The sequence below is a fragment of the Candidatus Sulfuricurvum sp. RIFRC-1 genome, assembly GCF_000310245.1.
Taxonomy (GTDB): domain Bacteria; phylum Campylobacterota; class Campylobacteria; order Campylobacterales; family Sulfurimonadaceae; genus Sulfuricurvum.
Genome location: NC_020505.1, coordinates 346,030 through 402,327, shown reverse-complemented (window position 1 = coordinate 402,327; position 56,298 = coordinate 346,030). Strand labels below are relative to the sequence as shown.

General features: G+C 43.5%; 67 protein-coding genes and 2 tRNA genes (2 of these 69 cut by a window edge). 34 read left to right on the top strand and 35 right to left on the bottom strand.

Translation table 11 applies throughout. From position 1 onward, the window contains the following. Positions 1 to 617, bottom strand: partial view of a response regulator transcription factor gene (locus tag B649_RS02125; protein ID WP_015652851.1) — the 5' portion only. It extends 19 nt beyond the left edge of the window; only the first 617 of its 636 coding nucleotides appear in the window; the start codon lies at positions 615 to 617; its stop codon lies off the left edge, out of view. Between the two features lie 131 nt (positions 618 to 748). On the opposite strand from B649_RS02125, the gene chrA reads away from it, so the two are divergent. Next, positions 749 to 1,894: a chromate efflux transporter gene (chrA, locus tag B649_RS02120; protein ID WP_015652850.1), complete on the top strand. Its 1,146-nt coding sequence runs from the start codon at positions 749 to 751 to the stop codon at positions 1,892 to 1,894. After that, complete coding sequence (locus B649_RS02115) at positions 1,891 to 2,334, top strand: hypothetical protein (protein WP_015652849.1); 444 nt, start codon at positions 1,891 to 1,893, stop codon at positions 2,332 to 2,334. The genes chrA and B649_RS02115 overlap by 4 nt, the downstream gene beginning before the upstream one ends. Before the next feature lie 17 nt (positions 2,335 to 2,351). Here the strand turns inward: B649_RS02115 and B649_RS02110 are convergent, their stop codons facing one another. Both B649_RS02110 and B649_RS02105 read right to left on the bottom strand, forming a co-directional pair. After that, complete coding sequence (locus tag B649_RS02110) at positions 2,352 to 2,789, bottom strand: cytochrome c (protein ID WP_015652848.1); 438 nt, start codon at positions 2,787 to 2,789, stop codon at positions 2,352 to 2,354. 101 nt (positions 2,790 to 2,890) lie between these two features. After that, complete coding sequence (locus B649_RS02105) at positions 2,891 to 3,268, bottom strand: helix-turn-helix transcriptional regulator (RefSeq protein ID WP_015652847.1); 378 nt, start codon at positions 3,266 to 3,268, stop codon at positions 2,891 to 2,893. Between the two features lie 184 nt (positions 3,269 to 3,452). Here B649_RS02105 and B649_RS02100 point away from each other — a divergent pair, with 184 nt between their 5' ends. From B649_RS02100 to B649_RS02075, 6 genes are all read left to right on the top strand, one after another. After that, a complete protein-coding gene (locus B649_RS02100; protein ID WP_015652846.1) occupies positions 3,453 to 3,914 on the top strand; it encodes a DsrE family protein in 462 nt (153 codons plus the stop codon). A gap of 82 nt (positions 3,915 to 3,996) precedes the next feature. Further along, positions 3,997 to 4,458, top strand: coding sequence for a rhodanese-like domain-containing protein (locus tag B649_RS02095; protein ID WP_015652845.1), 462 nt, complete (start codon positions 3,997 to 3,999; stop codon positions 4,456 to 4,458). Between the two features lie 10 nt (positions 4,459 to 4,468). Continuing rightward, complete coding sequence (locus B649_RS02090) at positions 4,469 to 4,822, top strand: DsrE family protein (protein WP_015652844.1); 354 nt, start codon at positions 4,469 to 4,471, stop codon at positions 4,820 to 4,822. A gap of 32 nt (positions 4,823 to 4,854) precedes the next feature. Next, on the top strand, positions 4,855 to 6,633 hold the full coding sequence (dsbD, locus tag B649_RS02085) for a protein-disulfide reductase DsbD (protein ID WP_015652843.1): 1,779 nt from the start codon (positions 4,855 to 4,857) through the stop codon (positions 6,631 to 6,633). Further along, positions 6,630 to 7,022 carry a DUF255 domain-containing protein gene (locus tag B649_RS02080; protein ID WP_015652842.1) on the top strand — a complete coding sequence of 131 codons (393 nt, stop codon included), beginning with the start codon at positions 6,630 to 6,632 and terminating at the stop codon, positions 7,020 to 7,022. The genes dsbD and B649_RS02080 overlap by 4 nt, the downstream gene beginning before the upstream one ends. A 3-nt stretch (positions 7,023 to 7,025) precedes the next feature. Beyond that, positions 7,026 to 8,267, top strand: coding sequence for an OprD family outer membrane porin (locus B649_RS02075; RefSeq protein ID WP_015652841.1), 1,242 nt, complete (start codon positions 7,026 to 7,028; stop codon positions 8,265 to 8,267). On the opposite strand, the gene B649_RS02070 is transcribed toward B649_RS02075, so the two are convergent. From B649_RS02070 to B649_RS02015, 11 genes are all read right to left on the bottom strand, one after another. Next, positions 8,264 to 9,469, bottom strand: a complete 1,206-nt coding sequence (locus B649_RS02070) for a HAMP domain-containing sensor histidine kinase (RefSeq protein ID WP_015652840.1) — start codon at positions 9,467 to 9,469, stop codon at positions 8,264 to 8,266. The genes B649_RS02075 and B649_RS02070 overlap by 4 nt on opposite strands. Continuing rightward, entirely contained in the window at positions 9,459 to 10,106 is a 648-nt protein-coding gene (locus tag B649_RS02065; RefSeq protein WP_015652839.1) for a response regulator transcription factor, read from the bottom strand. Before B649_RS02065 ends, B649_RS02070 begins: the two co-directional genes overlap by 11 nt. After that, positions 10,107 to 10,373, bottom strand: a complete 267-nt coding sequence (locus B649_RS02060) for a DUF3240 family protein (protein WP_291750920.1) — start codon at positions 10,371 to 10,373, stop codon at positions 10,107 to 10,109. It abuts the gene before it with no gap. Positions 10,374 to 10,390: 17 nt separating this feature from the next. Next, positions 10,391 to 13,450, bottom strand: coding sequence for an efflux RND transporter permease subunit (locus B649_RS02055; protein ID WP_015652837.1), 3,060 nt, complete (start codon positions 13,448 to 13,450; stop codon positions 10,391 to 10,393). Then, positions 13,450 to 14,496, bottom strand: coding sequence for an efflux RND transporter periplasmic adaptor subunit (locus B649_RS02050; RefSeq protein WP_015652836.1), 1,047 nt, complete (start codon positions 14,494 to 14,496; stop codon positions 13,450 to 13,452). The genes B649_RS02055 and B649_RS02050 overlap by 1 nt, the downstream gene beginning before the upstream one ends. Then, positions 14,496 to 15,680 carry a TolC family protein gene (locus B649_RS02045; RefSeq protein ID WP_291750919.1) on the bottom strand — a complete coding sequence of 395 codons (1,185 nt, stop codon included), beginning with the start codon at positions 15,678 to 15,680 and terminating at the stop codon, positions 14,496 to 14,498. Before B649_RS02045 ends, B649_RS02050 begins: the two co-directional genes overlap by 1 nt. Positions 15,681 to 15,825: 145 nt before the next feature. Further along, entirely contained in the window at positions 15,826 to 16,176 is a 351-nt protein-coding gene (locus B649_RS02040; RefSeq protein ID WP_015652834.1) for a DUF3147 family protein, read from the bottom strand. Positions 16,177 to 16,217: 41 nt separating this feature from the next. Beyond that, complete coding sequence (locus B649_RS02035) at positions 16,218 to 17,105, bottom strand: cation diffusion facilitator family transporter (protein ID WP_015652833.1); 888 nt, start codon at positions 17,103 to 17,105, stop codon at positions 16,218 to 16,220. A gap of 68 nt (positions 17,106 to 17,173) precedes the next feature. Beyond that, a complete protein-coding gene (locus tag B649_RS02030; RefSeq protein ID WP_015652832.1) occupies positions 17,174 to 17,578 on the bottom strand; it encodes a DUF350 domain-containing protein in 405 nt (134 codons plus the stop codon). Between the two features lie 39 nt (positions 17,579 to 17,617). Next, entirely contained in the window at positions 17,618 to 18,214 is a 597-nt protein-coding gene (locus B649_RS12035) for a pentapeptide repeat-containing protein (RefSeq protein WP_015652831.1), read from the bottom strand. Next, on the bottom strand, positions 18,211 to 18,603 hold the full coding sequence (locus B649_RS02015) for a thioredoxin family protein (protein ID WP_015652830.1): 393 nt from the start codon (positions 18,601 to 18,603) through the stop codon (positions 18,211 to 18,213). Before B649_RS02015 ends, B649_RS12035 begins: the two co-directional genes overlap by 4 nt. A gap of 190 nt (positions 18,604 to 18,793) precedes the next feature. Here B649_RS02015 and B649_RS02010 point away from each other — a divergent pair. Next, positions 18,794 to 18,869: transfer RNA gene (locus B649_RS02010), tRNA-Lys, on the top strand. Between the two features lie 21 nt (positions 18,870 to 18,890). Next, a tRNA-Glu gene (locus B649_RS02005) sits at positions 18,891 to 18,965 on the top strand. Between the two features lie 93 nt (positions 18,966 to 19,058). On the opposite strand, the gene B649_RS02000 is transcribed toward B649_RS02005, so the two are convergent. After that, positions 19,059 to 21,020: a PAS domain S-box protein gene (locus B649_RS02000; protein ID WP_015652829.1), complete on the bottom strand. Its 1,962-nt coding sequence runs from the start codon at positions 21,018 to 21,020 to the stop codon at positions 19,059 to 19,061. A gap of 274 nt (positions 21,021 to 21,294) precedes the next feature. Here B649_RS02000 and B649_RS01995 point away from each other — a divergent pair, with 274 nt between their 5' ends. From B649_RS01995 to B649_RS12415, 3 genes are read left to right on the top strand one after another with little or no spacing between them, the layout of a single operon-like run. Beyond that, positions 21,295 to 22,170 (top strand): sensor domain-containing diguanylate cyclase, encoded by an 876-nt coding sequence (locus B649_RS01995; protein WP_015652828.1) that lies wholly within the window; start codon positions 21,295 to 21,297, stop codon positions 22,168 to 22,170. Between the two features lie 2 nt (positions 22,171 to 22,172). Continuing rightward, complete coding sequence (locus B649_RS12030) at positions 22,173 to 22,853, top strand: response regulator (protein WP_015652827.1); 681 nt, start codon at positions 22,173 to 22,175, stop codon at positions 22,851 to 22,853. Positions 22,854 to 22,908: 55 nt separating this feature from the next. Continuing rightward, positions 22,909 to 23,064: a hypothetical protein gene (locus tag B649_RS12415; protein WP_291750918.1), complete on the top strand. Its 156-nt coding sequence runs from the start codon at positions 22,909 to 22,911 to the stop codon at positions 23,062 to 23,064. A gap of 9 nt (positions 23,065 to 23,073) precedes the next feature. On the opposite strand, the gene B649_RS01985 is transcribed toward B649_RS12415, so the two are convergent. Next, on the bottom strand, positions 23,074 to 25,041 hold the full coding sequence (locus B649_RS01985; protein ID WP_015652826.1) for an EAL domain-containing protein: 1,968 nt from the start codon (positions 25,039 to 25,041) through the stop codon (positions 23,074 to 23,076). Positions 25,042 to 25,247: 206 nt separating this feature from the next. Here B649_RS01985 and B649_RS01980 point away from each other — a divergent pair, with 206 nt between their 5' ends. From B649_RS01980 to B649_RS01955, 6 genes are all read left to right on the top strand, one after another. Next, complete coding sequence (locus B649_RS01980) at positions 25,248 to 25,430, top strand: hypothetical protein (protein WP_015652825.1); 183 nt, start codon at positions 25,248 to 25,250, stop codon at positions 25,428 to 25,430. A 43-nt stretch (positions 25,431 to 25,473) separates the two neighbouring features. Beyond that, on the top strand, positions 25,474 to 26,217 hold the full coding sequence (locus B649_RS01975; protein ID WP_015652824.1) for a polysaccharide deacetylase family protein: 744 nt from the start codon (positions 25,474 to 25,476) through the stop codon (positions 26,215 to 26,217). Between the two features lie 41 nt (positions 26,218 to 26,258). Continuing rightward, on the top strand, positions 26,259 to 26,903 hold the full coding sequence (locus tag B649_RS01970) for a phosphatase PAP2 family protein (protein WP_015652823.1): 645 nt from the start codon (positions 26,259 to 26,261) through the stop codon (positions 26,901 to 26,903). Next, positions 26,900 to 27,289, top strand: a complete 390-nt coding sequence (locus tag B649_RS01965; RefSeq protein ID WP_015652822.1) for a diacylglycerol kinase — start codon at positions 26,900 to 26,902, stop codon at positions 27,287 to 27,289. The genes B649_RS01970 and B649_RS01965 overlap by 4 nt, the downstream gene beginning before the upstream one ends. 105 nt (positions 27,290 to 27,394) lie before the next feature. Then, a complete protein-coding gene (locus B649_RS01960) occupies positions 27,395 to 27,592 on the top strand; it encodes a DUF2892 domain-containing protein (protein ID WP_015652821.1) in 198 nt (65 codons plus the stop codon). 39 nt (positions 27,593 to 27,631) lie between these two features. Continuing rightward, complete coding sequence (locus B649_RS01955; RefSeq protein WP_015652820.1) at positions 27,632 to 28,246, top strand: Crp/Fnr family transcriptional regulator; 615 nt, start codon at positions 27,632 to 27,634, stop codon at positions 28,244 to 28,246. Between the two features lie 4 nt (positions 28,247 to 28,250). Here B649_RS01955 and B649_RS01950 read toward each other — a convergent pair whose 3' ends face one another. From B649_RS01950 to B649_RS01935, 4 genes are read right to left on the bottom strand one after another with little or no spacing between them, the layout of a single operon-like run. Next, positions 28,251 to 28,679, bottom strand: coding sequence for a hypothetical protein (locus B649_RS01950; RefSeq protein WP_015652819.1), 429 nt, complete (start codon positions 28,677 to 28,679; stop codon positions 28,251 to 28,253). Next, positions 28,679 to 29,158 (bottom strand): hypothetical protein, encoded by a 480-nt coding sequence (locus B649_RS01945; RefSeq protein ID WP_015652818.1) that lies wholly within the window; start codon positions 29,156 to 29,158, stop codon positions 28,679 to 28,681. The genes B649_RS01950 and B649_RS01945 overlap by 1 nt, the downstream gene beginning before the upstream one ends. Beyond that, the gene (locus B649_RS01940; RefSeq protein ID WP_015652817.1) at positions 29,155 to 29,670 is read right to left on the bottom strand and encodes an FMN-binding protein; all 516 of its coding nucleotides are present in this window, start codon (positions 29,668 to 29,670) and stop codon (positions 29,155 to 29,157) included. The genes B649_RS01945 and B649_RS01940 overlap by 4 nt, the downstream gene beginning before the upstream one ends. Beyond that, positions 29,667 to 30,977 carry a porin gene (locus B649_RS01935; protein WP_015652816.1) on the bottom strand — a complete coding sequence of 437 codons (1,311 nt, stop codon included), beginning with the start codon at positions 30,975 to 30,977 and terminating at the stop codon, positions 29,667 to 29,669. The genes B649_RS01940 and B649_RS01935 overlap by 4 nt, the downstream gene beginning before the upstream one ends. Positions 30,978 to 31,093: 116 nt before the next feature. Here B649_RS01935 and B649_RS01930 point away from each other — a divergent pair, with 116 nt between their 5' ends. The 3 genes from B649_RS01930 to B649_RS01920 all read left to right on the top strand — a co-directional run bounded on the left by B649_RS01930 (position 31,094) and on the right by B649_RS01920 (position 33,778). Next, positions 31,094 to 32,017, top strand: coding sequence for an FAD:protein FMN transferase (locus B649_RS01930; protein WP_015652815.1), 924 nt, complete (start codon positions 31,094 to 31,096; stop codon positions 32,015 to 32,017). A 92-nt stretch (positions 32,018 to 32,109) separates the two neighbouring features. Further along, positions 32,110 to 33,165, top strand: coding sequence for an SO_0444 family Cu/Zn efflux transporter (locus B649_RS01925; RefSeq protein ID WP_015652814.1), 1,056 nt, complete (start codon positions 32,110 to 32,112; stop codon positions 33,163 to 33,165). Positions 33,166 to 33,220: 55 nt separating this feature from the next. After that, positions 33,221 to 33,778, top strand: a complete 558-nt coding sequence (locus B649_RS01920) for a manganese efflux pump MntP family protein (RefSeq protein ID WP_015652813.1) — start codon at positions 33,221 to 33,223, stop codon at positions 33,776 to 33,778. A 2-nt stretch (positions 33,779 to 33,780) separates the two neighbouring features. Here the strand turns inward: B649_RS01920 and B649_RS01915 are convergent, their stop codons facing one another. Then, positions 33,781 to 34,143: a hypothetical protein gene (locus tag B649_RS01915; RefSeq protein WP_015652812.1), complete on the bottom strand. Its 363-nt coding sequence runs from the start codon at positions 34,141 to 34,143 to the stop codon at positions 33,781 to 33,783. A gap of 60 nt (positions 34,144 to 34,203) precedes the next feature. Between B649_RS01915 and B649_RS01910 the strand changes: the two genes are divergently transcribed. Then, positions 34,204 to 34,605 (top strand): rhodanese-like domain-containing protein, encoded by a 402-nt coding sequence (locus tag B649_RS01910; protein WP_015652811.1) that lies wholly within the window; start codon positions 34,204 to 34,206, stop codon positions 34,603 to 34,605. Between the two features lie 99 nt (positions 34,606 to 34,704). On the opposite strand, the gene B649_RS01905 is transcribed toward B649_RS01910, so the two are convergent. Continuing rightward, positions 34,705 to 35,019, bottom strand: a complete 315-nt coding sequence (locus B649_RS01905; protein ID WP_015652810.1) for a hypothetical protein — start codon at positions 35,017 to 35,019, stop codon at positions 34,705 to 34,707. A gap of 93 nt (positions 35,020 to 35,112) precedes the next feature. On the opposite strand from B649_RS01905, the gene B649_RS01900 reads away from it, so the two are divergent. Next, positions 35,113 to 36,321: a diguanylate cyclase gene (locus tag B649_RS01900; protein WP_015652809.1), complete on the top strand. Its 1,209-nt coding sequence runs from the start codon at positions 35,113 to 35,115 to the stop codon at positions 36,319 to 36,321. A 2-nt stretch (positions 36,322 to 36,323) separates the two neighbouring features. On the opposite strand, the gene B649_RS01895 is transcribed toward B649_RS01900, so the two are convergent. The 4 genes from B649_RS01895 to B649_RS01880 all read right to left on the bottom strand — a co-directional run bounded on the left by B649_RS01895 (position 36,324) and on the right by B649_RS01880 (position 39,388). Beyond that, on the bottom strand, positions 36,324 to 36,662 hold the full coding sequence (locus B649_RS01895) for a translation initiation factor (RefSeq protein WP_015652808.1): 339 nt from the start codon (positions 36,660 to 36,662) through the stop codon (positions 36,324 to 36,326). After that, the gene (locus B649_RS01890; protein ID WP_015652807.1) at positions 36,659 to 36,865 is read right to left on the bottom strand and encodes a DUF1653 domain-containing protein; all 207 of its coding nucleotides are present in this window, start codon (positions 36,863 to 36,865) and stop codon (positions 36,659 to 36,661) included. Before B649_RS01890 ends, B649_RS01895 begins: the two co-directional genes overlap by 4 nt. Then, positions 36,858 to 37,694 carry a DUF5718 family protein gene (locus B649_RS01885; protein WP_015652806.1) on the bottom strand — a complete coding sequence of 279 codons (837 nt, stop codon included), beginning with the start codon at positions 37,692 to 37,694 and terminating at the stop codon, positions 36,858 to 36,860. The genes B649_RS01890 and B649_RS01885 overlap by 8 nt, the downstream gene beginning before the upstream one ends. An 89-nt stretch (positions 37,695 to 37,783) precedes the next feature. Next, on the bottom strand, positions 37,784 to 39,388 hold the full coding sequence (locus tag B649_RS01880; protein WP_015652805.1) for an ATP-binding cassette domain-containing protein: 1,605 nt from the start codon (positions 39,386 to 39,388) through the stop codon (positions 37,784 to 37,786). Between the two features lie 145 nt (positions 39,389 to 39,533). Here B649_RS01880 and B649_RS01875 point away from each other — a divergent pair, with 145 nt between their 5' ends. The 10 genes from B649_RS01875 to crcB all read left to right on the top strand — a co-directional run bounded on the left by B649_RS01875 (position 39,534) and on the right by crcB (position 47,615). Continuing rightward, positions 39,534 to 41,648 (top strand): bifunctional diguanylate cyclase/phosphodiesterase, encoded by a 2,115-nt coding sequence (locus tag B649_RS01875; protein WP_015652804.1) that lies wholly within the window; start codon positions 39,534 to 39,536, stop codon positions 41,646 to 41,648. A 175-nt stretch (positions 41,649 to 41,823) separates the two neighbouring features. After that, the gene (locus B649_RS01870; protein ID WP_015652803.1) at positions 41,824 to 42,096 is read left to right on the top strand and encodes an RNA-binding protein; all 273 of its coding nucleotides are present in this window, start codon (positions 41,824 to 41,826) and stop codon (positions 42,094 to 42,096) included. Between the two features lie 95 nt (positions 42,097 to 42,191). After that, the gene (locus B649_RS01865) at positions 42,192 to 42,395 is read left to right on the top strand and encodes an RNA-binding S4 domain-containing protein (protein ID WP_015652802.1); all 204 of its coding nucleotides are present in this window, start codon (positions 42,192 to 42,194) and stop codon (positions 42,393 to 42,395) included. Between the two features lie 74 nt (positions 42,396 to 42,469). After that, positions 42,470 to 43,792: a S41 family peptidase gene (locus tag B649_RS01860; RefSeq protein ID WP_041192500.1), complete on the top strand. Its 1,323-nt coding sequence runs from the start codon at positions 42,470 to 42,472 to the stop codon at positions 43,790 to 43,792. Positions 43,793 to 43,794: 2 nt separating this feature from the next. After that, positions 43,795 to 44,505, top strand: a complete 711-nt coding sequence (gene purC, locus B649_RS01855; RefSeq protein WP_015652800.1) for a phosphoribosylaminoimidazolesuccinocarboxamide synthase — start codon at positions 43,795 to 43,797, stop codon at positions 44,503 to 44,505. Positions 44,506 to 44,531: 26 nt separating this feature from the next. Further along, positions 44,532 to 44,774 (top strand): phosphoribosylformylglycinamidine synthase subunit PurS, encoded by a 243-nt coding sequence (purS, locus tag B649_RS01850; protein WP_015652799.1) that lies wholly within the window; start codon positions 44,532 to 44,534, stop codon positions 44,772 to 44,774. Further along, the gene (gene purQ, locus B649_RS01845) at positions 44,771 to 45,445 is read left to right on the top strand and encodes a phosphoribosylformylglycinamidine synthase subunit PurQ (RefSeq protein WP_015652798.1); all 675 of its coding nucleotides are present in this window, start codon (positions 44,771 to 44,773) and stop codon (positions 45,443 to 45,445) included. The genes purS and purQ overlap by 4 nt, the downstream gene beginning before the upstream one ends. After that, on the top strand, positions 45,442 to 46,584 hold the full coding sequence (locus B649_RS01840) for a hypothetical protein (RefSeq protein ID WP_015652797.1): 1,143 nt from the start codon (positions 45,442 to 45,444) through the stop codon (positions 46,582 to 46,584). Before purQ ends, B649_RS01840 begins: the two co-directional genes overlap by 4 nt. Continuing rightward, a complete protein-coding gene (locus B649_RS01835; protein ID WP_015652796.1) occupies positions 46,565 to 47,260 on the top strand; it encodes a lysophospholipid acyltransferase family protein in 696 nt (231 codons plus the stop codon). The genes B649_RS01840 and B649_RS01835 overlap by 20 nt, the downstream gene beginning before the upstream one ends. Further along, entirely contained in the window at positions 47,229 to 47,615 is a 387-nt protein-coding gene (gene crcB / locus B649_RS01830; protein WP_015652795.1) for a fluoride efflux transporter CrcB, read from the top strand. The genes B649_RS01835 and crcB overlap by 32 nt, the downstream gene beginning before the upstream one ends. Here the strand turns inward: crcB and B649_RS01825 are convergent. From B649_RS01825 to B649_RS01785, 9 genes are all read right to left on the bottom strand, one after another. Continuing rightward, positions 47,592 to 48,179 carry an ATP-binding cassette domain-containing protein gene (locus B649_RS01825; protein ID WP_015652794.1) on the bottom strand — a complete coding sequence of 196 codons (588 nt, stop codon included), beginning with the start codon at positions 48,177 to 48,179 and terminating at the stop codon, positions 47,592 to 47,594. The two genes, crcB and B649_RS01825, sit on opposite strands and share 24 nt — an antisense overlap. Next, positions 48,176 to 49,408, bottom strand: coding sequence for a glutamate-5-semialdehyde dehydrogenase (locus B649_RS01820; protein ID WP_015652793.1), 1,233 nt, complete (start codon positions 49,406 to 49,408; stop codon positions 48,176 to 48,178). Before B649_RS01820 ends, B649_RS01825 begins: the two co-directional genes overlap by 4 nt. Before the next feature lie 20 nt (positions 49,409 to 49,428). Then, positions 49,429 to 50,427 carry a hypothetical protein gene (locus B649_RS01815; RefSeq protein WP_015652792.1) on the bottom strand — a complete coding sequence of 333 codons (999 nt, stop codon included), beginning with the start codon at positions 50,425 to 50,427 and terminating at the stop codon, positions 49,429 to 49,431. Further along, the gene (locus tag B649_RS01810; protein WP_015652791.1) at positions 50,424 to 51,647 is read right to left on the bottom strand and encodes an EAL domain-containing protein; all 1,224 of its coding nucleotides are present in this window, start codon (positions 51,645 to 51,647) and stop codon (positions 50,424 to 50,426) included. The genes B649_RS01815 and B649_RS01810 overlap by 4 nt, the downstream gene beginning before the upstream one ends. Positions 51,648 to 51,722: 75 nt before the next feature. Beyond that, positions 51,723 to 52,844, bottom strand: coding sequence for a response regulator (locus tag B649_RS01805; RefSeq protein ID WP_015652790.1), 1,122 nt, complete (start codon positions 52,842 to 52,844; stop codon positions 51,723 to 51,725). A 217-nt stretch (positions 52,845 to 53,061) separates the two neighbouring features. Next, positions 53,062 to 53,454, bottom strand: a complete 393-nt coding sequence (locus B649_RS01800; protein WP_015652789.1) for a type II toxin-antitoxin system VapC family toxin — start codon at positions 53,452 to 53,454, stop codon at positions 53,062 to 53,064. Further along, a complete protein-coding gene (locus tag B649_RS01795; RefSeq protein ID WP_015652788.1) occupies positions 53,455 to 53,685 on the bottom strand; it encodes a hypothetical protein in 231 nt (76 codons plus the stop codon). Positions 53,686 to 53,869: 184 nt separating this feature from the next. Continuing rightward, entirely contained in the window at positions 53,870 to 55,747 is a 1,878-nt protein-coding gene (gene dnaK / locus B649_RS01790) for a molecular chaperone DnaK (RefSeq protein ID WP_015652787.1), read from the bottom strand. A 113-nt stretch (positions 55,748 to 55,860) separates the two neighbouring features. Then, positions 55,861 to 56,298, bottom strand: partial view of a nucleotide exchange factor GrpE gene (locus tag B649_RS01785; RefSeq protein WP_015652786.1) — the 3' portion only. The gene runs 102 nt beyond the window's last position; the window shows 438 of its 540 coding nt (coding positions 103-540); the start codon falls outside the window, past its right edge; the stop codon is at positions 55,861 to 55,863.

The window sequence follows — 56,298 nt, the reverse complement described above, 5'->3', positions numbered from 1 at the left end:
TATCCTACACTTCTGATATTGCTCACGCGCATGTTCAATTTATGTTTCAAGTGGGTGATATGCACCCGTAATGCCGCATCGGAGGGTTTTTCCATAATCTCGTAAAACGACTCTTTGGAAACCGTACGATCCACACTCTGTATCAACAGGGCAAACACCATCCGCTCAACCGGAGAGAGATCGCATTCCACTCCATTTTTATAAACCGCTCTACTGAGAGGTTCAAATACAATATCTCCATACACAACGCTTTGATTTTTCCGTTTTAACACAGCTCGTATCCGAATCAGAAACTCATCCAAATCAAAAGGCTTTTTGATGTAATCATTCGCTCCTGATTCAAACCCCTGCGATACCGATTGAATATCGCTTAGAGCCGTGATAAAAAAAGCTACCGTTTCATCACCCGATTTTCTCAACTCGCGCAATACTTCAAAACCGTTGGATTCGGGGACATTCACATCAAACAAATACAAATCGAACGGATACGCAAAGGTCAAATCATACGCTTCACGAGCATTGGTCGCTTTAGAGACTTCGTACCCTTCACTGTGTAAAATAGTAATGATCGTTTGAGACAATATCTCATCATCTTCCAAAAGTAAAATCTTTGCCATCACCTTCTCATCCATTCCAAAACATTACACCATTGTAGCATTTTAAAAGTTCTGTGCTTTTAGCATCAAAATACTAATGCTTCCTTAACGTATTTACGGTACAGTTCTTCAAAACAGATTAAAGAGGGGTTATGAGGGTAGTTGAGATTTTTTGGAGATTTTTTCTCCTTGGACTGGTGAGTTTCGGGGGTCCCGCAGCTCATATCGGCTACTTTCACACCCTTTTTGTCCAAAAGCTCAGATGGCTAGACGACTCCGCTTATGCTCGGCTCATCGCCCTAAGCCAGTTTCTCCCCGGCCCCGGATCGAGCCAAATCGGATTTGCGATAGGACTCCAGCGTGCCGGAATCATCGGCGCAATTGCTGCTTTTATCGGGTTTACCGCCCCCTCATTTACACTGATGTACACTTTAGCCACCCTAGAGTTCGAATCAACGGATATTTTTACGGGGGTGATTCATGGCTTAAAACTGGTTGCCGTTGTGGTCGTTGCCGATGCTGTCCTTTCGATGTACCGTACCTTTTGTGCCTCTACTGCATCCCTTTCACTCGCTCTGCTTAGCGCCGTTGTGTTGTGGCTTTACCCCTCATTATGGGTTCAGATGGGGGTGTTGATCGTTGCGGCGTTGATCGGAGCATCTGTGCTCAAAGGTGAACCAAAACCCCTGGTAACCTCTCATACCAAACCCGCCCTCTTCCCTTTGATACTCTTTATGGTTCTTTTTGTAGGATTGCCTTTCCTTGCCAACACCTCTGTCTGGATAGGACTCTTCAACACCTTTTACCAAAGCGGCAGTCTCGTATTCGGCGGGGGGCATGTCGTTCTCCCTTTGCTACAGCAATCACTCGGAGATACTATTTCTACGGAGCGTTTCTTGTTCGGTTACGCGAGTGCGCAGGCAGCCCCTGGACCGATGTTTACCTTTGCGACCTTTTTGGGAGCCGATCTCTCCCCCGCCTCGCCGCTTTTGGGTGCATTGATCGCGACTCTGGCGATCTTCCTCCCCGGATTTTTACTCGTACTGGGGCTGTATAATACATGGGAATCCCTCTCATCCCGTCCACGTATCGCCGGAGCTGCGGCAGGAATCAATGCCGCTGTCGTCGGACTCCTAGTAGCGGCACTTTACAATCCGGTCTTTAACAGCGCAGTTTTTTCCCCTATCGATATGGCAATTGTTTTGATGGGCTTCTTTCTATTACGGGTTGTAAAAATTCCCATCATTGGGGTCATTGCCGTTATCTCAATTATCTCTGTGTCTAGGAATCTATTATGAAACAGCTTATCTTAATTGCCCTCACTACCCTCTCCCTCTACGGTGCCAGCTATTCAACCACCTCCAACTGGCTCATCGATCTCAATACCACCCCTACACAGATGGAAGCGATCCAAAAACAATTTCGGGGGTTTGATACGGCGATGATGGAAGTGGGATATCGCTATGAAGCGACGAAAAAAGCGATTAAGCAGGGCAACTATCCTCTTGCATTGTATCATTGGGAGAAAATCAAAACGGCTATCGATAACGGAACCATTCGCCGTCCTGCACGAAAATCATCTGCCGAAACATTCTTTTTTGAAGAAATTTATCCTCAGTTTCGCGATGCACTCCGTACCAATGACACCACAAAAATCCATGCACTATTTGAGCAGGTCAAACCCTCATGCAATGGTTGCCATGCGGATCAAAAAGTAGAATTTATCGTGATTGAATAACGTATTCAATCACCGTTTTACTGTTTGAATGTACTATGACAGAGGACGCATCCATTCAAAACTTTTTCCAAAGCCATCATCGATTTTTTATTATCTTTTGTTTTTAATGTTTGAGCGAGAGCATCTGCCGATTTGTGAAAGGTAACTCCCATTTGTTCAAACGATTGATTTTTAAAGCTTCCGCACATCGAATTTTTCTCCAGTGTTAGTCCCAGTTTTTCTGATGCTATGACAGAGGCTTCATCATATTTTGCGCTATTCATGAGTTGCACGATTTCGGATATTGCCGCTAAATGTTCCCGCATATTCGATAGTTGATGCGCTCCTTGCATCGTCCCTTTTATCCCTAAAGATTGTCGGCTGTCGTCCTCTTGCATCATCTTCATATCCATCGCAAAAATCGATTGGTTAAAAGTGAGTATCATAAGAGATACCGCAAGTATTTTTATTTTCATCGTAAACTCCGTATTTAATAGTGAGCGCAGTTTAGCATAATGCTAAGGGGGGATAATTTAATCAATTATTAACGAACTCATTGTCCTGCAATGCATTTCTCTCATTTCACCGTGAGAGTATCACCGAAAAAAAGTTCTCGGTTATTGTCAAAATTCGTGACCAAGGTTTGAAAACACCCTGCCATTTCTCGGATCGTTTCGATGTTCGGCTCGATATAGACTTTATTCCCTTTTTTCTCAACCGTGATGATCTTTGCCTCTTTCAGCTCTTTGATGTGAGCCGAAATGGTCGGAAGAGAAAAACTAAAATGTTCCGCGATGGTACTGACACACGTAGCGATGGGGTTGACCTCAACACCGGGCTGTTTTTTGTCCAACGAACAAGCATATCCACCCGTAAAGACATTTTTAAAAATCAAAAAGCGGGTCTCATTACTGAGCGCTTTAAAGATTTTGAGTTTTTGTTCCATATCTAACATTGACACCCTTTTGGCACATACTGATTGTATTGTGAATGAAAAATTATAGCACGTAAGAGTCTATTAGGAAATTAGCTAAATAAAATTACTGAATTTAGTATTTAGCTAATTAGGTATTTACATTATTTTTACACTTATTCATTAAAATGCACTATCTAAAATTTTTATCATTCAAAGGATTACTATGAAAAAATGGTTACTCACACTCGCCCTTTGCGGAATGCTATTCGCCGAAGAAGGGGTTAAACAAGTTGTTTTCGATTTGAAAACCGGAGATATCACAACGTTTGAAAAAAAAGTATTGCAAGGGATCGCCTATCATAAAGCTCATTATGAGGGGAAACTCGAAAAGCTCGATGTCGCCGTTGTTATCCATGGCGATGCCTACAAATTTTTCATCAAAGATTTAAAAAACTCCCCGTATAAAAACGACGCTTCCCTTGCAAAAGCACATGAAGATCTCAGCAAGAGGATTGCAACAATGGCAAATACCTATGAGGTAGAATTTTTAATGTGTGAAGCAACGATGAGAACACTCAAAATCGATCAAAGCAATGTGTATGATTTCGTCAAAATGACCCCAAACTCCACTATCGGGCTGATCGACAAACAAAACGAACATTTTGCTTATATCCCGATTCATTGAGCCTTGACATAGAGTTATAATTGTACTATGATATCGGAACTTAGCTATTTAGCTAATAACATAATAATATCGGGGTATCCAAATGAAGTTAAAAGAAATTCTATTGATAGCAGCGTTGATAACAAGTTCATCGTTGATGGCAGGTCAAGCAGAGTCCGAAAAACTGATTAGCGCGGCGAAAGCTGAAGCGGGTGAAATGGCACCGAAACAACTCAAAGAGCTGTTGGATGCTGAAAAGAAAGTTATCGTTATGGATGTTCGCGAGGAAAATCAGCGTGCAGAGGGTGAAATTTACGCACCCAGCACGATGGCGATCACACGCGGAAATCTCGAATTTGAAGTGCTCAATAAAATCAAAGACAAAAATGCGCTGATCGTCACCTATTGCCGTGGCGGAAGCCGTGGAGCGTTAGCCGCTCAAACCCTAAAAAAACTGGGATACGTCAATGCGACCAACCTCAAAGGGGGTCTTAAAGGGTGGGCGGAAGAAGGTTATCCGATTGAGACAGGCTTAGGAGTTACTCTCCTCACCAAAGAGCAATAAGGAGACGATTATGACAACAATTATCCTCAATCACCAACCCTATGACGGTTCCGATGTGACGTGGAATGCTCTGCGTCTGGCAAAAACGCTTCATAAAAACGGTGAAGCGGTCAATATTTTTTTGATGAACGATGCGGTCGATCTCGCTCGCGACATCATTAAAAAACCCGAAAGCTACGATCACGATTTGGTCGATATGCTCAAAAAGCTCTATGAAGAGGGGATTTCCCTCCAAGCCTGCGGAACGTGCAACGCCCGATGCGGACTTTTTAAAAATCAGCCCTATTTCGATGAGAGCGTTTCCTCGACAATGCAGATACTTGCCGATTGGGTTATCCAAAGCGATAAAGTATTAACATTTTAAACGGACTGAACTATGCAAAAGGGATACTATAGATGAAATATATCATTATGTTTTTGTTGATTTTCAACAGTTTTGTGTTTGCTGAACCCAAATTCCTCATGCCCGAAGAGGCGTTTCAGGCAACTGCCCATCTGAAAAAAAGATGTACGATCAACGCCACGATAGAGTTGGGTCACGATATCTATCTCTACCAATCCAAAGTAAGCGCAAAAATCGTCGAGAAAAACAGCGGTATCATCATCGACCGCCTCGTTCTCCCCGAAGGAGTCGATCATGACGGCGAAAAAGTCTATCTGACCTCTCCCTCTATCGATATCGCATTGGCGAAGACGAGAGAACTGGATGAGATCGTTCCGATATCGCTCGTGCTGAGCTATCAAGGGTGTTCGGAACAGGGATTGTGCTACGAGCCGATGGAGACGACATTCAATTTCGACATAGAAACCTCGGCACTGGTTCTCAAAGAAGCCACTCCCGCTGCACCTAAAAAAAGCCCGATCACCGTCTCTGAAACCGACCAAATCACCCAAACGTTTATCGAGGGGAACGTACCGCTCATCCTGCTGACCTTTTTTACGTTCGGCCTGCTCCTCTCTCTGACCCCATGTATTTTTCCGATGATTCCGATCCTCTCCTCGATCATTGTCGCACAAGGCAAAAACATGAATGCCAGACGGGGGTTCACCCTTTCACTGGTGTACGTCCTCTCTATGTCAGTTGCCTATACGATTGCCGGAGTATTAGCGGGACTTTTCGGCGGGAATATCCAAATCGCGATGCAAAATCCGTGGGTTATTTCAACGTTTGCCCTCCTTTTCGTAGGCCTTGCCGTCTCCATGTTCGGATACTTTAAAATCGGCCTTCCTACCTCATGGCAGACCAAGCTCACCAAATCTTCCGAAAAGGCCAGCTCCAAAGGCGGCTACATCGGAGTCGCCATCATGGGCTTTTTATCGGCATTGATCGTAGGACCCTGCGTTGCCCCTCCGCTTGCGGGTGCCCTCGTCTACATCGGTCAAAGCGGCAATGCGCTCCTCGGCGGTGCGGCACTCTTCGTCCTCAGTATCGGAATGGGATTACCATTGCTGTTGATCGGAACGGGCGCGGGCAAATACATGCCTCGACCGGGAGGATGGATGGATACGGTATCCCATATCTTCGGTGTCGTGATGCTCGCTATCGCCATCTGGATGCTGGGGCGTATCCTCCCTCCAACGGTTTCCATGTTCCTTTGGGCGGCATTGCTCATCATCGTCTCCATCTATCTGGGAGCGCTCGAATCACTCCAAGGGCATCATAAAGGGATAAAACCGTTTCTCAAAGGGGTGGCGATTATGATGCTCACCTACGGGCTGATCCTCTTTTACGGCGCACTCAAAGGAGAGACAAATCCCCTCGCTCCGATTTCAGCAGAAGCCCCAAGCGCTTTGAACGAAAAAACAGCTTCCGCTTTAGCGTTTAAAACGATCCACTCTGCCGAAGAGCTCGATGCGATATTGGCTGAGAGCAAAGGGAAGAAAGTGATGCTCGATTTCTACGCCGACTGGTGCAGTTCGTGCAAAGAACTCGATGCAATTACGTTTAAAGACCCCGCTGTGATACAATCACTGAATGATTATGTTTTAGTGCGTGCCGATGTAACGGCAGACAGTGAAGCCGAAAAAGCGCTGACCAAACGGTTCGGATTATTCGGCCCTCCGGCCATGATCTTTTTCGATGAGAGCGGGACAGTGATCCAAGGCGGTGATCTCATCGGATTCAAAAATGCCGAAGACTTTTTATCCCACCTTAAAACTTTGGAGACAAAATGAAAAAAATCCTCTTGGCCCTCTTACTTATCAGCAGTTCACTCTTCGCCGAACTCGATTGGGCACCTTCGTATGAGAAGGGGTTGGAACAGGCTAAAAAAGAGCATAAAATACTAATGCTGATGTTCTCAAAAAAAACGTGCAAAATGTGCAACATTATGAAAAAAAGTGTCTATGAAAACGACGACGTTGCCGAATATGTCAAAAACTTTTTTATTCCCGTGGAGATCGATGTCGAGGTGTATCCTGACAAATACGGCTATCAAGTCATCGGTACCCCGACCTATTATTTTCTGGACTCCAACGGCAAACAGATCGGACGGATGATGGTCGGCGGTGCCACCGCAGAGGGATTCTTACAAAAACTCAAAGACGTAAAACAAGGTAAATAATCGATGCTCAAACGCTCACTCCTCCTATCCCTCCTCCTTAGTCTCTCATCCTCCGCGCAAGAGCTGGAGGATATCTTTAAAGAAGGGAAGGTGAGCGGCCAGCTTAGAGCCTTTTGGTACGACGGAGACCGCGAACTTCGGATCGATCGAACCGCCCTCACCCTCGGAGGGATTTTAAGCTATAAAACAGCACCCTATGAGGGATTCAGCGGAGGGGTGTCGTTCTTTTCGAGCAACGGAGTTACCTCACTAACCGAAATGCCCGAATCGGGACAAACCCATAACCTCAACCCTGATGGCAGTTCCATCAATACCCTCGGCGAAGCATACCTCCAATACAGCGCTCATGATACCCTCATCCGTTACGGACGACAGCGCCTTGATCTGCCGCTTGCAAACGATTACTACAACCGAATGCTCCCAAACAGTTTTGAAGCACTCAGTATCGAGAGCCGATCTCTGAGCCATACCACTCTAAAAGCCGCTTACATCACCGGATGGAAATACAAAGCCTCCGACACCTTCGTCTCACCCACCTACTCACTCGGGATCGACCGTGACATCGCCGTTCTCGGAGCGATCTATTCTCCTGCATCACCATGGAAAATCGAACTCTACGATACCTATGTACGCGATGTGATGAACGCCCCCTATGTTCAAATCATCAATAATGAGATGTGGAAATCCTCCGAGGGGACAACCCTCTCCGGTGCACTGCAATATCTAAATGAGCACAGCGTAGGAGCCAATGCCGCAGGAGAGGTCAATACCTACCTTCTGGGGCTAAGAGGGACGCTAACACAGGGGAAATGGAGTCTGAGCGCCCTCTACACCCTCATCGGCGATCAGAGCCTTCTGGGGAGCGGGGGACGGTATGAGAAGATGGGATGGGGAGCCTTTATCACCTACACCGATTTGCAGATCGACGGCGAGAGTGAAAACGCAGGGGCGGAAGCGTATGGCAGTGTACTCACCTATCGACCCGATTCGACGTTCGAGATTTCCGCCAAGTATATGAGGATCGATCAAAGCGATGCGATCCAATCCAACCCCGCATCCCTCACCCAAAATCCCCGTCCCGATTCGGACGAGGTCAACATCGATGCAACCTATCAGCCGCGCAAAGAGTTTCGCCTACGGACTCGCTTTGCTCTAATCGATTACGACAGCAGCAGTACATCACTGTATCAAAGCAAAGCGTACGATGAGACAAACGTTCGGATCATCGCCGATTATCTGTTTTAAAAGACTAAAGTGATCTGAAAAGACTGCTCATTGCTTTTAATCGTGTAATCAAATCCTACTTCACGGCTTAGCCGTTTTAACATTTTCTCTCCAATCTTTGAACTGAACAAATATTTTTCCGCTCCAATGGTATTGCTAATCACTATATTTCGGCTTATCGGATCGCACCCAATTTCAACAGAGCTGTTCTCTTGCGCGTAAGTAATAGCATTTTCGAGCAGAGCGCCCAAAACTTTAATCAAGAGTTTCTCAGGAGCTTTAACTGAAAAAGAATTCTGCGGCAATTGAAGCGTTAATTGTTTGCGTTGAATCAATATTTCCATTTTAGTTTTAAGCGCCTTAAATGTTGTGATAATATCGATTGTGCTTGCCTCTTCAAAATCTGAACTCTCTAAAAAAAGTACATTTTTAAGTTCACTGGTCAGTCTCTCGATGTCATGACCTAAATCATCCGTAAATTTATCTTTACTATAGTCATTATTGCTTTGATAAACATCGAGTCTGGAGCGCATCAGTGCCAAAGGAGTTTTGAGCTCATGCGCCGCTTCTTTGAATAATTCAGCCTCTTTAGTACGATAGTTTTCCAAACGCCCTATCAATGCACTAAAGGCATAGGAGACCTCTTCAATTTCTTTTCCAGGATTATTGAGCGAAAAATCGAACGGTTTTTTACTGTTCCACTCATGTGTTTTTTGCGCTAAAATGGCCAAAGGTTTCATATAATAATCAAGTAAAATAATACTGATCAGTAAAATCACCAATAATGAAAGCACATAGCGTATAAGAAGTTTTTGCCCATATTTATCAAGTGCAAACTTGATTTTTTGTGTATCGCTAATAGCATTAAGATAAATACCATTGAGTTGTTGCACTGAGGAAACGACCTCATTTTCTCGTGCGACATAGGGATCACTTGAAACGAGAAAACGTAGCTTTGATGCCTCTGAATCGTTCAAAATCATCTGATTATGGGGAATAGCATATAAAAAAGTAAGACAACTGTTTGGGGTGAGCGGTTGCGGTATATAATCACTCTTACTCTCATTTAACAAATGCTTGAGCACCTTTTGCAGGTCATTGGTTTTTTCACTGCGCATCGTTTGGAGTGCTACCATCCAGTTGAGACTAAAGGCAATTGCCATGAGTATTGAAAAAATAAAAGCAATTTTAATCTTAAGAGGTACTCGACTTCTATATTTCAACAGCATATCCTCGTGTTTTGATTGTTTTGATCATTGAAGGATGAAGCTTTTTACGGAGTCGTGCAACTAATTCATCGATTGCGTTGGGGGTGATATTTTGGGGATTGTCATAAAGTGCATCCATGATTTCATCCCGTGAAGCGATCGAACCGTGATTCAACAAAAAAAAGAAAAGGGCGTGTTCATTTTTGGAGAGGATGATTTTTGTCTCTTCTTGATAAATTATTTGTTTCGTCGTATCAATGGTAAATCCATGCAGCTGAAGAAACGTAGGTGCAAAGCGTCGCGCAAGAGCAATAAGACGAGCACGTAACTCTTTAATATCAAATGGTTTTTCGAGATAATCGTCCGCACCATACTCAAGCCCCTGTACTTTTTCATCAATACTTCCCAATGCACTCAGGACCAAAATACCCATCAGAAGATTTTTGTTTTTGCCATAGTTGATCAGTTCTTGAACACGATCTTTTCCATGAAACGTTCGATCCACCAAAAATACTTGGTAATGATACGCATCAAGATAGTGTTTGGCCTCTTCAACGTTTGAAACGGTATCGATTATCCACTCATTATTTCCTAATGAGAGCTTTAGCAGTTTAAGCAGTTCAGGTTCATCATCTGCAATTAAAATACGCATTTACAGCTCTTTTACCTCATCTATGAATATTTTAATCGTTTTGTCTTTTAATTCTTTTTTGATAGCTAACGCCAGTACAATCGCTTCAGATTGTTGCAAAAAAAGGCGAAACAATCCAAAATCCCGCCTAGCGCTTACTTGTTCTTCCGTGCTGACCAAAAAGGCTCCGGCACCGTAGCGGTTACAAGGGAAAAAATAAAAATCATCATATCCTTCTTCTAACAATAAATCAACCAATGTATCTTTATTTGCGATTTCAAAATACATATCTAGTCTGTTCAAGCTCATTTTTGTCCTCGTTTATAGATCATTTTAAAAGCCGGCGGTAAAATCAACAGGGTCAAAATGGTCGATGTCACCAATCCCCCCAAAACAACGATTGCCAATGGTTTTTGGATCTCACTTCCCACACCGGAGGCAAATAACAGCGGTAACAGTCCAAGTGCCGCGATAAATGCCGTCATCAATACCGGACGGAGCCGTCGGCGCGCCCCCTCAGCAACCGCATCATCGATCGTCAACCCGTTCCCCAGAAGAGTATTAAAATAACTCACCATCACAACCCCGTTGAGTACCGCAATCCCGAAAAGTGCAATAAATCCGACCGATGCCGGAACAGAGAGATACTCGCCGCTCAAGAAAAGCGAGATAATCCCCCCCGTCACAGCAAAAGGGATATTTAACAAGATAAGTAAGGTAGTGCTCACCGATCGGAAGGTGAAAAAGAGAATCAGGAATATCACTCCGATACTCACCGGAACCACGGCCATCAAACGTGCAGATGAACGTTGCTGATTCTCAAACTCTCCGCCGTAAACGATATGGTATCCCTTCGGGAGTTGAACCCCCTCATTGATTTTTTGTTTCGCCTCTTCGACAAATCCGACCAAATCCCGGTTTTCTACATTGGAGCGCACCACACTCAGACGCTCATTATTTTCTCGAAGGACTTGTACCGGCCCCTCGGTCTCCTCTATCGTAGCCACACTTGCCAATGGAACGCTTCCCCCTTCACTCAAAGGGATCTCTAAAGCGCTAAACTTCTCGTAATTCTGCGCGATATCACTATCCAAACGGATCATAACGGGGGTGCGTGCATTGCCCTGAGGAACGGTATCGACAATAATCCCTTCCAATGAGGCTTTTAAAAATTGCTGCAATTCGCCGCTGCTTACTCCCGTATTTGCTGTCGCCAGCCTATCAGGGGTAATACTGAGATAGTTTATCCCCTCGTTTAGGGTAACAACGACTTCGCTGGAGCCATCAATCTCCTCTAAAATCGTTCCCACCTCTGCGCTGAGCGTATTCAGCGTATCAATATCGGTACCGAAAATTTTGACTGCCAAATCACCGCGTGTTCCCGTCAACATTTCCGAGATACGCATATCAATGGGCTGAGTAAAGCTAAACCCTACCCCCGTAAAAGGTTTAAGAGCAATCATAATATTTTCCATGATCTCCTCTTTGCTTTTTGCCTTCCACTCTTCTTTAGGCTTTAGGATCAAAAACGTATCGGTTTGATTCAGTGTCATAGGATCCAATCCCAGTTCATCCGTCCCCGTTCGCGCAACAATAGTCTTGATCTCCGGAATTGTGTTAAGAAGCTCTTTTTGAATGGCCAAATTAAGCTCTTTGGACGCTTCCAATGAGATAGAAGGCATCGGTTCTACAATTAAAATCAAATCCCCCTCATCCAACGTCGGCATAAACGTTTTACCTACCAACCCAAACAGGGAAAAGCTTAGAACTAAAAAGAGTATCGCTCCGATAAAGAGCGTCTTGGTTCGAGTCAAGGCAAAATTGAGTGTCGGAGCATACAACTGTGCAAAAAAACGATCCAATCGAGTTTCAGAATGTGGAACCGTTTTGAGAAGCAACGATGCGACAACCGGAATGACGGTAAGAGAGAGGATCAATGAACCCAAGAGGGCAAACACGATCGTCATCGCCACGGGTGCAAAAAGTTTCCCCTCAAGCCCCTCCAGTGTCAAGAGCGGTAAAAAAACGACGGCAATAATCAAAAGTCCGCTGAATACCGAAACACTTACCTCTTTGGAAGCACGATAGACGAGGTGAAGTTTTGGGAGCTTTTGATCTGCCTCACCCAGTTTGGCAAAAGTATTTTCAACCACTACCACCGCTGAGTCGACGAGCATCCCGACCGCTATCGCCAAACCGCCCAAGCTCATCAGATTGGCTGTAATTCCAAAATAACGCATCATGATAAAGGCTATGGAGAGTGACAACGGCAAGATAACGGCTACCGCTATCGCCGCTCGAACATCCCCCAAAAAAAGCAGCAATAGCAATATGACCAGAATGACCGCTTCAAGCAATGCCGTAGAAACCGTATCCACCGCTTTTTGAGTCAATTCGCTCCGATCATAAAAAGGGACGATACTCACCCCTTTTGGAAGGGTCGGTTCCAATGCGGCAAGTCGTTGTTTAATGTCGATGATCGTCTCTTTGGCATTGGCTCCGCGCAGTGCCATCACGAGCCCCTCAGTCGCTTCTCCCAAACCATCTTTGGTGACAAAACCCAGCCGCGTACGCGACTCATCGTTCAGAGTACAAAAGTCGCCGAGACGTATCGGGCCGTTGTGCGAATGGATCGTGATATTAGCGATTTCATCGCTGTTTTGAACACCGCTTTGGACTTTGACCAAATACGCCTCATCCCCTTTGTCTAGTCTTCCCGCACCGTCATTTTTGAGGTTTTCTGCCAGTGCCGCTTCTAAATCAGCCAAGGTAATTCCCATACGCCCCATAGCACTCACATCGGGGATAACCGCGATGGTCCGTACTTCTCCGCCCAACGCATTGATATCCGCAACCCCAACCGCTCCCCGCAGTGCCGGACGGATGACGAAATCGAGCAGTTCGCGTTTGGCCTGCTGACTCAAATTTCCTTCAACCGTAAACATAAATACTTCACCCAGCGGTGTTGTAATCGGAGCCATCCCTCCGCTTACCCCTTTGGGCAGTGATTCCATCGCCGAAGCAAGCTTTTCGTTAACCTGAGAACGGGCACGATAGATATCCGTACCATCGCTAAAATCAATGGTTATGTCGGCAATAGCGTATTTGGAGGTACTTTTGAGGAGGACTTGATTTTCTATCCCCATCAGTTCCGCTTCCAACGGACGAACGACTCTGGATTCTACCTCTTCGGGGGTCATCCCCGGAGCTTTAAGGATAATTTTTACCTGCGTAGGTGAAATATCGGGAAAAGCATCGATAGGGATTTTAATAAAGGAATAAATCCCGTAAACTATGATCGCCAAAGCGGCCAAAAGGACAATAATACGCTGTTTAAGCGAAAATTCGATGATGGAATTCAACATCATTCAAACCCTAATCCGCTCATAGCCCCTTTGAGGACAATGAGCCCGCTCATCGCTACTTGCGTGTTTTGATCAATTCCGCTTTGACGGACAAGTACCCCCTCTTTGCTCAGACCGACAATAGCAAGCTCTTGTGCTTGAAAACCCTTTGGCGTACGAATAAAACAAATACTTTTTCCTTGATGTTTTACAACAGCGTTTGAGGGGATGAGGATAGAGGTTAGCGGTTTAGATACCGACACAAATAATCCGGTGGTTGTTCCGGCTCGTAACTCGCCGGAGCGATCATGTAAACGGGCAATCGCAGTGGCAGAGTTCGTCGAACCATTTACGGATGGAGAGACAGAAATAATCGTACCCAGCGAAGTTCCTGTTTTATTGAACACTTTATCCCCTTTAGAGATCGAAGTAATTTGTTTGGGAGACAGGTTCAGCAGTGCAACCATCGCATCGGTATCCGAAATCCTAAAATAAGGGTGATACGGGGTGATTTTTTCAGCTACAGCCGATGGTGCCGTGGTTATAATCCCATTTTTTTGTGCGATAACCGCTAAAGAACCATCCCTATTTGGACGAACTCCGGCAAGGCTGAACTGAGCCTCAAGCGTCGAGATACGTGAGCGTAATGAGGCCGCTTCGAGAGCGCTGATTTGATAATCACGATAGGATATAACCCCGTCTTTGTAGAGGGCTTCATCTTTTTTGACATTGTTTAGGATGCTTTGATAGCGATTGCGAACCTCTTTGAGTTCAAATCCATCCGCTAACAGTTCAGGGGAAGCGATACGGCCAAGAATTTCTCCTTGGCGTACCCGATCACCGGCGTGTACGTTCAATGCCGCTACTGACGCTTCATGATCCAGAAAATAGCTTTTGGATTTCTCTTCATCGTAGTCAATTTTTGCGATGAGAGGACCTACCGTTGCACTGCGGGTAACACTTACTTTCCCCGCTGTGATCCCCATTTTTTTCATTTGTGCTTCACTGATCGTGATCTGTGCCATCGCCGCCGTTGCCGCCATGAGCAGTAGTAAACTTCGTTTCATTACCAAATTCTCCCTATTTTTTCTTCAATTTCAGCCATCTCTTGAATGTAGCTTTGTTTCAGTTCGAGGGTGCGCAATCGTGCATCATAGTAGACGTTTTTGGATGCAAGGTATTCAAACTGCCCCATAACGCCCCCCTCATACCCTTTTTGTGCCATGGCAAAAAGAGTTTCATACTGTTTTTCATTTTCACCTAATACTTTGATTCTCTCTTCACGCTCGACTAAGTGCTCTACCAACCCACTGACACTGAGTTGAAGCTTTTGCTTGGTAACTTCCCGCATATGCACCAAAGCGCTGCGTTCACTCATCAGTGCCGCGATTTTATTCTCATTTTTGCTGCTCAGTGCCAAGGGGATCGAAAGACGAAAATCGACACTGTTTTGGGTCGGTTCTTGCGTCATTCCGACCCCGATAGATACCGATTCCACCGTTGAATGTCTTAGCGTTGCGATGGAGGCATCCAAGGCTTCAATCCGCGTATCCAGTGATTTCAACAGCGGAGTCTCTTTGAGATGATCGTCTAACGCGCCAGATTGTATAAATGCGAACTCCATATCGTCGATGATTACTTCATCCTTCACCATTGCCGCTTCTCTCAGACGATGTTGCGCATGTTCGGCTTCCATGAGAGCCGCCGCGACTTCTTGAAGTGTCGTACGGTATTCGCTTTCCAGACGCAACAGTTCCATCTGCGACAATCGTCCGGCTTTGAATTTTTTCTCTCCGGCTTGGTAGGCTTTAAGGGAGAAATCCCGTTTTTGGATAAAAATCGAACCGCGTTCTTGTTCCAATCTGTACAAAAGCCAATCACGCTTTAACCCGATTTGAATCTGCCCCTTTTGGGCAGCCATCTCAGAGTGCATCCCTTTTTTTAACAGTTCGAATTCATGTTCCTGCGCTGAACGAAAGGATGGATTTTTTAGCGAATAATCCACCATAACCCCATATTCCGTACCGCTGTTGCTAGGATCATCTCCCTTGATTCTTCGCGCCGATGTTGCAATGCTCATAGGATCAGAAGCCATGAGGGAAGCTTTTTCAAAACGGATGGCATTGATGCGACCGTCAACTTGGATCATTTCCCCTGAAACGGAATAAGCACGTTCGGAAAGTTCATTAAAACTTATTGCGTATCCCAAAAACGGTATTAAAATAGCGCTGTAGGCCCATGTTAATCTCATTGGATCGGCTCCATTCATTTGTTAGCCTCATAATAAAAATAGTTATGATGACATTCTATGGATTTAACGTGAGAAAATCATGAGAAAAGATTCATGTCAAGCAAGCAAATGGTGTCGTAAAAAAATTTACATCACTGAAATATACTCACCACAGCTCTATTCCAAACTGCCGAACGAGAAGTGAAAAGAGGATAAAACATACTATGGTAATGGCAACCGAAGCGCTCATGGCCCACCAAAAACCGACTCTTTCCAGTAAAATCGGAAACGCTAAAAACATCGGCAAGGTCGGAACAACATACCAAAACGTGTACCATGCATGGTTGGCAATTTTTTCCGTAGGCTGCTGTTCAACGTAAAGCCAAATCAACGCCAGAAAAGTAACCAGCGGTAAAGCCGCGATCAATCCCCCTAGCCTATCGCTCCGTTTTGCCATTTCAGAGACAAGAACCACCACTCCGGCAGTCAGTAGATATTTTACAATTAGCCACGTCATTGTGATACCCCTTAACTATTTAACGACCCATCGGTTGCTGATCAAAACTCAAATACATCGATGTAGATATCAAGCCTATGCTGCGGAAGCATTTTTTGAATTTTATGTTTCAGCTCTTTGATATCCTGCTCGATTTCATACCCAAGTTTATCATCTTTAACGTTCATCGAGATCACCAATAAAACTTCCTCAGAGCCAATAAACATACTCCGTACCGAATTGATATGAACAAGAACGTTCGATTCTTCTTTGAGCAGGTTTTTGATTTGTTTAATCGTCTCTCGATCCAAACTTTCACCGACGAGTAATTTTTTCAGTTCAACGAACAGCAGTGTCGAAAGCGATAGCAATAAAATTCCGATCATCAGTGCCGCGATCCCATCGAAGATAGGGTCCACATATAAAGAGAGGAGAAGCCCTATGGCTAAAATAAAAAGCCCCAACAGTGCACCGGAATCTTCGATAAGAACCACCAAAATATGAGAAGAGGAGCTTTTTTCGATCGTTTTAAAGATATCTTTGAGTTTCGTACCGCTCTCTTTGAGTGCAACTTTTAACGCTCCCCCCTCGAGTATCACGGCGAGGATGATAATGCCTACGATGAGCCACGGATGTTGAATCTCTTGGGGATCCATGATTTTGTGAATCCCCTCATACACTGAAAACAATCCGCCAAGGGAAAAAAGGACAACGGCCACAACAAACGACCAAAAAAAGTTGGCTTTTCCCTGCCCGAACGAATGGGCTTCCGTTTTTCCCCGTGCCGCCTGTTTTTGACCGACCAGAACGAGAGCTTGGTTACCGCAATCGGCAGTGCTGTGTATCGCTTCCGCCATCATCGAGGCTGAGCCGGTAAAAAACGCGGCGAGACCTTTGGCTACAGCAATAATTCCATTAGCCGCCAAAGCCGTTTTGACACTTTTTGACATCAATAAGAACCTTGGGATGGTATGCGCTTAGGAGTAACGAGGGGGGGAGAGGGTATCCTGTCCATGGCTTAGTAGCTCATGGAACCGGCATTGATCAAACCGATAGAGATCGACATAAACGCCATAAAAGTACCGACGGAGAGATCCCCGTTGTGAATATGCTTTTCAACGGAAAACTTGCCGCTAAGGCGTGTAAGTATAAAAGCAAAGACAAGCTGAATTGCCATGGCAACACCGGCCCACATCACGAAATCGATGTACGAAACACTATGCACCAACGCGCTGTAAAGGGGGATTGAGAGACCTAAAACAGCTCCGCCGAATCCAAGCGCCGCTGCGGTGTTGTTTTCACCGAAGATCATTTGATAATCATCATACGGCGTAACTTTCGCGTAAAGAAAAAGGAAAATGCCGAAAACCGCTATTGCGGTAAAGAAGAAAAGAGCGAAGGAGAGAAAATATTCTAGAAACATGCTAATCCTTTATTTTAAGGCAATGATAGCTTAAAAACATTAACGGCACGTTACGTTTGCGTCGACCATCGCCTCTTCTTTTTTGGCGTGAGTGCATTGCGTTTTGCTCATCACCGTGTCGCTGAAATAGGTTTGCCAAAGGAGCGTCTTTTTCATTTTGGCTGTTCTCAGATCGTTGCGTATAAACTTCGATGCCCCCAGTTCAGAACCCCGAAAATCGGTTTTAGCAAGAATCGCATCGGTAAAATCGGCTTTCCACACTTTCGCATCCCGTATATCGGCACGGCTCAAATCGCTTCCGTTAAAATGGGCCCCCTTGAAATTAGCCCCTTTGGCGTGAATTCCGCGTAAATCACTGCGCTCCATTGTGGCTTTCCAAAAGAGTGCCCCTTCCGTATTCGCACCGCGCAGACTGCACCCGTTCAGGTCAGCCATCTCGAACATACTGCCGCTCAAATCGGCTTTGCTCAGATCACTCCCGTGAAAATCACCGCCGCTAAAATCCATTTTACTCAAATTCGCTCCCCGAAGGTCGCATCCGATACACTCTTTTTCTTCGATTGTTTTTTTCAGATGCGCAGCATCATAAGCATTTAAAGCAACGGCTAAAACACTCACTAACAAGAGTACTCTCATTTGATCCCTCGGATACGCTTCAGCTCACTCAAAAACTCACGTGCCCGCTTGCTCCCGATAATCGTCTCTTTTTTATTCCCCGATTTATCGATAAAAAACATCGTCGGAATCCCGAAAAAATCGTACCCCTCAGGGAGTTTGTTTTTATGAACATTTTTCTCGATTACGACAAAATGACGGTCCATATATCCCTCAACCGCTTTATCATGAAATACTTTTTGCTTCATGTAGGCACATTCGGGGCAATCATCCGTGGTGTAAATCATCAACACGAGTTTATTCTCTTTCCCCATCCCTGCAACCGCACTCTTAAACTGTTCATCATTTTGAATGGAAAGCGCAGAAAGGTTCAAAACCATCATCCCCACCATCAGTAAATATTTTATCATTTGGCCGCCTCAATAGTTAAACTTATCACAATAATATCATTTTTTATAATCGTTTTAGACTCTCACAGTGTACGTATCTCTATTTTAACGACAAATTGTTCCATATATCCCCAAAACTATTGACAAAAAAGGTTACAACCGCTATAATTCCCGTCCATAAATTGTGCTGGAACAGTTTATTGTTATTTACGTCCCGTTAGCTCAGCTGGTAGAGCATTTCACTTTTAATGAAGGGGTCGATGGTTCGAATCCATCACGGGACACCACTTTTTCAACCACATTTATGTGGCCCCATCATCTAATGGTTAGGATTCCAGATTTTCATTCTGGCCATACGAGTTCGAATCTCGTTGGGGTCACCATTTTTAAATTCCCAAACTACCTGCTTTCAAATCACCCATTCAACAACCAAGTGTAACACAGTTATTTTTTATTTTGCGCAATGCAATGAATACTCATCCTACAAAAGAGTGTATATTTTCTACAACTTTATTGCGACCGCGTTCTTTGGCTTGGTAAAGCGCCTGATCGGCCCTTTTAATCATTTCATCGACCGATTCACCATCTTGATACTGTGTGAGCCCTATACTTACCGTTACTTTTTTATGAATGGAAAAATTGTTCTCTGCAATTCGCTCACGCAACCGTTCCGCTAAGACTTTAATTTCAGTGAGTGTCGTACTGGGGCACAGTATGATAAACTCCTCACCACCCCAACGGAAGGGATAATCACTCACGCGTAAAACATCGCGGATGATAAAGGCGATTTCTTTCAAAATCATATCGCCGATATCATGACCGTATTTATCGTTAATCTTCTTGAAAAAATCAATATCCATATAAATAATCGAAAGCGGTATATCTTGACGCTTTCCGAAAGTAATTTCACGCTGGATAATATCATCAAATCGGAGACGGTTGTATAAACCGGTCAAAGCATCGGTCTGCGCGACATACTCAAGCTTCTTCTCCATCATTTTGCGTTCCGTCATATCAATCGCCGTTCCAAGCCCTGTCCACTCTCCCCGAAACTTGACCGTCGAAATGGCTATATAAAACCATCGAATTTCCCCGGTTCTCGTCACAATTTTCAAATCTTGATAAATGATTTGATCTTGCAACTCCCCTTTTAATCTGCCTGTCACCCGCTCTTGTATAAACGCTTGTTCTTGAGGTGCGACAAGTTCCATCGGTGTTATTTTTCTTAGCTCATCCAATGTGTATCCGGTCATTGTTGCAAATGCGTCATTGACATAGAGAAAGGTTTCCCGATAGAGAAAAATACCGGCCAATGCACTTTCCGTCAGTGTTTTAAAAAGAAGCTCACTCTCCTCCAGTGCCTCTTTTAGTTTTATCTCCTCAGTAATATCTTTTCCCGTCGAAATAAAGTGGGTGATAGCCTCTCCGGCAAGTCGGATCGGGGTGATCGTTTTTTCTTCCCAGTAAAGAGACCCATCCTTTTTACGGTTTTGAAGACTCCCCTTATACGTGTGTCCCGACAAAATCGTTTTCCATATCTTCTTGTAAACCTCAGCAGAAAGATGACCTGATTTAAAAACTGAAGGTTTACCGCCTACAAGTTTTTCTTTTTCCCATCCGGTTTGCTTGGTATAGGCGTCGTTAACGTATTCGATGATTCCCTCACAATCGGTAATCATAATCAAATCATCACTTTGTTCGATAATACGGTGCAGCTTCAACATCTCCTGCTGAGCTCTGATTCGATCGGTAATATCGATAATATTGACGACCAGATGCTCTTTACCAAGATAGATCATTTTCTGGATACGCGCTTCCACATCATATTCGCTCCCGTCTTTACGGCGATGTTTGGTCTCCATGGTCAACAATGGTATGGTTTCATCAAGAAGCGGTTGAAGAAGTTGCTTAAATTCTCCATTACCGTACTCTGGTTTAATATCGGGAGGACTCATCCGTGATAGCTCTTCCATTGTATAGCCGATATTATGCAAGGCACTCCCGTTGGCATAGCAGAACGTTAATGTTTTGGGATTAATAATATAGATTTCATTCAGACTTTTATCGATCAAATTTCCCAAAGATTCGAGAGAATGGGAAAGCTGGATTTCTTGCGTAACATCCTTATAAACAGCCATTACATAACCATTCTCCAAACGTGACACATCGTTAACACGCCATCCTTCACGTATATCATCACAATAATAGCCCGCTTTAAAATGTTCGGGATTGCCGGTCGTATAGACCCGTTCGAGTACCTCAAGCAAACCAAACTCTTTAACCCCCGGAAAAACCTTTTCCACACTTTTGCCGATAAGATCTTCGCGTTTAACGTTGTCTGTTTTTTCTGCTTGAAGATTAAAATTGACAAAAATAAAATCACCGTTTTCATACCGGTAAATTGCAATATTGATCGGTAAAGAATCGATTGGTATCAAAAGAGAACTCCCAAACTAGGTGAAATTATTGCCTAGGCAAAAAGAAAAATTGTATTTTAGTAATAAATTATTATAGCTTTTTTTCAAAAATATCTATACTTTTCTTCTCTAAGATTTTTTTTTGATTTTTTTTTGATACTATATGGTTATCCAAAATGAATATTTATAATGAAAAATGATATAAAATGGTTTTTTCTCCTTCGTTCCAAGAAAGAGATAACGTCATTAATATCTCATAATCAATGGTTACAATAAGCTTCACAAGGAGGCAGTTTTGTTCAGTTATTCCGCACATATCGAAGAACTAAAATCGGAAATATTAGATCGTAATTTGATCATGATCATAACCGATCCTGCCGGTATCATCACCGATGTCAGCAAAGGATTCGAAATTATCTCTGGATATGCCAAAGATGAATTAGTCGGTTTAACGCACGAAATTTTCAGCCATCCCGATACACCAAGAGAGATATTTACCCATTTATGGGAGACCATCGCACAAGGTCGTCCTTGGTGCGGCGAGATCAAAAATAAGAACAAACACGGGTTAGGATATTGGAGTAAAATATGTATCGAACCGCTTCTCAATGATAAAGATATCCTAGGCTACGTTGGAATTTATACCAATATTACAGAGCAAAAAGAGTTAAGCCGCAAGGTAGAAATCGACCCTCTTACCGGTATTTACAACCGAGCGAAACTGCATCATCTTCTTATGAATAAAGTAGAACAAGCTTATTTTGAAAATACCACCTTCACCGTTCTCTTCATCGACTTAGACCATTTTAAATCGATTAACGATCAATACGGCCATCTAGAAGGTGATCGGGTCTTAATCGAGTTTAGTACCCTTATTCGTGAATCTCTTCGATCCAGTGACCTCTTTTGCCGATGGGGCGGAGAAGAATTTATTATTGTTCTGGATAAGAGCGATGAAAATACGGCCTATCTTATCGCTGAAAAGCTCCGAAACCTCACTCAAGAGAATAATTTCGGACTCAATCGCCCCATCACCCTTAGCATCGGTCTTTGCCAGTATACTCCGACAAAAAGCATTGACGATACCATAAAGGGAGCGGATCAGGCTATGTACAGAGCTAAACATCAAGGAAGAAATCAAACGGTTTTGGCGTTCAATGAAGGTAAATAGCGATGTTTAAAACGAGAAATCTGACCCTTCTTTATATTGAAAGTGACCCCCATATTCGAGAACAACATGCGCACTTCATCCGAGGGAACGGATTAAAAGTCTTGGAAACCGATAATACCAAAAAAGCGTGTGAGCTATTTCGGACACAAAAAGTTGACATGATTGTCATCGATCTTCAATTAGGCAATGAAAACGGACTCGATTTTATCCGATGTCTTCGTCAAAAAGATGTCTTGACCCCGGTCATCATTACCACAACACACACGAATCAAGATATTCTCATGGATGCCATTAATCTCAATACCACCCGCTATTTGCAAAAACCGCTCAAAAACCATGATCTTCTCGATGCGCTGCAGCTAAGTGTTAAAAAAATTCTCAACTGCCATGCATCTACGTATACCCTTTTACATGACGGATTTAGCTACGATCCTATCAACAAAAGCATTACTCGTCCGAATAAATCATCGGCGCAATTGTCCAAAAAAGAGTATCTGCTCATCGAACTTCTTTTAAATAAAAAGCAGCTCATTATTCCCTATGATGTCATCGAATCGTTGGTTTGGCAGGATGGTTTGATGAGTATGGATGCCCTTCGAACCTTGGTTCGCGGTATTCGTAAAAAAAGCTACCCGAATATTATTTCCAATGTAAATGGAATCGGCTATAAAATCGATCTCTAATCAGTTAACATTAATACGTTACAATTTTCGCTATTTTTATCTAAGAGGTGATCGCGTGAAAGCTTTCGTATGTACCCTTTTTATTCTACTCTTTGTATCCGGCTGTTCCGCTACGTGGAGCGGTGTGCAGCAAGACTCTAGCAATGCCGTCCAATGGACCAAAGGGCAAGTCAACCAAGGTGCCAATTACGTGAAAGAGAAAACGGAATAAAGTTCTGTTTTAGGATTCTCGAATACTCTCTGAGGGCTCTCCGAAGTAATACCCCTGAGAAAAATCGACCTCCAGCTCTTTCACTTTTTCACACACGTTTTTAGAGTGTACAAATTCTGCAACGGTCTGAATGTTCATACTTTTCGCGAAATTGACAATCGATTTGGTAATCATTTGAGAGCTTGGGTCATTGTCGATATTTTTAATCATCGATCCGTCTATCTTGATGTAATCCACTTTGAGTTTCATCAAATACTCAAAATTTGAATACCCCGTCCCGAAATCATCGATAGAAATTTTCACACCGTATTTTTTAACACTCTCAATAAATTCCAGGACTTGATCAAAATTCTCAATCCCCTCAGACTCTATAATCTCAAATACAATCTTCTTCCCGATGGAAAACTCTTCGAGTTTTCTAAGGATAAAATGATGGATCTCTTTGTTTAAAATATCTTCCACCGAAAGATTGATGGATACGAGATACGGTAAATTTTCGAACCGTTTAAACGTTTTATCAATGATGATTTTGGTCAATTGATGATAAAGCTTATTCTTTTTCGCAAGCTCCAAAAAATGGACAGGAGCTATATACTCCCCCTTATCATCTATCATCCGCATAAGCGCTTCGTATTTGACGATTTTCTCTGTTTTAGTATCGACTATAGGCTGAAAAACCGGTACGATTTTGTCCTCTTCAATCGCTTTTTTAAGTCGTTTCGTCCAGTCAAAATTTTTCTCATACTCTTTTGCCATTGCCATAGTTTCATCATAGATTAAAAAGTTCTTTTTACTTTTTTTGGCCAATTTAAGGGCGATATCCGCATTCATCAGCAATTGCTCAGAACCATGAGACACCCCAATCGTTGCACTGAGGCTCACTTCGCTTTTATCGTCAATCTTAAAACTTTTATTCTCAATTTTTTCACTGATATAGGCTACAAAAATCTTAAATTCATTGATATCCATCCCGTTAGTGCACAAATGGGCAAACTCATCCGAATGGAGACGGTATATCCCCTCTTTGACCGGAATAATCTCTTTTAAATAGAGGGCAAAATCGATTAAAATCGAATCTCCCACATGATCCCCGTATAAATCGTTAATCTCCTGAAATGCATCAATGTTGATAATCATTAAAAAAACACTCTTATTCTCTTCGAGCTTCTCGGTCAGCTTTCTCCTATTTTCCAATCCGGTTAGCGTGTCATAATAAAATTGATGTTCTATCGAATCGAGCATCGTGTTAAACACATTTTTGATCGAATCGATCTCTTCAATATTATCATTCACCTCCACCCGTTTTTTCATATCCTGAGAAGCCGTTATGTTTTTAATGACATTTGAAAAGTTTTTAATCGGTTTAATCAAATACTGATTCAATTCGATAAAAATTGCAATAAAGACCACAAAAGAAAAAATTACGATAAAAATAATAAAAAAGTTGATCATCTCCGTCAGCGAAATTTTTAAATCGTCTATCGGATACGAAACATCAATGACCCCTAATACATCCCCTGCCTTTGCATTGGTATGACATTTTAGACAATTGTTTTTAGCCACAACCGGATAATAGTATTCGATCACTTCAGAGTTTGAAATATTTAAAACTTCTTCTCCGCTAATGGCTTTTGCAATATCGTGATCCGATTCTCTGGCCAACTTGTCTTTTTCTATTTCACCGAACAGTTCTGCCACTCTTGCACTTCGATAAACATTGACTTTCATGTGTTCGTCAACACCATTAAGCCGGGTGATGATCTCTTCTAAATCGTCTTTATTCCAACCTCTCTGCATCGCAGAATAAAGGGCTTCAAAAACAAGCATACTCGTTTTTTTGGCATCTACATGGGCGAGATTGCTAATCGCATCCCGTTTCATATACTCCCCATAAAAATAGGCGGCTATAAGGGTCAAAAACATCGTAATAAAAATAATTTTGGCGGCAATCTTCGTATAGCTTGTTTTATGTGACATTTCGACCTCATTATTCATAAAAATAAATGATCTTTAATTTTTCATGTTAATCATTTGATTTATTTTTTATATTAATTTTTTTTATCATATCAAATGAGCTGTGAAAGAAATATTAAATGCTATTTTTTACCTGTTATGTAACTTTTGTTACGCTGATATCGCTTTTTTAGCTCTACAATACGGAGACTGAATCTCAAGGATTTCCTATGTGTCTTATACTTACCCTGGCCTTTATCTTTGCTACCCTCGCGTTCTTTTCACACGGGTTAATACCTCAGGCAATTATGAGCGGAGTTATCGCTTCCCTCTCCCTCTTTTTTTTCATCCGCAAACTCATCACCAACGGCCGTTGTATTTTCGGAAAAGATCGTGACTGCAACAAACCCTAAGTGCGCTACGCTACAATTTCACCCTTACTCTAAGGCGGTATCTATGCAAAAATATTTCCTCACTTTTTTACTCGTTGTCGGGGCAACCCTTTTTGCCGATGAACCTGTACAATGGGGTGAAAATGTAACCGGAGTCGTCACGACGTTTCATACGCCCAAAAAAGAGATAGCCCTCACCTTTGATGCGTGCGGGGGAAGTTTTCGCAGTTCCCAGTACGATGAGGGGCTGATCAATTTTCTGAGTGAGAACCGTATTCCGGCTACACTCTTTATCAACTCACGATGGATACACACTAACCCCGAAATTTTCCAGAAACTCTCAGCCAATCCCCTCTTTGAGATTGCCAACCACGGCACCGCACATCGCCCGCTCTCGGTGAACGGCAAAAGTATTTACAACATTCCCGGTACCGCTTCTGCTGAAGAGGTTGCCCATGAAATCAACGCTAATGCCGATCTGATCGAAAAGCTCACCGGCAAACGTCCCCGCTTTTTCCGTTCCGGCACCGCCTATTATGATGAGCACTCCGTTGCCATTGCCCATAAAAATGGCGTCGAAATCGCCGGGTTCAGCGTTTTAGGGGATGCGGGAGCAACCTTTAGCGCATCCAAAGTGACCCAACAGCTCATGAGTTCCCGTAGCGGCGATATTCTCCTGTTTCACATGAACCATCCCGAAGGAGGAACACGAGAGGGGATCATCGAAGGTATTGCTAAACTCCAAGAGAGCGGTTTCAGTTTCGTCCGTCTCAGCGATGTCAAAGAGCATCTCAATCGCCTACCTTAGCGCTAAGTGTGCTACAATATTTTTAGAAAGAGAGGTGAACTATGTCTTTTAATCTAAAATTTCTCTCCGGCGAATCGTGGCCATTCTCACTGTTCCTCTTTATTGCAGCCTTGAGTATCTTTATTCTCCTTGCTCACTACCTGCGAAACGATCACGTCGTCTATTTTGATCAGACGATTCTGACGTGGTTTCATGCGATCCGTCATCCCTATCTGGACCATTTTTTCTCCACGATCACGTGGATGGGATCGTTATGGATCCTTTTGCCCCTCTATCTTCTATTGACTTTTACCCTAAGCCCCCACATAGAGCATTTTGAAAAAATCTTGGGAATCACCTTTTGGGGAACCGTGATCACCGTCTACGCACTCAAATTTGAATTTGAACGCAAACGTCCTCTTTTTTTCGGAGCGATTAATGAACTTCCTCTCGATCCTTCGTTTCCGAGTGCCCATACCGCTCAGATCACCGCATTCGCCCTTGGGCTTTCTCTGGCGCTCATCGGCACTCAAACGCTCTATCAAAGTGTACTATCCTCACTTCTTTTACTACTTGTTGTGTCCGTTTCCGCCTCACGGATGTACCTCCAAGTCCATTTTCCGACCGATATCTTGGCGGGGATGCTCATCGCCTTCATATGGGCCATTATTACGGGTTGGATTGTTAAAACGGGGGTATTGGGATGAAAAACAAATTTTTAGAGACGGGGGAACACGGCTATCATCCGCTGCGAAAATTCAGAATTATCCTCTCAGGTCTCCGTTTTGCCGTTATTTACGATTTTAGTGTTTTATACAAAATCATCATCTCCGCCCTTCTTCTCATTCCGGTTATACTCTATAAAGAGTGGATTGATGCTTCTTTGATCATTCTAGCGACAGGGGTTATGATCGCGGGAGAAGTTTTTAATACGGCGATCGAAGCGGTATGCGATTTTATGGAAACACGCTGCAATGAAAAAATTCGCATTATCAAAGATATTGCAGCCGCAGCCGCAGGAATCACTATATTTACGTGGGTAGCCGTTTTAGTGATCGAATTGATAAAAGTGCTTCCCCATCTTACCAATTGATGCTCTCTCTTTTTATGTAACTCAGGTTACAGACACCTCTAGCTTCAAAGCGTTACAATGCTCCTACAAATTTCGAGAATCACATTCTCGACCAAGGAGTTTATAATGGTATGTAACATAGGGATGATCGATCGTATTCTACGCATCAGTGCCGGGCTGGCTCTTATTGTGTGGGCGATGATAAGCGGTAACGTTTTCGGCTATGTCGGGATTGTTTTACTACTGACAGGAGCTATGAGTCTCTGTCCTCTTTATTCATTGCTTGGAATCAATACAGGCTGTAAACCAAAACACGAATCATAATGTTGTGTTATAATGCCTCAAACTCCTTGAGGCATTTATATGGAACTTTCAGCATTTACTTTTTTCTCCCATCTATCCTCGGAACTTCAACAGTTTGTCCATGCTCACGCCCGTCCGATCACCGTCTCAAAAAACACGATTTTATTTTATCAAGGTGATGTATGCACGGATATCCTCTTTTTGACCGAGGGAAATGTCCGTCTCTATATCCAAGGCGAAGGGATCGAAGAGATCACCCTCTATACACTCAAACCGCTCGAACAATGCGTCGTCAACACCGCTAGCCTTGTCTCCCAAAACGTTGCCATCGGAACCGCCATCACAGAGAGTGATATCAGCGGCTATCTCCTCGATTATGAATCGATCCGCTCTCTCATGTCTCAAAGCCCGGAGTATCTCAGTTTCATATTTTCCCTCTTTACCGTCCGTCTCGCATCGCTGGCTACGCTCGTGGAGGATATCAAATTCAAACGTCTCGATGTACGTTTACTCGAATGGCTCGCACATCAGGAAAACAGCCGTATCGAAATGACCCATGAGCAGATTGCAACGCAGCTGGGGACCTCACGCGTCGTGATCAGCCGACTGCTGAAAGATTTAGAACACAAAGGAAAAGTCCATCTGGAACGCGGAGCGATAGAGCGGTTAGCGTAACACTTTAGCGAGATTTTAATGAGGCAGAAAAAATAATGATCCAAACCCACCCTAAAACAAGTTCAAATCCCACAAAAGAGACTATCTTCAGATAAGCAAAACTTTCTAACCCTTGAGCTATAGCAACCGGGCTCAGTTGATCGAGAAAAAATAAGCCAAAAAGGATATGGCTTAGGGGCACTTTTTCACCATTTCCCTTCGTCTGCACAAAAGCTAAAAAATGGAGTGTCACCATAAGGGCAATCGCCATAAATAAAAAGTGCGGGATGAGTGTTTCGAGCAATCCGTGAAAGGATTTGATACGATAATACTCTATCACGTCATGAGGAGAAAAGCCGACCAAAAGGTAAAACAGGAGTGCCCCGACAAAAAACTGCCCTAAAATCAAAAAACCAAACGCTGCTGTCGCAAACCGTACAAATGTTACCGGCATCAGATTCTCTTTCGAATCAGTCCGACAATGAGAATAGAAGTACTCATCAGCATGACAGTATGGTAGAGTATAAAGCCAAAAGCTCCTATCGCAACAGAGACACTTCCAAACCATGAGATACTTAACCAACCTAACGGATAAAGAAGCAGCCCCACAAGAGCTATGCCCAAAAGAAATGCTTTTAACCGATGGGAAAATGAACTACGCCCCAATACGGCGGCAATCATCACAAATATCATAATCAGGGCAAAAAGATCCGTATGAATCTGCAAAACAAGATCATTTAGAGGGATTGGATCGATAAACTCCATTTCATTCCCTAAGATAACGGTTGTCCACCCCTCAAGATCGGTTCCGTAATCGATTGCCTTTGCAATGAGATTGAGGATGAGGACACTGCCTAAAGCGATGAACATCCAAATCAAAATAATCCGCATTACCGGAGACTCAGAGAGTTTTTTTGAAACGACAAACTTCATGGTTTTACAATTTCGAGAAGAGCTAATGCTACGCGCGCGCCATCGGTGATAGAGCGTGCAGACAACGTGGCACCCGTCGTAGTAGGGATATCTTGATTGAGTTTGAGGGTATCTGAACTGCTTTTATTGTCAAAAACATCGAGCCAGGTAGCGGTTGGAAGGTATTCAAGCGGTTCATTAAACGCAACGATCTCAATCGTTTTGATTTTACCGCTTGTATCGATCAGATAAAGGGCTATCGCCGTCTTAGTACGTACTTTTTTATTCATTAAAACGCCGTACCCTACATTTTTAGCCCCATTTTTAGCCACATAAATACGATACAGTTTCGTATCGATTTTTTGTTGGGAGGCTTTGGCGAGTTGCGCAATCTGCCCCTCATTGAGGATGATATTTTCAGTCTCTACGCTTTTGGAGCTAAAGATACGTTGAGTAAGTTCAATAGGATCACCCAAAACTTGGGCGAAACTAGCGGTGACAACAAAAAGAAGAAGGACGAGTGTTTTGATCAAAAGATAAATCCTAATCCAAGTGAGTAAATACCTTCATTGACATACTTGGTTGTATCGGCTGAATTTTCGTTGTGACGCAACATATATTCCGCTTTTAGAACTACTTGATCATGCGGGAAGTAGTTCAAACCATAGGTATAACTTGTCGTAGTTCCAAATGAACTCCCATTAGCCATTTTGTTAGCCAAATTATAGTTTTCATATTGGAAAAAGAGTGGTAATCGATCACTTGATGACGCAAAAAATGGTAGGATATTATACTCTAAATTCAGATAACCGCCGCGTGCACTTTCTGGCATATCGGATCGGTATGAATCCGCATTGCTTAGATGGCTTTGGGTATAAAGGGCGCGTGCTTTGAATCCATCAAGTTGGAAACTTGCATGGATATCAACCATGTTCATTTGTCCTTCTTCAGATTTACCGGATACTTTTGCATTCCCCGCTTTGCCGGTGTAACCGCTGAGGCCTATTTGCAATCCATTGACCCCATTGTAATCCAATCGTGCAACGGCAGCCATATTGTCCATCCCTTTATCGCTTTCATTGCCGATACGTGCTTTACGAATCCAGTCTTTGTCTGCGAGAGGAGTACCTAATGTAGAGTTATACATATCCAAAGCACTAAATGCTCCGACTTGATATTCAAAGCTATCGGTTTTACCGTATACGCTTAAGCCCAATTCGTGCCACGTGGAAGGGATGAGTTGTCTCTCGACATCCGGACGGATAACGGTATTAAAGAGTGTCGGCTCATGATAGAGATTCACATATCCCATCGGAACGAGCTGATGTCCGATACGTACCGTTGCAAGCGGATCAAGAATAAAGTCAACATAGAGCTGCTCGATAGCGACTTCATTTCCGTGTTCAAACTCGATTTCAGAATTCAAGATAATGCTATCACTGAATTTATACCCGATGTAGGGAATAAATCGGTAGGTATCACCGTAAGCATCTTTTGTATTGCCGGTGCCGACACTGTCATTGTATTTTGAATAATAGAGTTCACCGTATCCCCCAATGGAGAGAGGGTTCTTGGAGTAATAAACTTTGGATGCCGCTACACCGAGTCCTTGCACATCTTTGGAAGGATCGAGAGAGGTAAAGGATGTCGCATTTTGGACGTTGATCAACTCTTCCGTTAAGACCTGAGTTTGTTCAGCTTGTTTTTTATTGCTTGCTTCGATACTCTCCAACCGTTCACTCAGCGCTTTGAGTTGAGCCTTAAGATCACTCATCTCATCCGCAGAGAGATTGGCGGTAAGCACCAGTGCAGCACACGAGCTCAAGAGAAGATTTTTCATTGGTTTTCCTTTTATGATACTGATTATTGATTGCGAAAGTATAGGGTAATAAAGATAAAACTAATATTAATAATGAAAACGCTTATCGTTTACTAAGATATGTTACACTTCGGATCATGAAATGGATATGCTTACTCACCCTGATACCGGTACTGCTTTGGAGTCAGCCTCGCACTCAAGTCCATATGGGAACACTCATCAATGTTGATGTCGAAGAAACTTCTCTAAGCGATCAAGTCTTTGAATTGTTTGATGATCTCGATCACCTACTCTCAACCTATAAACCCGATTCAGAGATTTCCCGTCTGAATCAAAAATACACCGCACAACCATCACCGGTGACTCGGCGTATTTTGGAACGCTCTATGGAAATGTATCTCTTAAGCAACGGAGCCTTTGATATCACTATCGGTTCGATCACTCACGGTGCGTATCGATTCGGAACCGCCGATGAGCATCTCCCGTCTCAAAAAGAGATTGACCGAATGGGAGAATTTGTCGGAAATGAGAGGATAACGTTTGAGGGTGATTTCGTAAACATTCAGCCCGGTACTACCATTGACTTAGGAGGAATTGGGAAAGGATTCGCGGTTGATCTTGCAATAGAACTGTTAACAAAGCAGCATCAGTTAAAAGCGATTATCGCTGCATCCGGTGATATCAGCTGTCTGGGGGAGTGTACGATATCCGTACAAAATCCTTTTATTGCACACGAAGATATTGCTACCATAACCTCCTCACTCCCCCGTTTAAGCGTCAGCACAAGCGGCAATTATGAGCGTTACATCAAAACAAAAGCCCATAACCATCTCATTGATCCTAAAACACTTAAACCGCAACAATGGTTTGCCTCGGTCACATTAGTCGATACACAGGATAATACCCGTCTGGATGCCCTTGCAACAGCGGTATCCGTCATGGAAGAGTCCAAAGCCATTGAGATGCTGGAATCCTTGTCCATCGGTTATTTACTCATTCGAAATGATACGACACGTCTCATGAGCCGAATCCCCTCAGGGGTCACACTTTCATTGCATTAATTTTCTTTTTTTTAAAAACTTCATAAGTCCTAATTAAGCAAAAAAGACCATAATTCGATAATAGTTATTATTTTTAATATATGGAACATCCTATGTATCTGATTTGGGAAGCCTTTTGGGAACTAAGCATTGATATGGGGATCTATATCCTTTTTGGCCTTTTGGCCGCAGGGGTATTGCATCAACTCATCCGTGAGGAGTGGATTGAAAAACATTTAGGGTCGGATACCCATGGCTCTGTTTATAAGGCAGCCATGTTCGGAACCCCTCTTCCGTTGTGCTCATGCAGTGTTATCCCTTTTGCCGCATCGCTTCGACGCAACGGTGCTTCCAAAGGAGCTACCCTCTCCTTTTTAATCTCTACTCCGATCACCGGAGTCGATTCGATTCTGGCTACCTTTGGAATGTTCGGATGGGCATTTACCCTCTATCGCGTCATCTCTTCGGTCATTATCGCCATTACCGCAGGAATGTTAATGAATCTGTTTGAACCCAAAGAGATAGTCAAAAAAGGGTTTAGTTTTTCAACAACCGCTCCAAAGTCGTCCTCTACAATCACACCTCCGAAACTCCGTAAACCGTTTTCCGTAGCAGACGTTTTTCGATACGGATTCATTACATTATTGGGAAGTTTCAGCAAACCGCTCTTTTGGGGGCTCTTGCTCGGTGCTTTTATCACAGCCGCTATCCCCTCCAACCTTCATGAGCTTTTTAACGACAATCGCTTATTGGGCTACATCATAGCCGTCGCGATCGCCGCACCGATGTATGTATGCGCTACCGCTTCCCTTCCGATTGCGGCATCACTTATCATTGCCGGAGTTTCTCCGGGGGCGGCGTTTATCTTTTTAAGTGCAGGTCCCGCGACCAATACGGTAACGATGGGAGTCGTTAAATCGATGTTGGGAATGCGCGCTTTAGTGATTTACCTCTCGGTGATTGTGATAGGAAGTGTACTGTTTGGCGCACTCATCGATTTAGGATTTGACACCCTCCCCATCACACTAAATGTCGATTTCTCCGAACAGCACGGGGTGCTCGAAGAAGCAGCTGCGATCCTCCTGCTGGGATTGATCGGATGGCACCTTATCCGTGGATTATTTCAGAAAAAAGAGAAAGGGTGCAACGGCGGTTCATGCTGTTCGTAAATAGCCACTAAAACTTTGTCCGCTATAATGGCGCACTTATTTTCAAGGCCCTTTAATGAACGAAACCCTTCTCATCCTCGCGGTCGCATTGGCGATGGACTCCGTCGCCGTCTCCATCGCCATCGGCTCAAAATACAAAGATCTTCACCTCCCTAAAACCCTCTTTGCCGCGAGCGTTTTCAGTTTCTTCCAAGGTGCCATGCCGCTTGCCGGATATCTGATCGGAATTAGCTTTGCGGAATACGTACAATCATTCGATCACTGGATTGCTTTTGCTCTACTGGTCGGTTTGGGATTTCAAATGCTTCGTGAAGCCCAGAAAAATGAATTTTACGAAGAGGTGAGTGATCTCTCCACGAAAACCCTTATCACGCTGGGGATCGCAACCAGTATCGATGCAATGGCCATCGGGGTAACCTTTGCATTTTTACAAACCGATATTTTCACGGCTGCGGGTGTGATCGCGTTGGTCACTTTTGTATTGTGTGTTATCGCGGTGTATATAGGGAAAAAACTGGGATCGATTCTGGAAAGCAAAGCGGAAATACTCGGAGGATTAATTCTTATCGGACTTGGATGTAAAATTCTTCTTGAACATACCGGATGGCTTTAATCTCACCAGCCGTCGCTAGCGTGATTATCGTGTTTTGATTTTTTATAACGGCTGGCATTAACCCTTTTTTCCAGCTGATTTTGGGCGTAAAAGAGTTCTTCTTTGATGGTTTCTATATCTGTGTCACTCGCTCTAAAATCGAGAATCTTCTGCCCTAACGCTTCAAGTACCATGTATTCATCTTTATACAGTTTTACCGCCTCGTTTTTCTCTAAAAAACGAAAGTTCATATCCACTTTCTGATCATACTGCTCTTTGGTCGGGTTTTCACTTTTTGCGAGGTACGAAAGTATTCCGCTGATAAACCGCCCCAAGAGCCGAATATACCGAAGCCGTTTTGCATTTTCTGTTTTAGATTCGCCCATACAACCTCATATTAATTATTCATCGATACAATATCGCCATTATACCTCGTAGGAGCCAATATGCGCTTAGTACTTATCTCTTTATTGCTCGCAATCACGACACTCAGTGCGGAGTACATCCGCCAACCGATCGATCAAAAACTCGTCGATAGCAAAATTAAAATTATCGATATCCGTACACCAAATGAGTGGAAAACTACGGGCATTGTCAAAGGCTCCTACCCTATCATGTTTTTTGATGAACAGGGAAACTATAATGTCGAGATGTTTTTGGATAAATTGAATAAAGTCGTTAAAAAAGAGGAAAAATTTGCCCTCATCTGCAACAGCGGGAACCGCACTCAAACGGTTGGTACTTTTCTGGGAAAACAGCTTGGATACAACGTTATCGATTTACAAGGTGGCATCCAATACGCGATTGGTAAAAAGATCACACTGGAACCCTATAAACCGAAACCGTAAATGCTACGATTTATATGGGTATTAGCGACTCGCCTTATACTCATCTTTGCCCTTATAGCCCTTATAGCCGCTGCCATCGGGTTTGGGCTTTATGCCCTTCTAACGTAAAAATTCGAGCATATCGATATACTCTTTTTCAATCACTCCGAGATTTTCCAACATCCGCATCTCATCAATACCCGGATTATCGCTTAAAAACTCTCGACGCCATTGAATATTATCTTGCAACTCGGTTAGTCCCGTAGAGAGGTACTCGATCATCGTGTCGATATCAGCACCCCGAATCACCCCTTCTGTATCCGCTTTGTAAAATAACAGCGCATAATCACCCGTTTCATGCGAAAATCGAAAGTCTTCAGCAATGTTATGCACAATTGTTTTAATTCGCTCATCTTTAATGATACGTTTAGCCATAACCAGCCTCCAAAAATAATTGTTTAATTGTAATCGCTTTTGGTATAGGAGTTGCTTAGGTTACTTATCCAAATAAAAAAGATTATCCAAGCCGTGGAATCACTCAAACTTAAGTCAAAACTTCTCTACTTACTGTTAATCGTGGGGTTTGGCTTAGGTGTAATAGGGCTCATCGGCTATATTAATATCCAAAATATTAAACGTAATATGGACACCCTCTATTTTGGATCATTAATCCCTCTAACCGAACTCAATTCCATTACCGAAACCTACAATAACGATCTCGCTTCTTCGATCTACCGGTGGAGCAATCAACTCATCAGCAATGAACAGGCCGCTGAAAAAATCTCTTTGGGGCTGGATCGGATTAATCAACTCTGGGCTGCCTATCTTGCGCACGAAAAACGGCCCGAAGAACTCGCTTATGTCAATTACACCGAATCACAAATACAAAGTTTAGAGAAATATTTCAGTGAAGTACGGACCCTCATTACCTCTCCGGATCGAACCCATCCCCTCTCACTGAGTACCCTCGATGATAATGTCCGTCTTATTCACGACACGGTTCATCAATTGATCGCGTATGAAAATGCCTCAGCACGTTATGAACATGCCATTCTCTTGACACAGTATGAAAATGCCCTTATGCAGCTCATCTTTTTTCTCGTTGTTATCCTCGCTCTTGTAATGGGTCTGGCATGGAAAATATTTGCGAATATAGAATTACAGCAGCGTCAGTTAATCGATTCAACCGAAACACTTCAACATCTCAATCTCAAACTCGAACAAGCTTCCTATACCGATTCACTCACGGCCCTTTACAACCGACGCTATTTTAATATCGTCTACGAACGGGAGTTTAAGCGCTCACTCCGATCCGGAAAACCGTTTGTCTTTATGATGCTTGATATCGATTTTTTCAAACAATACAACGATACCTATGGACATTTACAGGGAGATTCTGCCCTCCAAGCGGTCGCCAAAGTGCTCAAAATGACTTTGCAGCGCCCGGGGGATTATCCGTTTCGTTTAGGCGGAGAAGAGTTTGGGATTATTTTAACCGATACCGATTGTAAAAATGCCAAGATGATGGGGGAAAAGATTCGTGAAAATATTGAAAATCTAAAAATAGAACACAAGGGAAGCAAAGTCTCACAGCTTTTGAGTGTCTCAATCGGGGGAATTTGTATCGTACCTACCGTTCATATCGGAGAAGATGCGCTGATTCATACCGCAGATACCAACCTTTATGCCGCTAAAAAACGGGGGCGTAACCAAGTCGTATTTACCAGTAAATTGTAACGTTATTTCGGATTTTTGAATTTAAACGCTAACTTTTCGAGATGCTCGCGTACTTTGGTAGATATATCGCCTTGAAACTCCATCCAACCCTCTTTATACGCACCGCCGCATGCCAGTGACTTTTTAAGGGTTGAAAGAGTTTTTTGGGCATCTTCTTCGTTTAGGCTGAAAGGGCCGACGAGTGTCACCGCTTTCCCTTTGCGCTTTTCCTTTTGAAAAACGAGACGGTGGGCGGAAGGTTCGAGAAGCGTCAACGTTTTCGTTGTTTTTTCCGCTTCCATACTCCACCCCTCGCCCCATGAGGCTCCCAAATCGAGCGAGAGCTTTGTCCCTCGGCTCATTGAACCTCTCCGCAATATTCAAACCGTTTTGTTCCATTGGGGAGAATTTCGATAAACATTTTAAAAGGGCGCACCCACAATCCGCGCTCACCGTAAAGGGGACGATACACCACCATGCTCTCAGAGGTTTCAGAGTGTTTTGCTACCCCGATGACCTCGTAGTGTTTTCCCTTGTAATGGCGATAAAGGCCGGTTTTAAGCACGAATAACCTTTTGGACTAACGCACTGACACCCTCTTTTTCCGCCAGTACTCCTTTATTTGCAAAAGAGAGTATCGGGTTCATACAATAGGTCTTGTTATCATACACGACCACAATCACCTCATCCCCCTGCTCCAGGAAGTTGGTCTCACCGAAATGGGTATAACGGGTTGCACCGATACTGATAATGGCTTGTTTGGGGCATCCGGCTTCTCGTAAATACGCACCGATAGGTTCTAAGGGGCCAAAGTCACTTTGAGTATTAATCTGCTTTTGCATCCATTCCAGTAATTTACGGTAAAAGAAACTGTACCCCGTGAGTTCAACATCTTCACCGTAACGTATCAACATCCCCTCACGTCGCAAAAACGAAGCGATACGATAGCTGTCCATCACCCCGCCCTTCTCAAACGTATCGATCGGAATCAACGTCGATGACAACCCTTTGGAGGCTTCACCCCAGTTTTTTTTGTGGCTGATTTTCTCAGAGCCCTCTTTGCGGAGTGAGCAATCGTTATAGGCACCGAAAAATCTCGGTGTGATGTTTGTCACATTCCCCTCAACATCATATTCAAGATCACAGATAAGTGCCACTTCAGGCTCGAGCTGAACATTGCACTCTTCCTCGGAAAGAAGAATCGTATCGGAACTAATCGGATAGATACCAAGCTGCCCCTCACGTCCGGGGATATAGAAAGGGAACATCCCTTTCGGACCGTTTGGATCTTCGGTAAGAATATCTTTAAAATCGGCACTCTCGCCCGCTTGTTCGAGGTGGAGGGCGAAGTTTCCCGCAACGCCGAAACCGACATACGATGTATAATCATTCATGTTTTGTACCTTTCTCGTCATTCCGTGCTACGACACGGAATCTAAAAGACTAAATACGTGGATCCCGTATCAAGTACGGGATGACGAAATTATAAACTTCCGTTCGCTTTAGCTTCAGCAAACTCTTCGTACGAACCTTTGAAATCGATGTAGGTTCCATCAAGATGCAACTCAATAATACGATCGGCGAACGCATCGAGGAGCTCACGGTCATGGCTCACACAAATAACATTTCCTTCAAAATCCAGCAATGCTTCACCCAGAGCAATAATCGCTTCAAGGTCAAGGTGATTGGTAGGCTCATCGAGTACGAGGAAATTTCCCCCCTCCAACATCATCTTGGAGAGCATCATACGGTGTTTCTCTCCCCCTGAAATCTTCTCAACACTTTTCTCTTGCTGCTCGCCGTTGAATAACATTCGCCCTAGACAGTTGCGGATTTCCGAAATTTCACGTTTCGGATCAAACCCGCGAAGCCAGTCATACAGCGTTCCGTCCCCTTTGATTTTATCGGTCGTATCTTGCGGGAAATAGCTGTATTCAATCGTCGCTCCCCATGTTACGGTTCCGCTTGTCGGCTTCATCTCTTCCATCAGAATTTTGCACAAGGTTGATTTACCGGCACCGTTGGCACCGATAACGGCGATTTTTTCACCCGGAGCCACCAAAATATCAAAATTATGCAAGACATTCAAATCGCCATAGCTGTGAGAAACATTCGCCACACGCAACGCTTCATCCCCCATAGGACGCTTAGGCTTAAAGACGATACTCGGGTCACGGCGGGATGATGGCTTAATATCTTCGATGGTAAGTTTATCAAGCTGTTTTTGACGTGAGGTTGCTTGTTTTGCTTTAGAGGCATTGGCAGAGAATCGGCGAACAAACGCTTCGAGCTGCTCTTTCTCTTTTACTTTTTTATCACGGTCAAGCTGTGCTTGGTTCGCCATAACGGTCGAAGCGAGGTACCAGTCATCATACGTTCCGGTAAACTCACGGATTTTTTGGAAATCGACATCGAGAATGTTGGTCACAACGGCATTGATGAAGTGACGGTCATGCGAGATGATAACCAATGTTCCCTCATGACGCTGAAGCTCACGCTCCAACCATCCGATCGTATCGATATCGAGGTTATTCGTCGGCTCATCGAGGAACAAAACGTCCGGTTTCGGATACAGAACCTGCGCAAGGAGAACTTTGAATTTCTCTGATGAAGGAAGACTTGACATCAAATCTTGATGATGTTCAGCCGAAATCCCGACATTTTCCAAAATCTTTGCGATTTGAACGTCGTACTCATAGGTCGGATCTTCTTCGACCGAAATCATCTCCAACTCTGCGAGACGGTCATTGGTTTTATCATCTTCGAAATCACCGTTGGCGTACAAATACTCTTTCTCTTTGATCGCATCATAAAGACGTTTGTTCCCCCACAATACTGCATCGGCAATTGTGAAATCTTCAAACGCAAACTGATTCTGACCCAAAATCCCTACTTTGAGACCCGGTTCGATAGAGATATCCCCTTCGTACTCTTTGATCTCGCCGCTGAGGATTTTCAAAAACGTCGTTTTTCCTGCGCCGTTCGCACCGATCAGACCGTAACGTTTGTTACGGTCGAGCTTGAGGTTAATCCCCTCAAATAAAATCCGGCTTCCAAAACGCATTGTTAATTTTGTAACTTGTACCATACTTAAAACTCTTTACATACTAAAATTTCGCGATTATAGCCAAATTCAAATTATCTCTTGCTAATAGTTGCTAGTATACGCAAAGAAGAAAGTTTTAAACTATAACAAATTACAATATCACAAAATAATCACTCTTTAGGACACGATGCAAACCGAAGCCCCTTTATACGATGTTTTGAATTATCTCCCGGATGGTATCATCATGGTTGATGAACGAGGCGTCATCCTTTTTGCCAATGACGCTTTTTCTTCAATGGTAGGGTATCAAAACACTATCTTGCTGGGGCTTAATATATTGAGCATTCTTGCCGACATTGATGTCTTCCAAGAGTGTATTGAAAAAGTGATGCGTGAGGGAAAATCGCTCGATGCCGAGACCGATTTTATCCACAGTAGCGGGGGGATTGTTAAAACGGTCAAAAGCGTACAAATGATTCGTCATAACGATCATGTTCGCTTTTTTGTCAATGTTCGAAATTTAACAGATATCAACCATCTTAACAAAGAACTTCGTGAATCCAAAAAACTAATCGAGCTTCAAGCCCACAAACTCACAATATTACTGAACTCCAAGAATAGAGAGATTGAAGAAATACTGAGCAGTATCGATGAAATTATTTGGTATATCGATAATCAAAACCTCGCCCTAAGATATGTAAACAACGCTATTGAGAGAATTTTAGGATTTTCAAAAGAAACATTTGTAACCAATCCCAATTTATGGCAACAACAAATTCATCCTGACGATCGCGCTTTAGTACAAATCTTTTTCGAAACCCTTCTTCCCGGTCAATCTCAAGAGATCCAATTTCGTATTCTCCAAATTGACGATGAGATACGCTGGTTAAAAAGCCGTATTTACCACCACTCAACACTTCACTTATTTATCGGTATTTCCAGCGATATCACCGCATCCAAAGCGCAAAGTGAAGAGATTGCTTTTTTAGCGTACCATGATCCATTGACGAGATTGCCTAATCGTGCCAAACTCAAACTTCAACTCGATAGCCGATTCGAACACGCTACTCAAACACCCTTTGCCCTTTTATTTTTGGATTTGGACAATTTCAAAAACATTAACGATACGATGGGACACGAAATCGGCGATAAAATATTAATTGAAGTAAGTAATCGCATTAAAAAAACGACTGGGAGATACGATTTTTGTGCCCGCTTTGGCGGGGATGAGTTTGTTATTTTGCTCCAAGATGCCGATACGTTAAGCGTCAATGCCATTGCAGAACACTTAATACAAACATTTAAAGAGCCATTCAAAATCAATGAGATGAATTTTTTCCTCTCCTCTTCTATCGGAATTGTCCTATACCCCCAAGATGCTTCTATCGGTGAAGATTTACTCAGACATGCCGATACTGCGATGTATGAAGCGAAAAAGAAAGGGAAAAACCAATTCGTCTACTACCATACTTCGATGCAAAGAGCTCTTCACGATTTTTTACATATTGAATCTCTGATACGCGATGGGCTGACTCAAAATCTATTTGAACTCTATTTTCAACCTCTTATCGATACGAAAACCTTGCAACTTGAAGGGTATGAAGCGCTACTGCGTCTACCGCATCCGGAGCAGGGATTTATCTCCCCGGATATTTTTATCTCAGTTGCCGAAACCAACGGGGATATCCTCTTGATCGGAAATGAGGTACTAACCCAAGCGTGTAATTTTATCGAGATGGTCCGAGCCCTGCGTAATGAGCCTTTCTTTGTTGCGATCAATGTATCCACAAAACAACTCCATCAAGAAGCCTTTGCCAAAGAGTTGCTTGAGTATTTGGAAAAACGCTCTATCTCCCCAACGTATATCAAAGTAGAACTGACCGAAAGTGCCGTGATGGAAAACATTGATATAGCCAGCCGTCAGCTCCACCAATTGCAAGCAGGCGGAGTACGGATAGCACTTGATGATTTCGGTACAGGCTACTCATCGTTTGCCTATCTTGCGCAACTCCCGATTGATACCCTTAAAATTGATAAATCCTTCATTTTGCCCCTTTTTGAAGGCGCTTCCAATCGTCATATCGTCGAAGCAATCTCAAATCTTGCACATGTACTGGGGATGAAGGTGACGGCGGAGGGGGTTGAAGAGAGTTCTCACTACGATTTTTTAATGGAAAACAATATTGACACCCTGCAAGGCTACCACCTTTGCCGTCCTCTTCCGCGAGATAAAATTTTTCAAAAACTGCAGGACAAAGATCCCTATTTCAAGCCCGTTTCACCTTTGGGATATACCATCTAAATTAACACCCTTCACTCTGCTTTTATCCCGATAAAATCGTTTTTGTAAAGTTTTTACAAGACGATTATACTAATAACGGAAATACAATTATTTTTAACATTCCCATAAGATTTTAAAGGCTAAAATGTTTTAAGGATTATGCTGGTTATAGTTCGATTTTTTCACGGAGTACAATGTGACACAAATTTATGTCGGGAATATTCCCTACGGCAAAGACGAAAATGATTTGAAAGATCTTTTCGGACAATACGGTGAAGTTAGTTCAGTTAAATTCGTAAACGACAAAGAGACAGGCCGTTTTCGCGGTTTCGGTTTCGTTGAAATGGCGAACCAAGATGAAGCTAATAAAGCGATCACTGCTCTTGAAGGTAACGACTTCGGCGGACGTACACTTCGTGTTAACGAAGCTCGTCCTCGTGCTCCACGCCCTCCACGCGACCGCTGGTAATCACATCCATGAAGCCCTACGGGGCTTTCATGCACCTTTTATTTTTCCCCTTTTCTTCTATCAAATATCTATTAATTTTACTGTAAAGACCATTCATGACCTATACCCTCACCGAACCTTTTATCGAACTCCATAAACTGATCAAACTTCTTGACCTTGTCGATACCGGCGGACAAGCAAAGATACTGATCGAGAATAGCCACGTTTTACGCAACGGTACCGTGGAAACCCGCAAACGGGCAAAAATCACCAAAGGGGAGAAAATCACGATCGGTGATGTCGTTATCGAAGTGAACTGAGTCATTGTTAATTAATGAAGTTTTCACTATAATTGCTGATCTTATTTATGGCTCTGCATGAGGTTCAAAAACGTATGAAAAACACAAAAATGATGGTTGTCGGCTTTATGAGTGCCGTAGCAATAAGTGTTGCCCTCTCTTCATCACTGTTTGCAAAAAGCAACACCGTTGCACCTGCTGAACCCTCTGTAGAAGCCTCACGCCTCCAATCTCTGGCAAAATTTACTAAAGTTTTAGGGATTGTCGAACAATACAATGTAGACGGCCTTACGATTGATCAATTGATCGATAAATCGCTTCAGGGTATGCTCTCCAATCTGGATGCCCACTCCACCTATATGGACAAAAAAAGCTACGATAATCTCAAAACCCAAACGGACGGCGAATTCGGCGGCTTAGGGATTACGGTCGGAATGCGTGATAACGCCCTCACCGTTATCGCTCCTATCGAAGGGACACCTGCGGATAAGGCAGGGATCAAATCCGGCGATATCATCCTGAAAATCAATGACAAAGCAACCTTAAGCATGACGATCGATGACGCAGTGTCTCTTATGCGCGGAACGCCTAAAACACCGATTGACCTCACCATCGTCCGAAAAGGTTCAGCCGATCCTCTGAAATTTCACATCATCCGCGATATTATCACCGTTGAATCGGTTTACACCCGTACCATCAGCGGAAATATCCTCTATATCCGCGTCACGAGCTTCGACAAAAAAGTGGCCGCCGATGTGAAAACAGCCATCAAAAAACATGCCTCTAAAAGTAAAGGGATTATTTTAGACCTTCGTAACAATCCGGGAGGACTGCTGGATCAAGCGGTCGAGCTTACGGACTTGTTTGTCAATGAAGGGGTTATCGTCTCTCAAAAAGGGCGCAACAAAGCCGACGATGTTTCTTACAGCGCGACTAAAAGTGCTACTGTTACCGATTTGCCTCTCGTCGTTTTGGTCAATGAAGGTTCAGCCAGTGCTTCAGAAATCGTCAGCGGAGCACTGCAAGATTTGAAACGGGCCGTCATTGTCGGAGAAAAAACATTCGGTAAAGGCTCCGTTCAAGTTGTCATGCCGGTAACGGAAACTGAAGCGATCAAACTTACGGTTGCCCGATATTATCTCCCAAGCGGCCGTACTATCCAAGCTGTCGGCGTAGTTCCGGACATCGAAGTTATCGCCGGTGAGATCAAAAATCACGACAAATCGTTTAATATCAAAGAAGCCGACCTCAAAAAACATCTGGAATCCGAACTCGAAAAGAATGACGGTATGGTCGATGTGACCGAAGCCAATGCCACCAATAAAACGGTCATTACCCCTGAACAGCTGAACAAAGACATTCAGCTCAAAGAGGGCGTTGATATCATTAAAGCTCTAATCATAGTCAAAGGAAAATAACCATGGAAAAACGCGATCTCATCTACGAAGGAAAGGCTAAACGCCTCTTTAGCACCGACGATGCCAATCTGGTCATTGCCGAATTTAAGGATGATCTGACCGCATTCAACGGCGCAAAAAAAGACAATGAATCGGGCAAAGGTGCCTTGAACAACAAGATTTCAACGGAATTGTTTAAAATGCTTGCTTCTCGCGGTATAGAGTCCCATTTTGTCGAGATGCTCGATGATACTAACATGCTTTGTAAAAAAGTGGACATCATCCTTATCGAAGTTATCGTACGTAACATAGCGACAGGAAGTCTCAGTAAAAATCTTGGAATTGCCGATGGAACCGTTCTTCCGTTTACGTTGGTCGAATTCGATTACAAAAATGATGCCCTCGGTGATCCGAAACTGAACGATCAACATTGTTTGATTTTAGAACTCGTTAAAAATGAAGCGGAACTCGATCAATTGCGTGCTATGGCTCGTGAAGTCAATTCTATTCTTCGTCCCTATTTCCATGATAAAGGGCTTAACCTCGTCGATTTCAAACTTGAATTCGGTCGCGATAAAGACGGCAAAATCATCCTTGCCGATGAGATCAGTCCCGACAACTGCCGTTTTTGGGATTTAGAAACCGGTGAGAAAATGGATAAAGACCGTTTCCGCCAAGGACTCGGCGGACTCAAAGTCGCTTACGAAGAAGTACTAAACCGAATTTTGAACTGATTATACGACATACCAAAGGAATAATGATGAAAGCAATTGTAAACGTATTTTTGAAAAACGGAGTTTTGGACTCTCAAGGTAAAGCGGTACAGCATGCCCTCAGCGGTCACGGCTTTGAAAGTGTTCGTGATGTCCGTGTCGGCAAACAAATCATCATTGAGATGAATGAGTCTGATGCTGTGGTCGCAAAAGAAAAAGTAGCCCATATGTGTGAAGAGCTTTTGGCCAATACCGTTATCGAAGATTATGAAATCGAGATTCAAGCATGAAAGTAGGCATCATCCAATTTCCGGGGACAAACTGTGAGTATGATGCCCAATATGCGTTTGCCGCATTAGGGTGCGAAACACAAATTCTTTGGCACAAAGAAGATGTTATCCCCTCTGACATGGATTTGGTAGTAGCCGCAGGAGGATTCAGCTACGGCGATTATCTCCGCAGCGGTGCCATTGCAAAAATGTCTCCGATTATGAAAGCCCTTAAAGTATATGCGGATAACGGCGGAAAAGTTTTAGGAATTTGCAACGGTTTTCAAGTTCTAACCGAAACCGGCCTCCTTCCAGGTGCACTCAAACGGAATGAGGGGCTACACTTTATTTCTCGTCACCACCATCTGAAAGTGATCAATAACGATAATGATTTCTTACGTCATTGTTCAGTCGATCAAGTGGTCAATATCCCTATTGCACACCATGACGGCAACTTCTATATCGATGAAGAAGGACTCAAAGAGCTTTACGCGAATAATCAAGTGCTGTTACAATACACTGATTGCTCGGGAAATATCGATAATCCAAACGGGTCAGTCGACAGTATCGCAGGGATTTGCAATAAAGCCAAAAATGTTTTTGGTCTTATGCCCCATCCTGAACGCGCGATGGAGGCTCTTTTAGGTTCAGATGATGGACGAGCGATGCTCGAAGGGTTTATAAACGCTTGAAAACACTGATCCTCTTTTTTCTGCTGTTCACGCAGATTCTTTTTGCAGAGCCCTCCGTACTGAGTGAGCCCTCTGCGGAAGAACCTTCTACCGAGGAAGCACCCTCTTCAATCGATTCACTTTTCTCAGCCGCAACGGGCTCCACGGCATCTGGACTTACCTTAGAATTTACCGATCTGCCGACTCATCCGTATGTGGGTGAAATCATTGCCCTCACCGTTAAACTCACCCCGGTAGATTTAGCCGCAGGAAATATCGAATATACCCTTCAAAACGAAGAGGGTATCCGCATTTTTAGTGATACCCCGCGTCGAAAAGTACAAGAAGACGGTATTTACGACACCTTTTATTTTCTCGTTCAATCTTCTGCAGTGCGCCTTCCCGATGTTACCGCCACCATTACCTCTACCGGAGCAACATCTGAAACTCTGAGCGGAACATCACTCAGTGCAACAACCCTCAGCCCGCCATCAGGTTTTGCGAATGTTTTAGCCGAAAAATTTACTATTATCAATTATAAAACGACCGCCTACAATAATGAGAGCAATGTCGTCATTTTCACCGTTAAAGCGTCACGTTGTAATATCAGTGATTTTAACATTCCAAATGCCATCAAACAGGGGTTTGAGTCCAAACTTTCCAATGTCGGTGAATCACAAATGACCTATTATGTGATCATTCCTAACGATGAACAAAACCTCAATTTTTCGTACTTTAATCTTCAAAAGCAACGCTATGAGTCGCTCACTATTCCGATCGTTGTGGATGATGATACCGTCTCAACCCAAAGCGATCTCTCTCCGACGGATGCACGCCATACCGAACTTAAAGTGGGTGCTGCGGTTGTTGTTGTCTTAATTCTCGCAGGATTGTTTTACTGGAGACGTGAGAAATGGTATCTGTACGCTTCGGTACTGCCGATGTTTTACATTGTTTTTGCACTTTTACCGAATCAAGACGTCTGTGTCAAAAAAGATGCCCCTATCTACTTGCTTCCGATAAAAAATGGGACAATTTTTGAAATGACCCTTCAAGAAGAGCATTTAGAAGCGGAAAAAGAGGTGGGTGAGTTTACCAAAGTCCACCTTAGCAATGAAAAAGTAGGATGGGTTAATCAACGTGATCTTTGCTCGAATTAAGTGGCTTTATGCGGTAATCGTCATCTTTACCGGGATGACCCTGATGATCGCTACTTTTTATCTCCTCCCAAAGCCTTACGCTGTTAAAGTTTCGGCATGGTTCATCCGTCTTCTTGTTTTTGTACCTGTCCGTGTCAAAGGGAGACCCGATCCGGATGCGCAAATGTATTTAATCAACCATCAAAGCGACATTGACATCGGTATTATGGAGACGATTAGTACCAAAGATTTGGCATGGGTCGCTAAAAAAGAGCTGTTTAATGTCCCGTTTTTCGGTTTGGTTGTTCGTCTTCCCAAAGACATCGCATTGGAGCGAGAGTCTAAAACCGCGCTTGTCAAACTGATCAAAGAGTGCAAAGACCGCCTCGATCATGGCCGTGTTATCACTATTTTCCCCGAAGGAACCCGTACCGAAACCGGCAAAATGAAGCCTTTTAAAGCGGGCGCAAAAATGGTTGCCGACAAGTATAGTCTCAAAGTGCAGCCCGTCGTGTTAATCGCAACGGCATGGCATTTCAGCAACAAACGGAAAGATTTTAACCCCGGTACTATCACCGCCGTTTATTTGGACTCGTTTATAGCGGATAAGAGCAATCCGGAGTGGCTCAATGAAATCCATACTCTAATGCAAAAGGTCTATGATGATGAGCTGGCAAACCATCCTCGCTATCGGTAGCGGTGCCTTTTTAGGGGCGATACTTCGTGCCTATATGAACGGTGTTGTCAATCATAACTTTCCTCACACCCTCCCTTTTGGGACAATGTCGGTTAATCTGCTGGGCAGTTTCATCATCGGTGCACTCTTCGCCTACTTCACCTATACGACCCTCTTTAGTGTACACATGAAATCATTTCTTACTACCGGCTTTTTGGGGGGGCTCACAACTTATTCCACCTTTGCGATGGAAACTTTTTTATTGCTCAGCGGCGGCCATCTGCTTATGGCGGCGGCCAATATGGCGCTCAATACCTTCGGAACCGTTTTAATGGCAGCGTCAGGGTATTATTTAATTCGACATTGGTTGAGTTAGGGTAATAATCTCATCCGCACACCAGCGTGCCAAATCACCGTCATGGGTGATCAATAGCACACCCATCCCTGTTATATGATTCACAATCAATTTCATAATTTCGAGCTGATTAAGATTATCAAGTGCCGAAGTCGGTTCATCCAAAAGCAGCAATTCCGGCTTCATCAGCAATGCACGAAGGATTGAGCATCTCTGCAGCTGACCTCCTGAGAGTTTATGCGGCAACATATCCAGATGATACTCTTCCAATCCCATCTGTTCTAACAACTCCTGATACCCCTCCATCGACGTTACTTCTATGATTTGTTCTCGTATCGTATAGGTAGGATGAAATGAGCTGTAGGGATCTTGAAAGACTTGAGAATACGACGATGCTCGGATAAACCCGGATGAGGGTTTACGATGCCCTAAAACGAGTTCAAACAGTGTCGATTTACCGACACCGCTGGGCCCGACAATCGCTTTGATTTCCCCTTTGTTAAGGGCTAAAGAAAAATTATCAAAAATAAATATATCTTTACTATATCCAAAAGATATATTTTCGATATTTAAAACAGAGTTCAACGAATCTGTCCTTTTCCATACACTTTGTATTTATACGTCGTTAAACCCTCCACACCCATCGGTCCTCTGGCATGGAGTTTATTGGTACTAATTCCCACTTCAGCCCCGAATCCGAAAGCCCCGCCATCGGTGAAACGGGTAGAAGCATTCACATACACCGCCGCCGCATCTACGCAATCCATAAACCGCTCGGATGTGGTGATGTTTTCGGTAATGATCGCCTCGGAGTGACCCGATCCGAATCGAACGATATGGCTTATCGCCCCCTCAACTCCATCGACTACACGAATATTAAGAATATTGGCGAGATACTCCGTATCAAAATCCTCTTCACTCGCAGTTTCCACATCGATCACTTCACGGGTTAATTCACACCCTTTGAGCTGTGTATGTGCACGCTCAAATGCCTCTTTGAGGATCGGGAGGACCTCTGCGGCAATCGCTCCATCAACGAGCAGTGTCTCCATCGAATTGCACACTCCGGGACGCTGTACTTTCGCATTAAGGGCAATGGCTATCGCATTCTCGATATTCGCCCCTTTATCGATATAGGTATGGCACAGCCCTTTATCGTGTTTGACAACAGGGACACTCGCATTTTGACTCACAAAGCGAATCAAGGCTTCGCCACCCCGTGGAACGATCAAATCGACGTATTGATCCATTTTGATCAGTTTAGCCACCCCTTCACGCGTTGCATCGGGTAGCAGAGCAATCAACTCTTTCGGGAGATTATTGCGGACCAGAACCTGCTGTAATACATCAGCAATGATCTTGTTGGAAGCTTCAGCCTCTTTTCCCCCCTTGAGGACACACCCGTTCGAACTTTTAAAACAGAGTGCCGCCGTATCTGAGGTTACATTCGGACGGGATTCGTAAATGATCCCGATTACCCCGATAGGGATGCTCACTTTCTCGATTTTCAGCCCCGCTTCGGTGACCCATCCCTCGATCACTTTTCCGATAGGATCTTTAAGTGCGGCAATCTCAAGGATTGCGACTGCCATCGCATCAATCCGCTTTTCATCCAACAGCAATCGCTCTTTCATCGATGGAGCAAGACTGCTCTCCTGCGCATTTCGCATATCCAAAGCATTAGCTTCGATGATGTTCATCGTGTTTGCACGAAGCGCTTCGGCCATCTCTCGCAAAATACGGTTACGTTCCGACCCGCTCATCGTCGCTAAAACACGACTGGCAGATTTTGCTTTTTCTAAAAATTGTTCCATTTTTTTATCCTTGATAATACTTAATTCGTCTCACGACTGATAACAAGTGCAAGTTCATCGTACGCTTTTGTCTCGATAAGATTCTGCATAACGGTAATTATTTCACTTGTACGAAAATTTTTCTGATATCGTAATACTTCATCCATTAAATCGCGACATCGTTGATCATCTTTACTATCGGATGCAGCTTTTAGTTCACCCATCAATGTCATGAAAAATATATTCTTTTTAAGTTTGTAAAAAATATCGGGTTCTGGTTCAAACACTTTTGGCTGAATATTTTGAGGCGTCTCATCTTCCTCAATAATGCTAAATGCTTCCGATTCGATCATCTCTACGCGATCTTCACTCTCGCTCTCTTCTACTGCCTCTTCGTATTTTTCTTTGAACTCTTTCACCGGTTGGGGAGATTTTTGCTTTCGCATTCTCCATAACACCAATACAACACCGCCGGCAATGAGTAAAGAAATAATCAACCCTGTTTTGCTTTTTGGTTCTTCCGGCTCAGAAAAATCTTCAGGAAGATTGTCATCCGTAATGACAGGTACTACAGGTGCAGGTACTGTAGCATTCTCTTCAACCAACTCCTTTGCTGCTGTCGTCATATTGGCGTCGGTTGCATTAGCCTCTTCAATGAGACTCTCAGGTTGTGGCTGCTTAAAGAATACTGCCCCCTTGGTCGGTCCGAAATAACCATTTACGTACGCATCAGGATAGTATTTTTTAAACTGTTTTAGGACAAATTCTGCCCCTTTTTCGGTTTCAATCGGCTCAACAGCCAACATAAAAGCCTTCCCTGATGCTCTGGCAGCAATATCAAAACGGTACTCTTTTTGTAGCGCAAGCTCTGAAGTCCCTATTTGTGAACCGAGCTTATCCAAAGCCGCTTTTGCTTCTTCGAAAGTAGGATATGAGGCCAACACAATTTTATATCCCTTGGCTTCTGCCGCATAGGTTTGAATCGTTGCAAAGAGGATCATCCAACTCAGCAGAATAAACGTTATCCCATTTTTCTTCATTCTTCTATCGCCTTTTCAAACGTATTTACTTTTTCCATAACTTCGGTAATAATCGGCTCTATTATCGCATATTTTAGACCCAAAGTCTCTAAATACTCTTCAATCGCCTCGGTATCAAACAACTCGATGGAGCGAACCAAATCCAGCATCTCGCCATAAAATCCCTCCCCTTCTAAAACCGCTTGCTCAATCTCATACGAGATATTGAGCTTTGATAAGATATCCCGCTGTGACATGTGGAACAAAAGATGGATCAAAGAGAGCATCCCGGTAAAATAGGCCATTGAAAGATCTTTTTTGGTTGCTTTGGGATTAATTACCTGTACTAAAGCACTCATCAACTCCGTACGATGAACGACCATCAGCAATAGAGGAACCCGTTTTTCACTGCCTCCTTGTTCTGAGAACATCATCAACATAATCCAGCGTGAAATCGGATCACGCCCCATGAGTGTCAACACCTGCTCAATCGAAGAAACAGGATTACGCAACGAGAATGCCGCAGAGTTGATGAAACGAAGCAATTTTAAGCTGATAGCATGGTTGTTTTGAAACGCTTCAACAAGCTCCGGCATTTCACTTTCACCTTGCAGAAGGTTCCACAAACGGAATATCCCCTCTTGTTCAGGAGAAAAAGAGGCGTTTTTAATGATATTGGGTTCGGAGATAAAATAGCCCTGATAATAATCAAATCCCATTGAACGGCACAAATCATACGCATCATGCGTCTCGATTTTCGTCCCGATGACTTCAATCCCGACCTCATGAAACATTGGAATATTTCGTCCGACAAAAGATAAATCACTGTTCGTAACATCGATTTTAATATAACTCAAAGCTGGAAGAATCAAAGCATAATGGACAGCACTCTCTTGAGTAAAAATGCAGTCATTGAGCGCGAACCGATATCCCTGATCACGCAAATATCGCATTCGATCCGCAAGAGCTTCGTCAATCACTGCATCGGCAAAAAGAGAATAAACTACCTTTTCTTGCAAAAGCAGATCAATAACATCGTAATGCAGAAACTCGGTATTAACCCGGATAAACCCGATATGTTTACCCAAAATACTCTCCATCGAAACCAGGAGATTACTAATAACGGCTGCGGTCAATCCGTTGTCGTCATTATGACCTGATTCACGGTAGAGTAAATCATACGCGACGATTTTAGCTTTGGCATTGATGATAGGCTGTCGTCCGATATATCGATCGCTCATAAAAATCCACAGTAATAATATTTAAAAGATTATAACAAAGGTTGACTGGAGTTTAGCTCAGCAGATACGATAGCATCATCCAACATACGCTCTAATATCTTCTATTAATCTATCTAATTGGACCTTGTAGTGATCGAAAAGGATAAAGTAGCTCCGCTCATGCGTGTCACTGAGAGCTAGTTTCAGCTTTGAAGCAATTTCACCGAGTGGATGCGCCCCGATGTTTTCAGCGACACCGATAATATCAAGAAGATATACATCAGCATCTTGAAGATTATGAGAGCGTAAAAATATCCCTAATTTATCAGAAGAATCGGCATAATCAGTGATAAACTCCGATAGGATTTCACGGTAAAATTCCTCATCGCCTCCACACGTTTGAAGCCCTTTCTCAACATCCAAATTGTTGCTCATTACCGATTTTACAAACTCATCCGTAGGAGTCTCTTTCCCCGTATAGGCATAAATAATGTTATACAAAGATTCCATTCTCAGAGGTTTTTCTAGCTGTTCAGACATCCCTGCATTTTTCATTTTTTGTATGTCATCCGATGCAGTGTCTCCACTAAGCGCCACGACTAGGATGTGATCAAATTTAGGATTTTCTCGAATAATACGCGTTGCTTCAAACCCATCAACTCTCGGCATGTGGGCATCCATTAAAATCATCAAAAAATTGGTGTCATTTTCCAGTATATCTAGGGCTTCCTGACCATCATCTGCCAAGACTAACTCGATACCGCTTCCGGCTAACAGACCCACAAGAACTTTTTGGTTAATCAGATTATCTTCTGCAACCAATATTCTCTCACCCTCAAATTCAGAAAAATTTTGTTTTGTAATTTTTCCATGCGGAGGAACGGCTCGTTTTTGGATTGTCTTGTCACTTTTTCTTCTACTCGTTAACTCTTCGAGTTTATCTTCAAAAATCGGTGTTGTGACTACAAATTCTCCTTCCTCTGTTCCATATACGGGAATTTCTGAAAGTGGCTCTGGCTCTACTGTTGGCTCTTCTTTTATCAATGGAACTACTTCTGCCTGCTCTTGGGCGGCTACTTCCGATAGCTCATTTTTTTCTGGTTTATTGCTAGGAGGTTGTGAGGTTGAGCTTCTTTTTAGCATAAAGAAAACTAAGATAAATAACACAAGGGCAAGGAGAACGATAGCTATAATCACTTGTTGAGAGTCATTAAACATTTGATACTCTTTTTTTTCTTTAAATCATACAATATTAATGAATTTTTTGCACATAAAACCATTATTTGTTGTTCAGAAAATTGTTTTATCAGTGTTGCCATTAACGTGAAGAAATAGATTAAGAAAAGATAGCTGGATTCCCGCTTTCGCGGGAATGACGGAGAAAACACCCTTCGACTGGCTCAGGGCGAACGGGAGAGCTTAAAGTTCATCTTCTTCAATACCAGTTTTCGACTTTTAGCCCTTTTACTTTTCCAAACTCTTTTTTGTTACGGGTCACTAAAGTGTAATGATGAGCCAATGCACACCCCGCAATCAATGTGTCAAGCGGTCCAATAGGTTCACCGATTGATTCTAATGAAGCACGTATTTTTGCCGAAACACGCGCTTCTTCATTCCCAAACGGTATCACAATCACGTTCTCTAATAACATTTTGAGCTGTTGTTCGCGCTTTTTCGGTGAGGAAGATTTGGCGATTCCTACTTCGAGTTCATAGACAACCAGAGACGGGATAGCGATTTGAGAGGGGGAGTGCTCGAACATCCTAGCCGCAACATTTCCCTCCCCTTTGAAAAAATAGATGAGGGTGTTGGTGTCAAGCAGATACATTTAAAACGATTCCCGCGCACAATCGTGCGCCTCGGAATCTCGTAAACTCTTTGCATCGGGGAAATCATCCCATGCACCAGCCAACTGATGGATAGCGGGAGACCACTCTTCGTGCAGCTCTTTACGGATCAGTCCTGAGACGAACTGACTCAATGATATTCCCATCGCGGCAACATTTTGTTTGACTTTGGATTCGAGTTCATTATCGAGATAAATGGTCATTTGTGCCATGATACACCTCCAATACATATAAGTGCAAGTATAAGTGTGGTGAGCTTAGGGGGAAATTAATAAAATTATGGGGATAGATCCCGTATCAAGTACGGGATGACGGAGAAAACACCCTTCGACAAAACAAGGGTACCGCTCGCGTAGCGATGTTTCCTCGAGCTCAGGGCGAACGGGAAAGAAAAACTTACTCGATTTCAGCGTCGATGACGTCGTCATCTTTTTTCGCAGATGAAGAGGCTGCTTCGCCCCCTTCGTTTTGTTTGTACATTTGCTCTGCCATTTTGTGGCTCGCGTCTGCCAATTTTTTGGTAGCCGCTTCGATCTCTTCTTTAGACGCATCGGTATTTTTAAGTACCGCTTTAAGTTCTTCAAGAGCCGTTTCGATTGCCGCTTTTTCACTTGCGTCAATTTTATCTTCCATCTCTTTGAGAGATTTTTCGGTTTGGCTTGCCAACGCATCGGCTTGGTTGCGAAGGTCTACGATCTCTTTGCGTTTCGCATCTTCGGCTTTGTGGCTCTCCGCGTCTTGAACCATTTTATTGATCTCTTCTTCACTGAGTCCTGAACTTCCGGAAATCGTGATGGACTGAGATTTGCCTGTCCCTTTATCCGTCGAGCTAACAGTCAAAATACCGTTCGCGTCGATATCAAACGTTACTTCGATTTGAGGTACACCGCGAGGTGCCGCAGGGATACCGGTAAGCTCGAAGAGTCCAAGAGATTTGTTATCGCGGGCAAACTCACGTTCACCTTGACCGACTGAGATAGAAACCGCTGGCTGGTTGTCTTCTGCAGTTGAGAACACTTGCGATTTTTTAACCGGAATAGTGGTCCCTTTTTCGATGATTTTTGTCATAACACCGCCGAGTGTTTCGATCCCGAGGCTAAGTGGTGTAACGTCGAGAAGAAGTACATCTTTAACGTCTCCGCGTAGAACTCCACCTTGGATCGCAGCACCCGCAGCGACTACTTCATCCGGATTTACCCCTTTGTTCAACGTTTTACCGCCGAACTCATCGGATACCATTTTTTGAGCGATTGGAAGACGCGTTGATCCACCAACCATGATAACTTCGTTGATCTCGTTATTGCTCATCCCTGCATCTTTCATCGCAGTTTTGATATGAGAGATCGTCTCTTTTACGAGTGTATCGATCATCCCCTCGAATTTCGCACGAGTGAGTTTGACGACTAAGTGTTTCGGACCGGTTGCATCTGCCGTGATAAACGGAAGATTAATCTCAGTCTCTTCCGCAGAAGAGAGCTCTTTTTTTGCATTTTCAGCCGCATCTTTAAGACGTTGAAGCGCCATCTTGTCCGCTTTGAGATCGATACCGTGATCCGATTTAAACTCGTTTGCGAGGAAATCAACGATTTTATTATCGAAGTCATCTCCACCAAGGAACGCGTTTCCATCGGTTGAGAGAACTTCAAAAGTTCCCTCGCTGATTTCAAGAACCGTAACGTCAAATGTTCCGCCCCCTAGATCGTAAACGAGAACTTTTTCATCCCCTTTTGAATCCAAACCGTATGCCAAAGCAGATGCCGTCGGCTCATTGATGATACGAAGAACGTTAAGACCTGCGATCGTTCCCGCTTCTTTGGTCGCTTTACGCTGTGCATCATTGAAGTACGCAGGAACGGTGATAACCGCATCGCTAACCGCTTGTCCGAGGTATGACTCAGCATCCGCTTTCAATTTTGAAAGAATTTTTGCCGAGATCTCTTGAGGCGTATAAATTTTACCCGCAACATCCACTGCCGCCATACCGTTTTTATCGACGATTTTATAGGTAACTTTGTCGTGCGCCTCTTTCGCTTTTTCTTCGTTCATCATGAGACCCATGATACGTTTAACCGAGTAGATCGTTTTATCCGGATTTGTGATCGCTTGACGTTTCGCCGGATCACCTACGAGGATTTCACCTTTATCCGTGAACGCTACAACGGACGGAGTCGTATTTTTTCCCTCTTTATTCGGGATAACTTTTGCTTCGCCGCCTTCATAGACAGCGACACATGAGTTTGTTGTTCCTAAATCGATACCAATAACTTTTGACATTTTATTTCCTTTTTATTTATTTTAAACGCCATAGGAGCAAAGCCCCTACGGCTACGTTAACACTGGGTTTTACCTCGGCGGTAAAAGCCCAAATGCGACATATTGTATTTATTTTAATTTGCTATTACGACCATCGCATCTCTTAGAGTGCGCTCTTTGTATCGAAACCCTTTTTGGAAAGTGTTTACGATTTCACCGCTTTCATGATCGGGACTGTCCACACGCTGTACGGCGTTATGAATATCCGGATTAAACGGCTCGGACTCATCCACAGGAGTGACTCCGTGTTTTTCGAGGACACTGAGCAATTGCTTCATTGTCAACTCAACACCTTCTTTGAGTTTATCAAGTAAGACGTTTGCATCCGCTTCAATCGCAGTAGCACCGATCGCCATTGAAAGCGAATCAACTACCGGAATTAAATCTTTGGCAAATTTCTCATTTGCGTACTCAAGCGCTTGATATTTCTCACGCTCAAGACGTTTTTTGATATTGTCGAAATCGGCATGTACGCGGGCGTACTTGTCTTTAAACGACGCCAGTTCGGCTTG

Bases quoted from the DNA above. Each gene is read 5' to 3' on its own strand.
- B649_RS02090 (WP_015652844.1), top strand. From the start codon at position 4,469: ATGACAACAATTATCCTCAATCACCAACCCTATGACGGTTCCGATGTG.
- B649_RS01985 (WP_015652826.1), bottom strand. From the start codon at position 25,041: ATGTCACATAAAACAAGCTATACGAAGATTGCCGCCAAAATTATTTTT.
- B649_RS01795 (WP_015652788.1), bottom strand. From the start codon at position 53,685: ATGGCACAAATGACCATTTATCTCGATAATGAACTCGAATCCAAAGTC.
- B649_RS02100 (WP_015652846.1), top strand. From the start codon at position 3,453: ATGAAAAAATGGTTACTCACACTCGCCCTTTGCGGAATGCTATTCGCC.
- B649_RS01860 (WP_041192500.1), top strand. From the start codon at position 42,470: ATGAAAAACACAAAAATGATGGTTGTCGGCTTTATGAGTGCCGTAGCA.
- B649_RS01815 (WP_015652792.1), bottom strand. From the start codon at position 50,427: ATGAAGAAAAATGGGATAACGTTTATTCTGCTGAGTTGGATGATCCTC.
- B649_RS01960 (WP_015652821.1), top strand. From the start codon at position 27,395: ATGGTATGTAACATAGGGATGATCGATCGTATTCTACGCATCAGTGCC.
- crcB (WP_015652795.1), top strand. From the start codon at position 47,229: ATGAGCTGGCAAACCATCCTCGCTATCGGTAGCGGTGCCTTTTTAGGG.
- B649_RS01880 (WP_015652805.1), bottom strand. From the start codon at position 39,388: ATGGTACAAGTTACAAAATTAACAATGCGTTTTGGAAGCCGGATTTTA.
- purS (WP_015652799.1), top strand. From the start codon at position 44,532: ATGAAAGCAATTGTAAACGTATTTTTGAAAAACGGAGTTTTGGACTCT.
- B649_RS02065 (WP_015652839.1), bottom strand. From the start codon at position 10,106: ATGCGTATTTTAATTGCAGATGATGAACCTGAACTGCTTAAACTGCTA.
- B649_RS02080 (WP_015652842.1), top strand. From the start codon at position 6,630: ATGAAAAAAATCCTCTTGGCCCTCTTACTTATCAGCAGTTCACTCTTC.
- B649_RS02110 (WP_015652848.1), bottom strand. From the start codon at position 2,789: ATGAAAATAAAAATACTTGCGGTATCTCTTATGATACTCACTTTTAAC.
- B649_RS02115 (WP_015652849.1), top strand. From the start codon at position 1,891: ATGAAACAGCTTATCTTAATTGCCCTCACTACCCTCTCCCTCTACGGT.
- B649_RS01925 (WP_015652814.1), top strand. From the start codon at position 32,110: ATGTATCTGATTTGGGAAGCCTTTTGGGAACTAAGCATTGATATGGGG.
- B649_RS01965 (WP_015652822.1), top strand. From the start codon at position 26,900: ATGAAAAACAAATTTTTAGAGACGGGGGAACACGGCTATCATCCGCTG.
- B649_RS02035 (WP_015652833.1), bottom strand. From the start codon at position 17,105: ATGTCAAAAAGTGTCAAAACGGCTTTGGCGGCTAATGGAATTATTGCT.
- B649_RS01895 (WP_015652808.1), bottom strand. From the start codon at position 36,662: ATGAGCCGAGGGACAAAGCTCTCGCTCGATTTGGGAGCCTCATGGGGC.
- purC (WP_015652800.1), top strand. From the start codon at position 43,795: ATGGAAAAACGCGATCTCATCTACGAAGGAAAGGCTAAACGCCTCTTT.
- B649_RS01930 (WP_015652815.1), top strand. From the start codon at position 31,094: ATGAAATGGATATGCTTACTCACCCTGATACCGGTACTGCTTTGGAGT.
- B649_RS01980 (WP_015652825.1), top strand. From the start codon at position 25,248: ATGTGTCTTATACTTACCCTGGCCTTTATCTTTGCTACCCTCGCGTTC.
- B649_RS01820 (WP_015652793.1), bottom strand. From the start codon at position 49,408: ATGGAACAATTTTTAGAAAAAGCAAAATCTGCCAGTCGTGTTTTAGCG.
- B649_RS01920 (WP_015652813.1), top strand. From the start codon at position 33,221: ATGAACGAAACCCTTCTCATCCTCGCGGTCGCATTGGCGATGGACTCC.
- dnaK (WP_015652787.1), bottom strand. From the start codon at position 55,747: ATGTCAAAAGTTATTGGTATCGATTTAGGAACAACAAACTCATGTGTC.
- B649_RS02015 (WP_015652830.1), bottom strand. From the start codon at position 18,603: ATGATAAAATATTTACTGATGGTGGGGATGATGGTTTTGAACCTTTCT.
- B649_RS01805 (WP_015652790.1), bottom strand. From the start codon at position 52,844: ATGTTTAATGACTCTCAACAAGTGATTATAGCTATCGTTCTCCTTGCC.
- B649_RS01970 (WP_015652823.1), top strand. From the start codon at position 26,259: ATGTCTTTTAATCTAAAATTTCTCTCCGGCGAATCGTGGCCATTCTCA.
- B649_RS01915 (WP_015652812.1), bottom strand. From the start codon at position 34,143: ATGGGCGAATCTAAAACAGAAAATGCAAAACGGCTTCGGTATATTCGG.
- B649_RS01905 (WP_015652810.1), bottom strand. From the start codon at position 35,019: ATGGCTAAACGTATCATTAAAGATGAGCGAATTAAAACAATTGTGCAT.
- B649_RS01955 (WP_015652820.1), top strand. From the start codon at position 27,632: ATGGAACTTTCAGCATTTACTTTTTTCTCCCATCTATCCTCGGAACTT.
- purQ (WP_015652798.1), top strand. From the start codon at position 44,771: ATGAAAGTAGGCATCATCCAATTTCCGGGGACAAACTGTGAGTATGAT.
- B649_RS01865 (WP_015652802.1), top strand. From the start codon at position 42,192: ATGACCTATACCCTCACCGAACCTTTTATCGAACTCCATAAACTGATC.
- B649_RS02060 (WP_291750920.1), bottom strand. From the start codon at position 10,373: ATGTATTTTGAAATCGCAAATAAAGATACATTGGTTGATTTATTGTTA.
- B649_RS12035 (WP_015652831.1), bottom strand. From the start codon at position 18,214: ATGAGAGTACTCTTGTTAGTGAGTGTTTTAGCCGTTGCTTTAAATGCT.
- B649_RS02030 (WP_015652832.1), bottom strand. From the start codon at position 17,578: ATGTTTCTAGAATATTTTCTCTCCTTCGCTCTTTTCTTCTTTACCGCA.
- B649_RS12030 (WP_015652827.1), top strand. From the start codon at position 22,173: ATGTTTAAAACGAGAAATCTGACCCTTCTTTATATTGAAAGTGACCCC.
- dsbD (WP_015652843.1), top strand. From the start codon at position 4,855: ATGAAATATATCATTATGTTTTTGTTGATTTTCAACAGTTTTGTGTTT.
- B649_RS01950 (WP_015652819.1), bottom strand. From the start codon at position 28,679: ATGCCGGTAACATTTGTACGGTTTGCGACAGCAGCGTTTGGTTTTTTG.
- B649_RS01800 (WP_015652789.1), bottom strand. From the start codon at position 53,454: ATGTATCTGCTTGACACCAACACCCTCATCTATTTTTTCAAAGGGGAG.
- B649_RS01910 (WP_015652811.1), top strand. From the start codon at position 34,204: ATGCGCTTAGTACTTATCTCTTTATTGCTCGCAATCACGACACTCAGT.
- B649_RS02105 (WP_015652847.1), bottom strand. From the start codon at position 3,268: ATGTTAGATATGGAACAAAAACTCAAAATCTTTAAAGCGCTCAGTAAT.
- B649_RS02055 (WP_015652837.1), bottom strand. From the start codon at position 13,450: ATGTTGAATTCCATCATCGAATTTTCGCTTAAACAGCGTATTATTGTC.
- B649_RS02040 (WP_015652834.1), bottom strand. From the start codon at position 16,176: ATGACGTGGCTAATTGTAAAATATCTACTGACTGCCGGAGTGGTGGTT.
- B649_RS02075 (WP_015652841.1), top strand. From the start codon at position 7,026: ATGCTCAAACGCTCACTCCTCCTATCCCTCCTCCTTAGTCTCTCATCC.
- B649_RS01885 (WP_015652806.1), bottom strand. From the start codon at position 37,694: ATGAATGATTATACATCGTATGTCGGTTTCGGCGTTGCGGGAAACTTC.
- B649_RS02095 (WP_015652845.1), top strand. From the start codon at position 3,997: ATGAAGTTAAAAGAAATTCTATTGATAGCAGCGTTGATAACAAGTTCA.
- B649_RS01935 (WP_015652816.1), bottom strand. From the start codon at position 30,977: ATGAAAAATCTTCTCTTGAGCTCGTGTGCTGCACTGGTGCTTACCGCC.
- B649_RS01875 (WP_015652804.1), top strand. From the start codon at position 39,534: ATGCAAACCGAAGCCCCTTTATACGATGTTTTGAATTATCTCCCGGAT.
- B649_RS01945 (WP_015652818.1), bottom strand. From the start codon at position 29,158: ATGAAGTTTGTCGTTTCAAAAAAACTCTCTGAGTCTCCGGTAATGCGG.
- B649_RS02045 (WP_291750919.1), bottom strand. From the start codon at position 15,680: ATGAGATTAACATGGGCCTACAGCGCTATTTTAATACCGTTTTTGGGA.
- B649_RS02050 (WP_015652836.1), bottom strand. From the start codon at position 14,496: ATGAAACGAAGTTTACTACTGCTCATGGCGGCAACGGCGGCGATGGCA.
- B649_RS01810 (WP_015652791.1), bottom strand. From the start codon at position 51,647: ATGAGCGATCGATATATCGGACGACAGCCTATCATCAATGCCAAAGCT.
- chrA (WP_015652850.1), top strand. From the start codon at position 749: ATGAGGGTAGTTGAGATTTTTTGGAGATTTTTTCTCCTTGGACTGGTG.
- B649_RS01975 (WP_015652824.1), top strand. From the start codon at position 25,474: ATGCAAAAATATTTCCTCACTTTTTTACTCGTTGTCGGGGCAACCCTT.